The sequence below is a fragment of the Pseudobacillus sp. 179-B 2D1 NHS genome (assembly GCF_045370945.1).
Classification (GTDB): domain Bacteria; phylum Bacillota; class Bacilli; order Bacillales; family Domibacillaceae; genus Pseudobacillus.
In genome coordinates this window covers 57,672-114,521 of sequence record NZ_JBIQDP010000009.1, presented here as the reverse complement: position 1 = coordinate 114,521, position 56,850 = coordinate 57,672, and the positions used below count along the sequence as shown (strand labels likewise).

Annotated in this window: 58 protein-coding genes and 2 riboswitches (2 of these 60 running past the window's edge); of the genes, 20 read left to right on the top strand and 38 right to left on the bottom strand. The window is 42.3% G+C overall.

Going from position 1 to position 56,850, the window contains the following annotated elements; translation table 11 throughout:
* Positions 1-121: the 5' portion of a hypothetical protein gene (locus ACH0BF_RS11260; RefSeq protein ID WP_340856175.1), read on the bottom strand. It extends 230 nt beyond the left edge of the window; the window shows 121 of its 351 coding nt (coding positions 1-121); it begins with the start codon at positions 119-121; its stop codon lies beyond the left edge, outside the window.
* Positions 122-603: 482 nt separating this feature from the next.
* On the opposite strand from ACH0BF_RS11260, the gene ACH0BF_RS11255 reads away from it, so the two are divergent.
* Positions 604-1,962 (top strand): alanine/glycine:cation symporter family protein, encoded by a 1,359-nt coding sequence (locus ACH0BF_RS11255; protein WP_340856176.1) that lies wholly within the window; start codon positions 604-606, stop codon positions 1,960-1,962.
* 114 nt (positions 1,963-2,076) lie between these two features.
* Positions 2,077-2,298, top strand: a complete 222-nt coding sequence (locus ACH0BF_RS11250; RefSeq protein ID WP_120036353.1) for a DUF1128 domain-containing protein — start codon at positions 2,077-2,079, stop codon at positions 2,296-2,298.
* 31 nt (positions 2,299-2,329) lie between these two features.
* Here the strand turns inward: ACH0BF_RS11250 and ACH0BF_RS11245 are convergent, their stop codons facing one another.
* The 4 genes from ACH0BF_RS11245 to motA form a co-directional block, all read right to left on the bottom strand.
* The gene (locus ACH0BF_RS11245; RefSeq protein WP_340856179.1) at positions 2,330-2,851 is read right to left on the bottom strand and encodes a type 1 glutamine amidotransferase domain-containing protein; all 522 of its coding nucleotides are present in this window, start codon (positions 2,849-2,851) and stop codon (positions 2,330-2,332) included.
* Positions 2,852-2,932: 81 nt separating this feature from the next.
* Positions 2,933-4,315, bottom strand: coding sequence for an alanine/glycine:cation symporter family protein (locus ACH0BF_RS11240; RefSeq protein WP_406909396.1), 1,383 nt, complete (start codon positions 4,313-4,315; stop codon positions 2,933-2,935).
* A gap of 105 nt (positions 4,316-4,420) precedes the next feature.
* Positions 4,421-5,194 carry a flagellar motor protein MotB gene (motB, locus tag ACH0BF_RS11235; protein WP_340856183.1) on the bottom strand — a complete coding sequence of 258 codons (774 nt, stop codon included), beginning with the start codon at positions 5,192-5,194 and terminating at the stop codon, positions 4,421-4,423.
* The gene (motA, locus tag ACH0BF_RS11230; RefSeq protein ID WP_120036350.1) at positions 5,187-5,978 is read right to left on the bottom strand and encodes a flagellar motor stator protein MotA; all 792 of its coding nucleotides are present in this window, start codon (positions 5,976-5,978) and stop codon (positions 5,187-5,189) included. The genes motB and motA overlap by 8 nt, the downstream gene beginning before the upstream one ends.
* Before the next feature lie 235 nt (positions 5,979-6,213).
* On the opposite strand from motA, the gene ACH0BF_RS11225 reads away from it, so the two are divergent.
* Positions 6,214-8,229 carry a bifunctional diguanylate cyclase/phosphodiesterase gene (locus tag ACH0BF_RS11225; RefSeq protein WP_406909395.1) on the top strand — a complete coding sequence of 672 codons (2,016 nt, stop codon included), beginning with the start codon at positions 6,214-6,216 and terminating at the stop codon, positions 8,227-8,229.
* 61 nt (positions 8,230-8,290) lie between these two features.
* Here ACH0BF_RS11225 and hmpA read toward each other — a convergent pair whose 3' ends face one another.
* Entirely contained in the window at positions 8,291-9,499 is a 1,209-nt protein-coding gene (gene hmpA / locus ACH0BF_RS11220) for an NO-inducible flavohemoprotein (RefSeq protein WP_406909394.1), read from the bottom strand.
* Between the two features lie 175 nt (positions 9,500-9,674).
* Here hmpA and ACH0BF_RS11215 point away from each other — a divergent pair, with 175 nt between their 5' ends.
* Positions 9,675-10,121: an RrF2 family transcriptional regulator gene (locus tag ACH0BF_RS11215; RefSeq protein WP_120036347.1), complete on the top strand. Its 447-nt coding sequence runs from the start codon at positions 9,675-9,677 to the stop codon at positions 10,119-10,121.
* Between the two features lie 2 nt (positions 10,122-10,123).
* Here ACH0BF_RS11215 and ACH0BF_RS11210 read toward each other — a convergent pair whose 3' ends face one another.
* The gene (locus tag ACH0BF_RS11210) at positions 10,124-10,531 is read right to left on the bottom strand and encodes a hypothetical protein (RefSeq protein WP_120036346.1); all 408 of its coding nucleotides are present in this window, start codon (positions 10,529-10,531) and stop codon (positions 10,124-10,126) included.
* A gap of 178 nt (positions 10,532-10,709) precedes the next feature.
* Here ACH0BF_RS11210 and ACH0BF_RS11205 point away from each other — a divergent pair, with 178 nt between their 5' ends.
* Positions 10,710-11,948, top strand: a complete 1,239-nt coding sequence (locus ACH0BF_RS11205) for an aminopeptidase (protein ID WP_340856190.1) — start codon at positions 10,710-10,712, stop codon at positions 11,946-11,948.
* Between the two features lie 85 nt (positions 11,949-12,033).
* Here the strand turns inward: ACH0BF_RS11205 and gltC are convergent, their stop codons facing one another.
* Both gltC and argF read right to left on the bottom strand, forming a co-directional pair.
* A complete protein-coding gene (gene gltC / locus ACH0BF_RS11200) occupies positions 12,034-12,939 on the bottom strand; it encodes a glutamate biosynthesis transcriptional regulator GltC (protein WP_120036344.1) in 906 nt (301 codons plus the stop codon).
* Between the two features lie 111 nt (positions 12,940-13,050).
* On the bottom strand, positions 13,051-14,007 hold the full coding sequence (gene argF / locus ACH0BF_RS11195; protein WP_340856193.1) for an ornithine carbamoyltransferase: 957 nt from the start codon (positions 14,005-14,007) through the stop codon (positions 13,051-13,053).
* Positions 14,008-14,199: 192 nt separating this feature from the next.
* Here argF and ACH0BF_RS11190 point away from each other — a divergent pair, with 192 nt between their 5' ends.
* Positions 14,200-14,709, top strand: coding sequence for an acyl-CoA thioesterase (locus ACH0BF_RS11190; RefSeq protein WP_120038124.1), 510 nt, complete (start codon positions 14,200-14,202; stop codon positions 14,707-14,709).
* A 263-nt stretch (positions 14,710-14,972) separates the two neighbouring features.
* Entirely contained in the window at positions 14,973-15,980 is a 1,008-nt protein-coding gene (mreBH, locus tag ACH0BF_RS11185) for a rod-share determining protein MreBH (RefSeq protein WP_120036342.1), read from the top strand.
* Between the two features lie 56 nt (positions 15,981-16,036).
* Here mreBH and ACH0BF_RS11180 read toward each other — a convergent pair whose 3' ends face one another.
* Together ACH0BF_RS11180 and ACH0BF_RS11175 are read right to left on the bottom strand one after the other, a co-directional pair.
* Positions 16,037-17,119 (bottom strand): nitric oxide synthase oxygenase, encoded by a 1,083-nt coding sequence (locus ACH0BF_RS11180; protein ID WP_340856195.1) that lies wholly within the window; start codon positions 17,117-17,119, stop codon positions 16,037-16,039.
* Positions 17,120-17,197: 78 nt separating this feature from the next.
* A complete protein-coding gene (locus ACH0BF_RS11175) occupies positions 17,198-18,100 on the bottom strand; it encodes an EamA family transporter (protein ID WP_340856197.1) in 903 nt (300 codons plus the stop codon).
* Between the two features lie 146 nt (positions 18,101-18,246).
* Positions 18,247-18,358: riboswitch (SAM riboswitch) on the top strand.
* Between the two features lie 87 nt (positions 18,359-18,445).
* Here ACH0BF_RS11175 and ACH0BF_RS11170 point away from each other — a divergent pair.
* On the top strand, positions 18,446-20,311 hold the full coding sequence (locus ACH0BF_RS11170) for a bifunctional homocysteine S-methyltransferase/methylenetetrahydrofolate reductase (protein WP_120036339.1): 1,866 nt from the start codon (positions 18,446-18,448) through the stop codon (positions 20,309-20,311).
* Complete coding sequence (metH, locus tag ACH0BF_RS11165) at positions 20,289-23,738, top strand: methionine synthase (RefSeq protein ID WP_340856200.1); 3,450 nt, start codon at positions 20,289-20,291, stop codon at positions 23,736-23,738. Before ACH0BF_RS11170 ends, metH begins: the two co-directional genes overlap by 23 nt.
* A 97-nt stretch (positions 23,739-23,835) precedes the next feature.
* On the opposite strand, the gene ACH0BF_RS11160 is transcribed toward metH, so the two are convergent.
* Together ACH0BF_RS11160 and ACH0BF_RS11155 are read right to left on the bottom strand one after the other, a co-directional pair.
* Positions 23,836-24,042 (bottom strand): hypothetical protein, encoded by a 207-nt coding sequence (locus ACH0BF_RS11160; RefSeq protein ID WP_406909392.1) that lies wholly within the window; start codon positions 24,040-24,042, stop codon positions 23,836-23,838.
* Positions 24,043-24,226: 184 nt separating this feature from the next.
* On the bottom strand, positions 24,227-25,000 hold the full coding sequence (locus ACH0BF_RS11155) for an SGNH/GDSL hydrolase family protein (RefSeq protein ID WP_259455702.1): 774 nt from the start codon (positions 24,998-25,000) through the stop codon (positions 24,227-24,229).
* A gap of 210 nt (positions 25,001-25,210) precedes the next feature.
* On the opposite strand from ACH0BF_RS11155, the gene ACH0BF_RS11150 reads away from it, so the two are divergent.
* A complete protein-coding gene (locus ACH0BF_RS11150) occupies positions 25,211-25,387 on the top strand; it encodes a hypothetical protein (RefSeq protein WP_182917093.1) in 177 nt (58 codons plus the stop codon).
* Positions 25,388-25,684: 297 nt separating this feature from the next.
* Here the strand turns inward: ACH0BF_RS11150 and ACH0BF_RS11145 are convergent, their stop codons facing one another.
* Together ACH0BF_RS11145 and ACH0BF_RS11140 are read right to left on the bottom strand one after the other, a co-directional pair.
* Positions 25,685-27,616: a LysM peptidoglycan-binding domain-containing protein gene (locus ACH0BF_RS11145; protein ID WP_340856201.1), complete on the bottom strand. Its 1,932-nt coding sequence runs from the start codon at positions 27,614-27,616 to the stop codon at positions 25,685-25,687.
* 918 nt (positions 27,617-28,534) lie between these two features.
* Complete coding sequence (locus ACH0BF_RS11140; protein WP_340856203.1) at positions 28,535-29,239, bottom strand: SH3 domain-containing protein; 705 nt, start codon at positions 29,237-29,239, stop codon at positions 28,535-28,537.
* 492 nt (positions 29,240-29,731) lie between these two features.
* Between ACH0BF_RS11140 and ACH0BF_RS11135 the strand changes: the two genes are divergently transcribed.
* Positions 29,732-29,932 (top strand): cold-shock protein, encoded by a 201-nt coding sequence (locus tag ACH0BF_RS11135; RefSeq protein ID WP_120036333.1) that lies wholly within the window; start codon positions 29,732-29,734, stop codon positions 29,930-29,932.
* 167 nt (positions 29,933-30,099) lie between these two features.
* On the opposite strand, the gene queF is transcribed toward ACH0BF_RS11135, so the two are convergent.
* On the bottom strand, positions 30,100-30,600 hold the full coding sequence (gene queF, locus ACH0BF_RS11130) for a preQ(1) synthase (protein WP_340856205.1): 501 nt from the start codon (positions 30,598-30,600) through the stop codon (positions 30,100-30,102).
* A 94-nt stretch (positions 30,601-30,694) separates the two neighbouring features.
* On the opposite strand from queF, the gene ACH0BF_RS11125 reads away from it, so the two are divergent.
* Entirely contained in the window at positions 30,695-31,015 is a 321-nt protein-coding gene (locus ACH0BF_RS11125; protein WP_406909391.1) for a thioredoxin family protein, read from the top strand.
* Between the two features lie 60 nt (positions 31,016-31,075).
* On the opposite strand, the gene ACH0BF_RS11120 is transcribed toward ACH0BF_RS11125, so the two are convergent.
* From ACH0BF_RS11120 to ACH0BF_RS11100, 5 genes are all read right to left on the bottom strand, one after another.
* Complete coding sequence (locus ACH0BF_RS11120; RefSeq protein ID WP_120036331.1) at positions 31,076-31,810, bottom strand: ABC transporter ATP-binding protein; 735 nt, start codon at positions 31,808-31,810, stop codon at positions 31,076-31,078.
* On the bottom strand, positions 31,810-32,589 hold the full coding sequence (locus tag ACH0BF_RS11115; protein ID WP_120036330.1) for an ABC transporter ATP-binding protein: 780 nt from the start codon (positions 32,587-32,589) through the stop codon (positions 31,810-31,812). The genes ACH0BF_RS11120 and ACH0BF_RS11115 overlap by 1 nt, the downstream gene beginning before the upstream one ends.
* A complete protein-coding gene (locus tag ACH0BF_RS11110; protein WP_340856209.1) occupies positions 32,589-33,641 on the bottom strand; it encodes a branched-chain amino acid ABC transporter permease in 1,053 nt (350 codons plus the stop codon). Before ACH0BF_RS11110 ends, ACH0BF_RS11115 begins: the two co-directional genes overlap by 1 nt.
* Positions 33,642-33,646: 5 nt before the next feature.
* Complete coding sequence (locus ACH0BF_RS11105; RefSeq protein WP_340856211.1) at positions 33,647-34,528, bottom strand: branched-chain amino acid ABC transporter permease; 882 nt, start codon at positions 34,526-34,528, stop codon at positions 33,647-33,649.
* An 86-nt stretch (positions 34,529-34,614) separates the two neighbouring features.
* On the bottom strand, positions 34,615-35,805 hold the full coding sequence (locus ACH0BF_RS11100; protein WP_340856213.1) for an ABC transporter substrate-binding protein: 1,191 nt from the start codon (positions 35,803-35,805) through the stop codon (positions 34,615-34,617).
* A gap of 620 nt (positions 35,806-36,425) precedes the next feature.
* On the opposite strand from ACH0BF_RS11100, the gene ACH0BF_RS11095 reads away from it, so the two are divergent.
* From ACH0BF_RS11095 to ACH0BF_RS11085, 3 genes are all read left to right on the top strand, one after another.
* A complete protein-coding gene (locus tag ACH0BF_RS11095; protein WP_120036327.1) occupies positions 36,426-37,001 on the top strand; it encodes a beta-class carbonic anhydrase in 576 nt (191 codons plus the stop codon).
* 236 nt (positions 37,002-37,237) lie between these two features.
* A complete protein-coding gene (locus ACH0BF_RS11090; protein WP_340856214.1) occupies positions 37,238-37,954 on the top strand; it encodes an MBL fold metallo-hydrolase in 717 nt (238 codons plus the stop codon).
* 14 nt (positions 37,955-37,968) lie between these two features.
* Positions 37,969-38,550 (top strand): TetR/AcrR family transcriptional regulator, encoded by a 582-nt coding sequence (locus ACH0BF_RS11085; protein ID WP_340856215.1) that lies wholly within the window; start codon positions 37,969-37,971, stop codon positions 38,548-38,550.
* A gap of 145 nt (positions 38,551-38,695) precedes the next feature.
* Here ACH0BF_RS11085 and ACH0BF_RS11080 read toward each other — a convergent pair whose 3' ends face one another.
* Genes ACH0BF_RS11080 through ACH0BF_RS11020 form a run of 13 tightly spaced genes read right to left on the bottom strand, consistent with a single transcriptional unit; the run spans position 38,696 to position 49,145 of the window.
* Positions 38,696-39,394: an AIR synthase related protein gene (locus ACH0BF_RS11080; RefSeq protein ID WP_340856216.1), complete on the bottom strand. Its 699-nt coding sequence runs from the start codon at positions 39,392-39,394 to the stop codon at positions 38,696-38,698.
* Positions 39,391-39,879, bottom strand: coding sequence for an ECF transporter S component (locus tag ACH0BF_RS11075; protein ID WP_340856217.1), 489 nt, complete (start codon positions 39,877-39,879; stop codon positions 39,391-39,393). Before ACH0BF_RS11075 ends, ACH0BF_RS11080 begins: the two co-directional genes overlap by 4 nt.
* The gene (locus ACH0BF_RS11070) at positions 39,876-40,469 is read right to left on the bottom strand and encodes a cob(I)yrinic acid a,c-diamide adenosyltransferase (RefSeq protein ID WP_340856219.1); all 594 of its coding nucleotides are present in this window, start codon (positions 40,467-40,469) and stop codon (positions 39,876-39,878) included. Before ACH0BF_RS11070 ends, ACH0BF_RS11075 begins: the two co-directional genes overlap by 4 nt.
* The gene (locus ACH0BF_RS11065) at positions 40,466-40,912 is read right to left on the bottom strand and encodes a bifunctional adenosylcobinamide kinase/adenosylcobinamide-phosphate guanylyltransferase (protein WP_340856220.1); all 447 of its coding nucleotides are present in this window, start codon (positions 40,910-40,912) and stop codon (positions 40,466-40,468) included. Before ACH0BF_RS11065 ends, ACH0BF_RS11070 begins: the two co-directional genes overlap by 4 nt.
* Positions 40,864-41,490 (bottom strand): histidine phosphatase family protein, encoded by a 627-nt coding sequence (locus ACH0BF_RS11060; RefSeq protein WP_340856222.1) that lies wholly within the window; start codon positions 41,488-41,490, stop codon positions 40,864-40,866. The genes ACH0BF_RS11065 and ACH0BF_RS11060 overlap by 49 nt, the downstream gene beginning before the upstream one ends.
* On the bottom strand, positions 41,448-42,245 hold the full coding sequence (cobS, locus tag ACH0BF_RS11055) for an adenosylcobinamide-GDP ribazoletransferase (protein WP_340856223.1): 798 nt from the start codon (positions 42,243-42,245) through the stop codon (positions 41,448-41,450). The genes ACH0BF_RS11060 and cobS overlap by 43 nt, the downstream gene beginning before the upstream one ends.
* The gene (locus ACH0BF_RS11050; protein WP_340856225.1) at positions 42,242-43,189 is read right to left on the bottom strand and encodes a cobyric acid synthase; all 948 of its coding nucleotides are present in this window, start codon (positions 43,187-43,189) and stop codon (positions 42,242-42,244) included. The genes cobS and ACH0BF_RS11050 overlap by 4 nt, the downstream gene beginning before the upstream one ends.
* A complete protein-coding gene (locus ACH0BF_RS11045) occupies positions 43,108-43,692 on the bottom strand; it encodes a bifunctional adenosylcobinamide kinase/adenosylcobinamide-phosphate guanylyltransferase (RefSeq protein WP_340856226.1) in 585 nt (194 codons plus the stop codon). Before ACH0BF_RS11045 ends, ACH0BF_RS11050 begins: the two co-directional genes overlap by 82 nt.
* The gene (cobD, locus tag ACH0BF_RS11040; protein WP_340856228.1) at positions 43,674-44,744 is read right to left on the bottom strand and encodes a threonine-phosphate decarboxylase CobD; all 1,071 of its coding nucleotides are present in this window, start codon (positions 44,742-44,744) and stop codon (positions 43,674-43,676) included. Before cobD ends, ACH0BF_RS11045 begins: the two co-directional genes overlap by 19 nt.
* Positions 44,719-45,681, bottom strand: coding sequence for an adenosylcobinamide-phosphate synthase CbiB (cbiB, locus tag ACH0BF_RS11035; RefSeq protein WP_120036315.1), 963 nt, complete (start codon positions 45,679-45,681; stop codon positions 44,719-44,721). Before cbiB ends, cobD begins: the two co-directional genes overlap by 26 nt.
* Positions 45,678-47,150, bottom strand: a complete 1,473-nt coding sequence (locus ACH0BF_RS11030) for an adenosylcobinamide amidohydrolase (RefSeq protein ID WP_406909389.1) — start codon at positions 47,148-47,150, stop codon at positions 45,678-45,680. The genes cbiB and ACH0BF_RS11030 overlap by 4 nt, the downstream gene beginning before the upstream one ends.
* Positions 47,147-48,208, bottom strand: a complete 1,062-nt coding sequence (locus ACH0BF_RS11025; protein WP_340856233.1) for a FecCD family ABC transporter permease — start codon at positions 48,206-48,208, stop codon at positions 47,147-47,149. Before ACH0BF_RS11025 ends, ACH0BF_RS11030 begins: the two co-directional genes overlap by 4 nt.
* Positions 48,171-49,145: an ABC transporter substrate-binding protein gene (locus ACH0BF_RS11020; protein ID WP_340856234.1), complete on the bottom strand. Its 975-nt coding sequence runs from the start codon at positions 49,143-49,145 to the stop codon at positions 48,171-48,173. Before ACH0BF_RS11020 ends, ACH0BF_RS11025 begins: the two co-directional genes overlap by 38 nt.
* Positions 49,146-49,280: 135 nt before the next feature.
* Positions 49,281-49,422, bottom strand: a riboswitch (cobalamin riboswitch).
* 186 nt (positions 49,423-49,608) lie between these two features.
* Here ACH0BF_RS11020 and ACH0BF_RS11015 point away from each other — a divergent pair.
* Complete coding sequence (locus ACH0BF_RS11015) at positions 49,609-49,782, top strand: hypothetical protein (protein ID WP_182917090.1); 174 nt, start codon at positions 49,609-49,611, stop codon at positions 49,780-49,782.
* A gap of 112 nt (positions 49,783-49,894) precedes the next feature.
* Here the strand turns inward: ACH0BF_RS11015 and bioA are convergent, their stop codons facing one another.
* Entirely contained in the window at positions 49,895-51,214 is a 1,320-nt protein-coding gene (bioA, locus tag ACH0BF_RS11010; protein WP_340856471.1) for an adenosylmethionine--8-amino-7-oxononanoate transaminase, read from the bottom strand.
* Between the two features lie 16 nt (positions 51,215-51,230).
* Positions 51,231-51,962, bottom strand: a complete 732-nt coding sequence (gene bioD, locus ACH0BF_RS11005; protein ID WP_406909388.1) for a dethiobiotin synthase — start codon at positions 51,960-51,962, stop codon at positions 51,231-51,233.
* 100 nt (positions 51,963-52,062) lie between these two features.
* Here bioD and ACH0BF_RS11000 point away from each other — a divergent pair, with 100 nt between their 5' ends.
* On the top strand, positions 52,063-52,629 hold the full coding sequence (locus ACH0BF_RS11000) for a biotin transporter BioY (RefSeq protein ID WP_340856238.1): 567 nt from the start codon (positions 52,063-52,065) through the stop codon (positions 52,627-52,629).
* Positions 52,630-52,712: 83 nt separating this feature from the next.
* The gene (locus tag ACH0BF_RS10995; RefSeq protein ID WP_406909387.1) at positions 52,713-53,987 is read left to right on the top strand and encodes an MDR family MFS transporter; all 1,275 of its coding nucleotides are present in this window, start codon (positions 52,713-52,715) and stop codon (positions 53,985-53,987) included.
* A gap of 45 nt (positions 53,988-54,032) precedes the next feature.
* Here ACH0BF_RS10995 and rraA read toward each other — a convergent pair whose 3' ends face one another.
* Positions 54,033-54,530 carry a ribonuclease E activity regulator RraA gene (gene rraA / locus ACH0BF_RS10990; RefSeq protein ID WP_259455701.1) on the bottom strand — a complete coding sequence of 166 codons (498 nt, stop codon included), beginning with the start codon at positions 54,528-54,530 and terminating at the stop codon, positions 54,033-54,035.
* Positions 54,531-54,678: 148 nt separating this feature from the next.
* On the opposite strand from rraA, the gene ACH0BF_RS10985 reads away from it, so the two are divergent.
* The gene (locus ACH0BF_RS10985) at positions 54,679-55,203 is read left to right on the top strand and encodes a general stress protein (protein WP_120036306.1); all 525 of its coding nucleotides are present in this window, start codon (positions 54,679-54,681) and stop codon (positions 55,201-55,203) included.
* A gap of 76 nt (positions 55,204-55,279) precedes the next feature.
* Positions 55,280-56,257: a YsnF/AvaK domain-containing protein gene (locus ACH0BF_RS10980; protein WP_406909386.1), complete on the top strand. Its 978-nt coding sequence runs from the start codon at positions 55,280-55,282 to the stop codon at positions 56,255-56,257.
* A gap of 69 nt (positions 56,258-56,326) precedes the next feature.
* Here ACH0BF_RS10980 and pabC read toward each other — a convergent pair whose 3' ends face one another.
* On the bottom strand, positions 56,327-56,850 hold the 3' portion of the coding sequence (gene pabC, locus ACH0BF_RS10975) for an aminodeoxychorismate lyase (RefSeq protein WP_406909385.1). The gene runs 334 nt beyond the window's last position; 524 of the gene's 858 nt are visible here — the last part of the coding sequence; the start codon falls outside the window, past its right edge; it ends in the stop codon at positions 56,327-56,329.

Here is a 56,850-nt window from a genome sequence, read left to right as displayed (position 1 = left end):
TCTCAAATAAATAGATGGCCCACTCCTTCATCTCCTCTCTTGTCTGACGGTCCATTAAAGCAATAGCGCCTCCAATTGCTGCGCCAATGCCTACCTTTGTAAAAAATTTACCTTTTCCCATTTTCATCATCCTTTCTTTCACAACTAAACTAATTGTATCAGCAGAATCATGGCTGACAAATTATCCGAACTGGTCATCTGCTTGCTCGCAAGTACACTTTCATCGCTTATCCCTTAAGAATAAAGAATGTTCCCTTTCCATTCTTACTTGGGCTGTAGCATTTTCATTATTCTCATGCTCTATCAATTCCCTTTTTGTAAAATAACAAAACATCATTCGTAAGAAACAGGGCTCTTGAAAGCAGGCTGACTCATTGTTCGTCTATATAAGAGTACCATGACCCTATTCTTTAGTGGATGACTCTTTTCCTTCTTTTTAAATCGCTCTTTAGCGCTAACATACTATCAGTAAATGATTTTTCACAATTCAACCAACTTTTGTTTGTTTCATTTAACAAAAGTTTATATTTTTTAAATATTTTTTAAATACTGACTACTCTTTTCTAGGCATTTTTATATAATGAGGGAGAAGGAGGGGATAATATGGCTCAGGAAAAATTACTTGGTATCATGAACACTATTAGTGGTTACATTTGGGGACCGCCTCTGCTAATTCTTTTAGTTGGAACTGGAATTTATTTAACCGTACGTATTGGCTTTTTACAGCTCAGATTACTGCCTTATTCTCTTAAACTTGCATTTAGCAAAAGCCAGGATAAGCAATCTGAAGGTGATATCTCTCACTTCCAAGCTTTAATGACAGCGCTCGCAGCAACGGTTGGAACTGGAAATATCGTTGGGGTAGCGACCGCTGTATTAATGGGAGGCCCTGGAGCTGTCTTCTGGATGTGGTTGAGTGCATTCTTTGGCATGGCTACGAAATATGCAGAGGCTGTACTCGCCGTAAAGTACCGCGTCCAAGACCCAGACGGAGAAATGTCCGGCGGTCCAATGTATTATCTCGAACGGGGATTAAATCAAAAATGGCTGGGCATCCTGTTCGCTTTATTCGGTGCCGTTGCTGCTTTTGGTATCGGGAATCTAGTACAAGCCAATGCAGTGGCCGGCGTGGTAAAAAATACGTTTAATGTATCTCCATTCATTACAGGAATTGTTTTACTTATCTTTACTGCCCTTGTTTTATTAGGCGGCATTAAAAGCATCGGTAAAGTGACTGCTTTTTTTGTGCCAATTATGGCAGCGTTCTATTTGATCGCAGGCCTTGTTATCCTGCTGACAAACTTAGGTGGCATTCCAGCAGCCCTAGGTCTAATTTTCTCAGATGCTTTCACCGGTGAAGCTGTAGCAGGAGGTGCGATTGGTGCAGTTATCCGTTACGGTGTGGCTCGTGGGGTATTCTCTAATGAAGCAGGTCTCGGCTCTGCCCCGATTGCAGCAGCGGCAGCAAAAACAGACATGCCTGCTCGCCAGGCTCTCGTCTCTATGACTCAAGTGTTTATTGATACTATTTTAATTTGTTCCATCACAGGAATAACCATTGTGATGGCTGGACAATATGATCAGGGATTGGAAGGAAGCGAACTGACAACTGTATCCTTTGAATCCTTCCTTGGTCCGGCAGGCTCTTACGTAGTCGCTCTTGGCCTGCTGTTCTTTGCTTCTTCTACCATCATCGGCTGGTCGTACTATGGAGAGAAATGTTTCTCCTACCTATTTAGCAAAAAGGTTGTTAAATACTATCGGCTGGTCTTTGTATTAGCGGTCTTCATCGGGGCAGTAACAAGTCTCGAACTAGTTTGGACATTTGCCGATATTATGAATGGATTAATGGCCTTCCCTAACCTAGTTGGTATCATCGGCCTATCTGGAGTAGTCATTCACGAAACAAAAAATGTATTAAAAGCCATCAAGGAAGAAAAAGAAAAGAAAGCGGCTGCTTAACAAAGCATAAAAAAAACAGACTTTTTTAAAAGTCTGTTTTTTTAAATAGTTGATTGACAAACTAAATGAAAAGTGAAATGATGTTATCAAATTACTGGAGAGGGTGAAAAGAACGTGGATCTATCTGTCAAATCCCCTGAAAATATTGAATACATGCTAGAGCAAATCACAACAAAATTACGCATGGTAAATGTCGGCGCTATTAAACCGGATCACTTCAGCGAATCTTCTTATGAGGATTTAAAGGAAATTTATGAGTTAGTGAACCGCAAAAGTAACTTCAGCCCAAGCGAAATGCAAGCTATTGCTGAAGAACTTGGTAGTTTACGAAAATAAAAAGCCGGTAGTTTACCGGCCTTCTCTCCATTTATTCTTTTGCAAGAAGCTTCAACGACTCTCTATTGAAAGCGGGAATGTCATCAGGTGTGCGGCTTGTGACAAGCTGATCTTGACAAACAACCACTTCCTCATCCTTGTAAGTAACACCTGCATATTCCATATCTACTTTAATCGACTTATATCCTGTAGCACTTCTGCCTTCCAACGATTTGGCCGTGATAAGCAGCTGCGGACCGTGACAAATAGCAAACACCGGTTTTTTCTCATCCATGAAGGCTTTCGCAAAATTTACAAAGCGATCATCTGCTCGCAACTGGTCTGGTGAAAAGCCCCCCGGAATTAGCAGCGCGTCAAAGTCACTTGGGCTTACATCATCAATTCCCTTATCAATGGCGATGGTTGCTTCTCCTTGTTTTCCTTTTACTGCTTTTCCTGCTTCTTTTTCAATAGTAACAACCTCATGGCCGGCTTCTTTATATGCATTCACCGGTTCTGTGTATTCGGAATCTTCCACCATGTCTGTTACTAATACAGCAATTTTTTTACTCAATGAGAAAACCCCTTTCATTTTTTATACGCTTTTGTATGTTCCCTCTTTCTGCAGAGATAAACATAAAAGCAGCCATCTGGTTTAGCTGATCTTCTTTTTCTTCACATCTTTTAAGTAATACTTCTCCGATTCAAAGAATTCATTTTTTAATTCTTTGACTTTTCCGCTCAGAAGGAGCACGGCAATAATATTAGGCAGCAGAATGGCAGCGAGCGCCAAGTCAAGGAATGACCATATTGTTTTTGCCGCACCGACAGCCCCTAAAATGATTGCCGCCAAATAAATAACTTTAATCGCTTGTGCTGCTTTTAAGTTAAATAAAAATTCCGCTTGCTTAGATCCATAAAAGACGACTACGATAACGGTAGATAAAACGAAAAAGATCAATGAAGCTGTCACAAGGAATCCTCCAAAGGCTCCAAAGCTTTCCTTAAAAGCAATCGTCGTTAAAGCCGATGGGTCATCGAGAGCTCCTTCCTGTTTCCATACACCTGTTGACAGCACGACAAAGGCTGTCGCTGAACAGACAACAAGCGTATCGATGACAATGCCGATGATAGCCCAAAACCCTTGGCGCACCGGGTGATCCGTTTGGGCTGCTGCGTGAGCAATCGGTGTTGTTCCTAGCCCTGCCTCATTCGAATACAGTCCTCTGGCAAATCCCCAGCGAATGGTTTCAGCTACCGCTGCTCCTGCAAAACCGCCAACAGCTGACATCGGCTGAAACGCATGAGAAAAAATCAACGAAATAACTGTTGGCACTTGGTCAATATTTAAAGTCAGCACGACAAGAGCTCCTCCCACATAAAAAAGCGCCATAAAAGGAACAAAGATTTCTGTTACACGGCCAATTCTCTTAATGCCTCCAAATACAACAAGTCCAGTAATCACGGCCATCACAATACCTGTATAAAGGCCGTCAATCTTAAATGTTTGTGAGATAGTGGAAGCTACTGAGTTCCCTTGCACCATAATGCTCGGAATCAGCTCAATCATTAAGGCGAAGGAAAACCACATACCCAGCCATTTCATATTCAGCCCTTTCGTCATATAATACATCGGGCCACCAACAAATTCTCCTTCTTCATTTTTTTCTCGATAATGGACAGATAATACACTTTCAGAGAAATTAATAGCCATGCCAATAACAGCAATCACCCACATCCAGAAAACAGCCCCCGGGCCACCAAACATAATCGCCGCTGGAACGCCGACGATGTTTGCAGCTCCAATGGTCGAGGACAAAGCAGATGTCAAAGCTTGCAAAGGTGTGACCGTACCTTCGCCTTTTGGCTTTTTTAAAATGCTGCCTAACGTTTGCTGAAAAATATAAAGCGGATATCTAAATTGAAAGAAACCTAGTTTTATTGTCATGAAAATACCTGAAATTGTTAACAAAGCTATTAAAGGTACTCCCCATAGCCATCCCGAAAACTTTTCTACCCCTGCAATAAAATTATCCAAAATGCGCCTCCTTCACCTATTTACTCTATGTATGTATATTTCACCGTTTTCCTATACCCTTCCTAATTTTCCATAAACACAAAAAAACTGAACCAATAGATTGGCTCAGTTTTTTGAAGCGGGAACTTGCTGGTTATTTTCTGTTTCTCCTTGCGGCAATACTAATATTTCTACACGGCGGTTCTTTGTTCTGCCCGCTTCTGTTTCATTTGAAGCAATCGGCTGGTATTCACCGTATCCTTTTGCACTAAATAGGCGTGGATCAAGCTTGTTATTTTCTAATATGACTTTCATAAAGTTGACTGCTCTCATCGCACTCAACTCCCAGTTTGATTCAAACTCTGCTGTTTTGATCGGAATATTGTCGGTATGTCCGCTAATAATAACCATGCGGGGCAAATCCATTTCTAACAGTCTAGAAATCTCTCTCGCTGCTTTTTTATCCTCTTCCCTAATTTCGGCTACACCCGAATTAAACAACACATTGTCCCGTATACGCAGCAAAAGACCTTCTCCACTTAACACTGTTTCTACTTTATTCTGCAGCTTATTATCTACGATATATTGATTAATTTTCTGCTGCATGTGAGCCAGTTCTTTCTTATCCTGTTCTTTTAATCCTGACAACTGTTTATCATTAGACTTACTTTGAGAAGTTGTTTCAGGCGGGGATAACTCCGGATAATCCATCACGCCTGTTCCTCCTTGAAAAGCCGTGTTAAATGCTTGGGAAACAAGCTGAAACTTTTTCGCGTCTACAGAACTCATTGCAAATAAAACGATAAATAAAGCGAGCAGCAGCGTCAACAAGTCAGCATAAGGCAAGAGCCACGATTCATCCATGTGTTCATGCTCTTGATGTTTCTTTCGCTTACCCATTTTGCTCGCCGCTTTCTTCAATTAGTTTCCGCTTTTCCTCTGCAGGCAAGTAAGAAGATAGCTTTTGCTCAAGCACTCGCGGAGCTTCGCCTTCCAAAATAGAGAGAACTCCTTCTATCATCATTTCTTTTACTTTTATTTCTTGTTTAGACTTCCGCTTTAACTTATTGGCGAACGGATGCCAAAGCACGTAACCGGTAAATATCCCTAATAGGGTTGCTACGAAAGCAGCTGAAATAGCATGTCCAAGCGTTTCTGTATCATTCATATTACCAAGAGCTGCAATTAAACCGATAACTGCTCCAAGTACCCCAAGTGTTGGTGCATACGTTCCTGCCTGAACAAACATGCTCGCCCCAGCATTATGCCGTTCTTCCATTGCAGAAAGCTCCTCATTCATCACATCACGAATATAATCCGCATTTTGTCCATCGACAGCTAAGCTCAATCCATTCTTCAAAAATGGTTCATCCACTTCATTCACCTTTGACTCAAGAGCAAGCAATCCTTCTTTTCTTGCAAGTTCTGCCCATCCAGTGAATTGCCGGATGACTTCTTGCGGAGACATGATTTCTCTATTCTTAAAAATAATGCCGAAAAGCTTAGGCAGCTTTTTTAATTCACTCGATGGAAAAGCGATCACAATAGTTGCGACAGTTCCAAGTAAAATGATTAAAAGTGCGGCCGGATTAATTAATACTGTTGGACTGACCCCTTTAAACACCATCCCTACCCCAACAGCGATAACACCAAGAATAATTCCTATAATTGTACTTTTATCCATTCTCATTCACCCTGTATTTTTATTTTTGTATATCTAATATCGGTTTAAAAAAAATTTTTTATATTCATTTTCATAAGTATTTTGCAGGTAAAAAGACTTAATAAAAGAAAAAGAAAGTCGATACTATACATATATCGTATATTTTTGTCGAATATTTACAGGAAATGTTCTATTTTTTTGGCTATTACTAGATTTTTATTTATTATTCTAAAAACAAAGAAAGACGGTCTATAAAATGAAAACTTTATCAGAGTTTTATCAAGGCGACATCGTTCTTCTTTCCATCATCATTGGCATTTTTGGATCTTTTGTTACGTTAAATTTAAATGAACGGATTACTTCCTCTGGTGGTCAAAAGAGAAGTTCGTGGATATCTCTTGCTGCTATATCTATGGGCTTAACCGTCTGGTCCGTACACTTTATTGGCATGCTGGCTTTTTCCTTGCCAGTTGATGTTGATTATGACATCGGATTGGTTCTTCTATCAATGATCCCAGCGGCGGGAGCTTCGGGCATCGCTTTTTACACCCTCCATAACAGAGTAATAAAAACCAGAACTATTGTAATCGCTGGCCTTCTTATCGGTTTGTCCATTGCAGCTATGCATTATTTGGGAATGAGCGCGATGAAAATGCATGCGAGCATTTCTTATCAATTGCCTCTCGTCCTCTTGTCCATCGTCATAGCAGCCATGGTTTCCTATGCGTCACTATATATTTTTTATTCGCTTAACAAAAAGAAAAAACTTTCTTATAAATTGATCGCAAGCACAATAATGGGACTCGGGATTGCCAGTATGCATTACACTGGTATGAAAGCAGCCAACTTTTCAATGGCAAGCCACCTTACTAATAATGGCCATCATGTTGAACAGCCCATGCCGCTCATTCTTCTCGTTCTCTTTATGCTAGGCCTGCTCTTTATCTTTTTCCTAGCTATCGCTGTTTTTGATCAACAAACCGCCATGCGACTCGCTTATTATGATGACCTGACTGATTTGCCCAATCGTCGGAAACTTCAAGTGACCGCTGATTCTTATTTAAAGGAACAACAAAAATCAATCATGTTAATCATGCTGGATATTGATAACTTTATGTGGGTAAACGAAACGTTCGGGTTTACAAATGGCAACTTGCTAATGAAGGCTTTTTCCAATCGGCTTGAATTGCTCATCCCCGCTGAAGGATTATTAAGCCGAATGGAAGGAAACAAATTTACCGTACTTTTCATTGAAGAGTACACCGAACAGCAGGCGCTGGAAAAAGCAAAAAACTTGCTCAACAAGCTATCTGATCCGTTTGTGATTAATAGGCATCCAGTTACCGTGACAGCCTCTGCCGGCATCTCTTTTGCTCCGGCCCATGGCATCACATTCGAACAGTTAAATGCCGCAGCGGAAAAAGCCTTATACTTTGCTAAACGGAATGGCAAAAATCAAATCGTCGTTTACACTCCGACAACGCATGATAACGAAAAAGAAAGGCAAATAGCTATGAGTTTTAGAGAAGCGCTGCAGAACAACGAATTTTACTTATGCTATCAGCCTAAATATAATGTGAAACAGAAAAAGATTATGAGCGCCGAAGTGCTTGTTCGCTGGACTAGCCCATTATTCGGCTTTGTTCCGCCTTCCATCTTCATTCCTATTGCCGAAAAAAATGGTTTTATTACTGAACTGACGGAGTGGATTTTAAATGAAGCATGCAGACAAATGAAAGAATGGAGAAACAATAACCACCCGCTTGAAAAGATAGCTGTAAATATTTCCGCTCCTATGTTTCTGTCTGATGCCTTACATCGAACAGTCACAAGCATATTGAAAAAATATAACTTAGATAGCAAACACTTGGAATTAGAAATTACTGAAACATCGATTATGGAAAATCTTGATACAGCAGTGAGTGTGATTGAGCGTCTGAAAGCTGATCGTATTTCTATTGCTCTTGACGATTTTGGTACGGGGGTTTCCTCACTGACTTACTTAAAGAAGTTGCCCATTCACTCATTAAAAATTGATAAGTCCTTTATTGATGATATTAATACTTCTCCGGAAGGAAAAGCACTCGTTCAAATGATCATTAATTTGGGAAAATTGTTTCGGCTGCATATTGTGGCAGAAGGAGTAGAAACAAAAGAACAGTTACAAACGCTTATTTCGTTAAATTGTGATGAGATACAAGGCTACAATATTAGCAAGCCATTAAAAGCACAGGAATTAGATGAATTCTTCAAAAAATTCCGCGCTGTATAAATAGAGAAAAACTGTGTAAAGAAAAAAGCCGGACTTAGGAAGTCCGGCTTTTTTCTTTAGATTATTGTGCTTGCTGGAGCTGAACCGCTGGCCCGAAGAATTCAAATTTAATTTGCTCTTCTGGAATGCCATTTTTGCTTAAATGTCCAATAACGGCTCCCATAAATGGCACTGGACCACAAACATAGCAGATGCTGTTTGAAGGAACAACTTCTTTTAAGAAGTCTGCACTAATATGTCCTTCCACATCGCAAATGGTCTGCTCCTTCTTTTTCTCTCCGTATGCCACATATGCCCGAGCGTTTTCTAGTTCACTTACCAATTGTTTAGTATGCTCTTTAAAAGCATGTACTTCTTCGTTACGTGCAGCATGGATAAAGACGATTTCACGTTTGCTGTTGTTTGCTGCAAGTGTTTCAAGCATGCTCATTGTTGGAGTAATTCCAACTCCTCCACTGATTAATACAACTGGTGCCTTATTGTCTACATCAAGATAAAAGTCTCCGGCAGGTGCACTTACTTCTATGATGTCGTCTTTATTTACGTGATCATGCAAGTAGTTAGACGCTTTTCCTTCCGGCTGATGATCTGCCTCGCGTTTTACAGAGATACGATAGTACTCACCATTAGGGGCGGCTGATAAGCTGTACTGTCGATTAACAATATGTTCTTCACCAGGGATGTGAAGCTTGACAGTAATATATTGTCCTGGGTGAAAAGTTGGTAGCTGCACGCCATCCTTTGGCTTTAAGTAAAAAGACGTAATAAGAGAGCTTTCTTCTACTTTGTCTGCAACTTTAAATTCTTTAAAGTCTAACCAGCCTCCTGGCTGTTCACTTGCCTCATTGTACAGTTGGGCTTCTGTATCGATAAACACTTTTGCGATAGCCCCATATGCTTCTGCCCACGCATTGATAATGTCATCTGTCGCTGCGTCACCCAGAACTTCTTTAATTGCTTTTAATAAATATTCACCAACGATCGGATAATGCTCCGGTTTAATTGCCAAACTACGGTGTTTATGAGCAATTTGCTTAACGGCGGGAATCAACACTTCCAATTGGTCAATATATTTTGCTGCCGCATACACAGTATTGGCCAGTGCTGTTTGCTGACGGCCTTTTTCCTGATTGGCATGGTTGAATATATCCAAAAGTTCCGGATGGTCCTGAAACATTGTTCGATAAAAATGGGTAGTAATTTCCTTCCCTTTTACTTCAAGTACAGGAGCTGTAGATTTCACGATATCAATAGTTTTTTGGGATAGCATATTAAGCCCTCCAATAAGATAGTTTTAAAAGATGTATTTTAAATACATCTTATTTATAATCCTTTTTTGCGATCAAATCAACGCTTTTTGATTTGTGTAATAAAATGTTCACATTCTTTGATTCCTCACGTACCCGGATATATAATGAACATAAGACAAAGGTAGTGGTGAACACATGAAACTGACTCTCTATACTGATTATTCATTGCGCGTATTGATCTTTTTAGCTTCTAAGCGGGAAGATGAGCTATCGAATATTAAAGAGATAGCAGAAGCTTATCAAATCTCGAAAAACCACTTAATGAAAGTGACCCATGAGCTGGGCAAGCTCGGGCTGATTGAAACTATCCGTGGACGCAATGGCGGCATCCGACTTGCTCTTCCGCCAGAAGAGATTAATATCGGTAAAGTGGTCCGCCAAACAGAAGATGATTTTCATTTGGTGGAATGCTTTAATCCCGAAGCGAATCGCTGTACGATCACCTCAGTATGCGGTTTGAAACACGTCCTCTTTCAGGCCTTGCAAGCATATCTCTCTGTACTTGACCGCTACACGCTGAAAGACCTGGCAGCCAATCCGGAAGCCCTGCGCAGCTTACTGTTAAAAAACCCCGAAGACTAGACTTACATCTTCGGGGCTTTATCAGTATCTTTTCCATATTTAAATGACACAAACACAAATAATAAAAAACTAAACAATAAAATGGAGCCGCCCACGATATAACATACTGTCGTAAAAGCTTCGGGCAACCCAAAAGGCTTTATATGGTACAACCACATACCTGCTGTCAGCCCAATGGCACCGATTATTGCACTCCATACATGCACGCCTGCAAGCTTGGAACTTCTCGGCACCGCGTACATCCGATAGAAAGCAGCAAAAGCGAACAAGCTTAGCCAGCCAACAACGAGTATATGAGCATGGATCGGCCGGAAAGCATAAGAACCTGCACCTGCCATATGAGAGCCCATCATCGCCCCAATGAAACCAAAAATAGCCGCCGTTCGCACGAGCAAAACGTGATAAGACACCTATTCTCCCCCTCTTTCCTGACACTCCTGTCGCCTATATTATAACGAACACCTTTTTAAAAAGAAAATTTCCCTATAAGAACATAAAAACAATTTTTTCAGCCTAAAATTTTGTCTCTCCTTTCATTCTTGTTACAATAGAATATATTCACTATTCTGATTAAAAAGGAGAATACATATGTCAAACTTCGAGCAAACGCTAGAAAAGTATGCCGAGTTAGCAGTAAAAGTAGGGGTCAACATTCAAAAAGACCAAACGCTTGTTATTAACACATCTATCGACTCCGCCCAACTTGTTCGATTAATTGTAAGAAAAGCGTATGAAGCAGGCGCAAAAAATGTACAGGTAAATTGGGATGATGATACAGTCTCCCGCTTGAGGTATGATTTGGCTCCAGAGGAAGCGTTCACAGAGTTTCCCAAATGGCGCGTTCAAATGCTTGAACAATTGGCAGAAGAGGGCGCGGCATTTATGTCTATCGTTTCCTCCAGCCCCGACCTATTAAAAGGAGTCCATCCTGAGCGCATTGCCAACTTCCAAAAAGCAGCCGGACAGGCAATGAAAAAATACCGTCAATATATTCAATCTGACAAAGTTAGCTGGACTGTTATCGCTGCTCCTTCACAAGCATGGGCAGAAAAAGTCTTCCCTCACCTTCCAAAGGAAGAGCAAGTCCCCGCTCTCTGGGAAGCAATTTTCAAAGCCGTCCGTGCCGATACAGACAACCCTGTCCAGGCCTGGAAAACACACGACGAAACGTTGCATAAGAAAGTAGATTATCTAAACGAGAAGCGCTTTAAAAAGCTCCATTACACTGCACCAGGAACGGATTTAACGATTGAACTTCCTGATGGACACCTCTGGGTCGGAGCCGGCAGCATCAATGAAAAAGGCCATGAGTTTATGGCCAATATGCCAACAGAAGAAGTGTTTACTGTTCCTCATAAAACAGGTGTGGATGGCTATGTGTCAAGTACAAAACCATTAAGCTATGGCGGTAACATTATTAACAACTTTAAAGTTACTTTTGAAAATGGGCGCATTACTGACGTACAAGCAGAGGAAGGCGAAGAAGTGTTAAAAAAATTGGTAGAAACAGATGAAGGCTCTCATTACCTTGGCGAAATCGCCCTCGTTCCTCATCAATCACCTATTTCGGAATCGAATGTTCTCTTTTACAATACACTTTTTGATGAAAATGCCTCTAACCATTTAGCTATTGGCAGTGCTTACGCCTTTTGTATTGAAGGCGGTAAATCGATGTCACAGGAAGAATTGGAACAGCACGGGCTAAATACGAGTATTACTCATGTTGACTTTATGATTGGCTCAGAAAACATGAATATTGACGGAATTAAAGAAAATGGAGAAAGCGAGCCGATCTTCCGAAACGGAAATTGGGCAGAAGGCATTTAATATAAAAGGCTGTTCCCTGGCATCGACGAGGAACAGCCTTTTTTGCCTATTGTTCATTCATTAATGTCTAACACTGTATGAAGCTTTAGAGGCTAAATTGGTTTAAGCGATGATAATAATCAATAAGAAAATCATAAAATAGCTTTTCGGAAGGCGGCAAAGTGCGGACCTTCGTTGCTATGACTCCGACCGTTCTCATTACTTGCGGTACGCCGACAGGCAAGCTAACTGTTCCAGAGGGAGTTTGTTCAACGAGCAATGTTTCCGGAAGCAGGCTGACTCCCAATCCTGCTTCTACCAACCCTTTAATCGTATATACATCTTCGCTTTCAAAACCGACCTTGGGCTCGAAATTCACCTGCCGGCATGCTTCAATAACGAGCTTTCTCATGTCGTAGCCGGTGCGGAATAAAACGAATTGATCATCCATCAGTTCCCGCAAGTTAATCCTTTCTTTTTTTGCTAACCTATGATGACTAGGAAGCAGGACTCTCATGCTCTCAGAGAAAAAAACTTGGGTAGAAATCTCGGGTGTGCTTTCCGGTACTGGAGAAACAAAGGCAAAATCAATTTCTCCTCTCTCCACCAGATCCCGTAGCTCTTTATTCGACCCTTGATGAAAATCAAAACCAATATCAGAGTACTGACTTCGAAAAGCAGAAATTACGCGCGGCAATGTCGTTGTAGCTAAAGAGGTAGGAAATCCAAGCCGAATTTTTCCGACTTCTGGGTTAAGATAATTATCTATAGCCGCGATGGCCCGATCAATTTCATTCATAGCGGTTTCCATATGCTGCAAAAAAATTTTTCCTGCATAAGTCAGCTTGACGTTCCGCCCTTCACGCAAAAACAGCTCCACTCCAAGTTCATCTTCCAACTTAGCAATTTGCCGGCTGACTGCGGATTGAGCCACATGCAAGCGGTGAGCTGCTTCTGTAACATGCTCCTCTTTTGCCACTTCCATAAAATATTTGATTTGCCGAAGCTCCATTCTGCCCCCACCTTTTCAGCCGTTTCTGTTGTTCTGTTTTATTTATTTTACCATGATATCTTTTTATAAGTAGAAAAAACGGACCGATAACAGTCCGTTCAATGGAAGCTTCTATTTATTTTTCATCACGCTGTAAAGAACGGCTTTTTGAGCATGCATCCGATTTTCGGCCTGCTGGAACACGACGGATGCTTCCCCGTCCATTACCTCGCCTGAAACTTCTTCGCCACGGTGGGCTGGCAAGCAATGCATAAATTTGCATTCCGGATTGGCAAGGGCCATAAGCTGTTCGTTCACTTGATAAGGAGCAAATGCTTTTAAACGGGCTTCTGCTTCATCCTCTTGCCCCATGCTCGTCCATACATCCGTGTAGATAAAATCGGCTCCTTTTACTGCTTCCTGTGGGTTTTCAACAAATTCTAGCTTCGCTCCTGTCTGCTCGCTAATCCCTTTAGCCATTTCTATTATTTGCGGTGCTGCTTCGTAGCCCGCTGGTGTGGCTAATGTAAAATCCATGCCCACCATGACAGAACCGATCATCAATGAATGGGCAACATTATTCCCATCTCCAACATACACCATTTTCAGCCCTTTAAATTTCCCCTTTATTTCATATACAGTCAAAAGATCGGCAAGCGCTTGACATGGGTGATACAAATCAGTTAAACCGTTAATGACTGGAATATTTGCCGCTTCGGCAAGTGCTTCAATTCTTGAATGGCTATGTGTACGGATCATGATGCCATCTAAATAACCCGATAACACCTTTCCAGTATCTTCGATTGTTTCTCCGCGTCCGATTTGCATATCATTCGAGCTTAAAAACATCGCATGGCCACCAAGCTGAATCATCGCCGCTTCAAAGGAAACACGAGTCCGTGTGGAATGCTTTTCAAATATCATTCCGAGCAGCTGGCCTTTTAAAGCTTCCAAATAGTTTTCCTTATTCTTTTTCATGTCATCTGCTAAATAAATAAGTGTCTCGATTAATTCTGGCGTATAATCTGCAAGCTTTAATAAATCTTTCCCCTTTAACACCTGGCTATTCTTTATATCCGTCACTATCATTCTCTTCACCTCATAGATATTATTTTTATTTACAGATCCATTCTTTATTTATAATCTTATTTAATATTTATACATTAAAACTAATTAAAATACAACCATAATTTCTGAATTATCCTATTTTTTAAGAAAACAACAGATTTTCGCTCACATAGGGTATACTACGTGTATGAAATCATTAGCGAGGTGCTGTATATGAGAGAAAAAAGACCTATGAAAGACACGTTATCTATTAAAACCAGTTACGTCCTTCCTCCTGACACAAATCATCACGGCACTTTGTTTGGCGGCAAACTAATGGCTTATATAGACGATATTGCTTCCATCTCAGCGACAAAATTGGCTAGAAAGGCAGTAGTCACCGCTTCGACAGACTCTGTTGATTTTCTTAAGCCAATTGGCGTGGGAGATGCAGTAACCCTCGAAGCCATGGTAACTTATACAGGCACAACTAGCATGGAAGTGTTCGTGAAAGTTTTATCAGAAAATCTAATGACAGGGGAAAAAGAAGTAGCTGCTATTTCTTTTTTAACCTTTGTAGCTCTCGATGAATCAGGACGGCCGTCCTCCATTCCTGAGGTGGTACCTGAGACGGATGAAGAAAAATGGCTGAATGAAACAGCAGCCAATCGAGCAAGCCATCGAAAGGCCCGCAAAAAATATAGCAAAGAGCTTGTGGAGTTTTTTTCGTCTGCAGGAAAATAGACGGACTATATGGAAGAAAATTGAGAAAGCCGCTCTCATTCAGCGGCTTTTTAGTTTACAAAAATTAAGATTTGTTAACAGTGAAATTTGTTTTTTTCCTTTTTATACAGCTAATAGTTATCTTTATAGCAGAAAAACATTGTAACAATCGAAGTCACATTGTAACATTCTTTTTTCCTTATTTTGTCCCCTATACATGGAGAATTGTTCATCCTTATATTTATGGAAGAAACTTAAGAGGATTGCCATTTGGAGGAATGATCATGTTTGGACAAATTGAAATCGGAATAGATTTAGGGACAGCCAATTTGCTCGTTTACAGTAAAGATAAAGGGATTATTGTTAATGAACCGTCCGTGGTAGCTATCGACGCTGAGACGAGAAAAGTGCTTGCTATTGGCACAGAAGCTAAAAATATGATTGGGAAAACTCCGGGAAGGATTATTGCAACTCGCCCAATGAAGGATGGTGTAATTGCGGATTTTGATATTACCTCTGAAATGCTTAAAGGATTAATGAAAAAAGCTAGCAAAGTATTAGGGTTCAATATTCGTAAGCCAAGCGTCGTCGTCTGTACTCCTTCTGGTGCAACTTCTGTCGAAAAGAGAGCCATTCAGGATGCAGTAAAAAGCAGTGGGGCCAAGTCTGTTCATTTAATTGAAGAGCCTGTCGCTGCTGCTATTGGAGCAGATCTGCCCGTAGAAGAACCAATTGCCAATCTGATCGTCGATATTGGCGGCGGTACAACCGAGGTAGCTATCATTTCTTATGGAGGCGTTGTTTCCTGTAATTCCATCCGTATCGGCGGCGATAAACTCGACGAAGACATCATACAATACGTACGCAAGCAGTATAACCTCCTTATCGGTGAACGGACAGCAGAAAAAATAAAAATGGAAATTGGCTACGCTTTAGTTGATCATAAAGAACTTGTAATGGACGTACGCGGTCGTGATCTCGTTACCGGCTTGCCAAAAACAATTGAAGTAAGCTCTTATGAAATTCAAAAAGCTATTAAAGAATCTTTGCTAGCCATTTTAGAAACGATCCGCGTTACTTTAGAAAACTCTCCACCTGAGTTAAGCGGTGATATTGTAGACAGGGGCGTAGTCATTAGCGGCGGCGGCTCCTTGTTGAATGGCATGCAAGATTGGCTTAGTGAAGAAATTATCGTTCCTGTTCACTTAGCTCCAAACCCACTAGAGTCTGTTGCCATTGGTACCGGACGCTCGCTCCATGTAATGAAGAGCCTGCAGAAAGTAACGGGCTAAAATTACATATCTATGCACAAAAAAGCAGCCGTTCAAGCGGCTGCTTTTCATTTAATTTAGTAAGGCCGGTCCTGATAAGAATAATTAGGTGCTTGGATTGAGTTATCGTATTCTTTGTGAAAAATATGAACAGCAGCTGGAGACATCGGCGGAATTAACCAGGTCCAATCACCTGTCACTGGCCTACCTTCCCGATCTTCGTTTTGTTCAAAAGTTTTAAATTGCTGCGCGGCTGTATGATGATCTACAACACTTACCCCCGCCTGCTGGAACGAATGAAGAACAGCTGTATTCAACTCAAGTAGCGCCCGGTCTTTCCATAAAGAAGCGGCTCGATGAATATCCAATTCCAGCCGTTCCGCAATAACTGGAAGCTGATTGTAACGAAACTCATCAGCTAAGTTGCGTGCGCCAATTTCCGTTCCCATATACCAGCCGTTAAAAGGAGCTGTTTTGTATTCAATGCCTCCTATTTCCAGCTTCATATCCGAAATAATTGGAACAGCATACCACTTTAATTGCAGCTCAGCAAACCAATCATATATCGGATGAATAAGGCTTACTTCCTTTATGAGCTTCTTATCGATTTCTTGCAGCTTAGGCGGTTGCTTGCCTATTTGTACAATCCAGGGCAGGATATCAAAATTAGTTCCTTCCCCTCGCCAGCCAAACTTATGGCACATAGAGGTCAGTTCAATAGAAGCAGGATCTCCCTTTATTCCCGTCTCTGTTTTATACCCCGCATATCTAATTAACTGATGGTTCCAAATGCGAATGTCTTCCCGATGGGGTGAAGACGGACGAAAAACTGTAATAGTCGGACGAATTTTCCCTTGATTTGTCGCATATTCTACATGACGGCTGAGGGCTTCGAATATCTCTTTTTCTGTTTTAGCTTCTCGTTTATCGAACACGTGCAGCGTTTGCCAGAATAGCCGTCCGATGCAGCGATTACTATTGCGCCAGGCCATTTTCGCTCCATAGCTCAGTTCTTCATAAGTTTGAGTATAACTTTCTGTTCCCTCAATTTCTGTTTTGATCTCGTACAGCCGCGCTTTTATCTCTTCATCCGATTTGCCTAATTCCCGATAACAAACTGTGATAAATTCTTTTGCTTGCTTCCATAACTGTTTATTCATCTATTTCCCGTCCTGTAAGTAGCATTTACTCACAGTATATCATTGTTCTATTTTCGGCTTTGTGACAATTTGCGGAAATCAACTGCTGGAAAGCTGTTTCGGTCGGACTCTTCCATTCCTACGCAATTGCGGCACAGCAATCCCGATCAATATGAGCACAATGCCAGCCCCCTGTTCACCGGTTAAATGTTCACCCACAATGAACATAGCGCCAATCATCGCTGCAGGCAACTCTGCAGCACCTAAAATAGTGGCCATTCCTGAGTCAACATACGGGGTACCGAGCGCAAAGAGAACAACCGGTACAAGAACGCCCAACAGTCCGACAAGCAAACCATATTTCCACAAGCCCCCAGTCATCGTCCCATCTATTACAAAAGCTGGCGATACAAATAAACAAGCCGTTACCAGCCCACCAATAGAAATAACAAAGCTTTTTTGAATAGCCGGTACTTCTTTTCCTGTTTTTCCGCTAAAGAAAATGAACAATGCGAACGTTAAAGCGGCAAGGAAACCAGAAATAAAGCCCTTTGAATGGTCTGCCCAGTTGATTCCCTCTGAAGAAATTCCGGCGGCAAGCAGCGTTCCTGCCCATAAAAGGACAGCCGAGATGATCTTTGTGACAGATGGAAATGCCTTTAAATAAACGGATTCAATGAGAATCCCCATCCAAGTAAATTGAAAAAGCAGAACAATGGCGATTGAAGCCGATAGCTCTTGAATACTTGTTGCATAAAATACGCCTGTCAAACTTAATAAAACGCCGAGCCCAAGCAATGGTACTATTTGCTTAACCTGTAATTTTATGCGTTTGGTTATCATGAAAGGGATGATCATCAGCAAAAGTCCAAAGATATATTGTGAACCGGTCATCTGGCCAGCCGGGTATCCCGCATTCGTTGCCAGCTTGACGATTGAAGCTTGAAAACCATAACTGCATGCCCCTGCCAAAATAAATAATGAATAACGAAGCTGATTCAACCTGACTCCTCCTTTATCTCATAAAAGTATATCCCGCCTCCTTCTGTTCGACAATCCTCTGGGAATATTCAAAATTTTCTATTGACTAAATCCTCTTAAAGAGATATGATATGTTCAATTATCTTACTAATTGTATATAGGTATATTTCTTATCAAGAGAAGCTGAGGGGACTGGCCCTATGAAGCTTCAGCAACCAGCCGCTAGCGGGCCTAGGTGCTAAATCCAGCAAACTGTCTAATCAGTTTGAGAGATAAGAAGGATCAGACATTGACAATGTAAAGCCTTCTTAATTTAAGAAGGCTTTTTCTTATGATTAGAATAAAGTTACGGAAAGGAAGAACCACATGAAATTATTAGACCGGCTGCAAAACGAAGTGCTGACAGCTGATGGAGCCATGGGCACTCTCCTCTATTCCTACGGCATCGATTTTTGTTACGAGGAACTTAATATAGAAAAGCCAGAAATCATTGAAAAAATCCATCGCGAATATATAAAAGCAGGCGCGGATGTAATCCAAACGAATACATATAGCGCCAATGCTCTAAAGCTTGCAAGATATGGAATGGAGGACCGTGTACGGGAATTAAATAAAGCAGCCGTGCGGATAGCAAAAAAGGCGGCTTCCTCTGAAGAACGCTTCGTACTCGGGACCATCGGCGGCATCCGTGGAATCCGTAAAAGCAGCGCCTCCCTTGCCGACATTGAAGCGGCCTTTCAGCAGCAGGCAGAAGCCATCTTACTGGAAGAACCTGATGGCTTCCTTTTAGAAACGTATTATGACTTTGAAGAATTAACGACCGTTTTACAACTGCTTCGTCAACTTACAGATCTGCCAATTATTTCTCAAGTATCCATGCATGAACCTGGCATTCTACAAAACGGACTCTCGTTAAATCAGGCGTTCAATCAGCTCGAATCCCTCGGGGCAAACATTGTCGGCGTTAACTGCCGCCTCGGCCCTTATCATACAATCCAAGCATTTGAAGAGGTGACACTGCCTGAAAAAGCCTTTTTATCAGCCTATCCGAATGCAAGCCTTCTCGATGTAGAAGACGGCCGTATCGTCTATGAATCAGAGGCTGATTATTTTGGCCAGGCAGCCGTTCACCTTCGCAATGAAGGGGTCCGTCTTATTGGAGGCTGCTGCGGCACCACACCCAAACATATTGAGGCGGCCAAAAAAGCATTAGCTGGCCTTGCACCAATTACAGAGAAAAAGGTAATCGCCAGAAAGCCCATTATTATTAAAGAACCGACTCCTCCAGTGTTACCGCCGCTCCATGAGCAGGTAAAAAAAGAACGGACGATTATTGTGGAGCTTGATACTCCTAAACACTTGGATACTGCTGCTTATATTAAAGGAGCCACAGCCTTGCAGCAAACTGGCATGGCGGCTATTACAATGGCTGATAACTCGCTTGCTTCTCCACGTATCAGCAACTTAGCAATGGGCTCCCTGCTCAAAATGCAGCATCACATTCGCCCGCTTGTTCATATTACGTGCCGGGATCGGAATTTAATCGGCTTGCAGTCTCATCTTATGGGCTTGCATGCTCTAGGTCTTCACGATGTGCTGGCTATTACCGGTGATCCGACGAAAGTTGGCGATTTCCCGGGTGCTACTTCTGTTTACGACGTTTCAAGCATGGAGCTTATCCAATTAATTAAGCAACTGAATGAAGGAATTTCTTTTTCTGGAAAACCATTAAAACAAAAAGCTAATTTCTCCGTTGCAGCTGCATTTAACCCAAATGTACGTGTGCTCGACCGGGCGGTGAAACGTTTAGAGAAAAAAATTGAGTGCGGAGCCGATTACTTTATTACACAGCCTATTTTTACAAAAGAAAAAATTATTGAAGTATATGAAGCAACAAAGCATTTATCGACTCCGATTTTCCTCGGTATCATGCCGTTGACAAGCTCAAGAAATGCTGAATTCCTTCATCATGAAGTGCCTGGCATTAAACTATCAGACGAAACGCTTGCTAGAATGAAGGCCTATGAGCATGATAAAGAAACAGCAGCGCTTGAGGGCGTCAAGATTGCCAAGGAATTAATCGATACAGCGGCCAAGCTGTTTAATGGTATCTATATTATTACTCCATTTATGCGTTATGAAATGTCCATTGAATTGATCCGTTACATCGAAGAGTTAGATAGAAAAATGAATGAAAGAGGGATCACTCATGTCGAAACAATATCCAATTGAAAAAGAACTGGAAAAACGTATTCTTTTTTTAGATGGCGCAATGGGTACAATGCTACAACAAGCTAATTTAACAGAGGAAGACTTCGGCGGTGAAGAATATGATGGCTGCAATGAGTATTTAAACATTACCGCGCCTCATGTAATCGAAAAAGTTCACCGGGATTATTTAGCAGCAGGCACCGATATCATTGAAACAAATTCATTTGGCGGCACGGCTCTCGTGTTAAATGAATATAACCTCGGTGATAAGGCTTATGAGATTAACAAGCGGGCAGCCGAAATTGCCCGTAAGTGCGCGGATGAATTTTCTACGCCTGATCATCCACGTTATGTGGCAGGTGCTATCGGTCCGACAACGAAAACATTGTCTGTCACAGGCGGAATAGATTTTGACACATTGAGCAGAGACTTTGAATTGCAGGCGACAGCACTCATTGATGGCGGCTGCGATGTTATATTAATGGAAACGAGCCAGGACATGCTGAACGTAAAAGCCGGTGTGCTTGGTATTCAACGTGCTTTTGAAGCTACTGGAAAAAAGCTTCCCATCATGATTTCTGGAACGATCGAACCGATGGGCACCACACTCGCAGGGCAAAACATCGAAGCCTTCTACATTTCTATCGAGCACGTTCATCCGCTATCCGTCGGCTTAAACTGTGCAACTGGTCCAGAATTTATGACGGATCATATCCGTTCGCTTTCTGCCTTATCTCAAAGCTTTGTGAGCTGTTATCCTAACGCTGGGCTTCCGGATGAAAATGGCTGCTATCATGAATCACCTGCGTCCCTTGCGGCCAAGATTAAAGGCTTTGCCGAAAAGGGATGGCTAAATATTGTCGGCGGTTGTTGTGGAACTACACCGGATCATATTCGCGCAATGAGGGCTGCTATTGAAAATATCCCTCCACGCAGACGTCCGGAACAGCCTCATGAACATGTTGTTTCCGGAATTGAGCCCCTTCATTATGATGATTCCATGAGGCCATTATTTATCGGGGAACGGACAAATGTCATTGGTTCCCGTAAATTCAAACGATTGATCATTGAGGGCAAATATGAAGAAGCGGCAGAGATCGCTCGCGCCCAAGTAAAGGGCGGCGCTCATGTCATTGATATTTGTCTTGCCAATCCTGATCGTGATGAACTTGAAGATATGGAAGCCTTTATGCAAGAAGTTGTGAAAAAGGTGAAAGTGCCGCTCGTCATTGACTCAACGGATGAAGCAGTTATTGAAAAAGCCTTGAAATACTCACAGGGAAAAGCAATCATCAACTCCATCAACTTAGAAGACGGTGAAGAGCGCTTCGATGCTGTCCTTCCACTTGTAAAACAATATGGAGCAGCCGTTGTAGTGGGTACGATTGATGAAACGGGTATGGCCGTGACCCGCGAACGTAAACTGGAAGTAGCCGAGCGTTCCTATGACCTGCTCGTCAATAAATGGGGTCTTCCGCCTGAAGACATTATTTTTGATCCGCTCGTCTTCCCCGTGGGAACAGGAGATGAACAATACATCGGTTCAGCCGAAGAAACAGTGGAAGGCATCCGGCTAATTAAAGAAAAAATGCCCAGATCTTTAACCGTTCTTGGTGTCAGCAACGTATCATTCGGCCTCCCGCCTGTTGGCCGTGAAGTGTTGAATGCCGTTTATCTATATCACTGCACGCAAGCTGGACTCGATTACGCCATCGTAAATACTGAGAAGCTGGAGAGATTTGCTTCCATTCCAAAAGAAGAAATAACGATGGCAGAGAAGCTTCTTTTTGAAACGAATGATGAAACGCTAGCAGTCTTTACTGACTTTTACCGTGATAAAAAGAAAGAGAAGAAAGAGGAAGATATTCCGAAGACAGTAGAAGGCCGGCTTAGCTATTATGTCGTGGAGGGCACAAAGGAAGGCTTAATCCCTGACTTGGAACAAGCCTTGACGATGTTCGATACACCGCTTGATATTATTAATGGTCCATTAATGGAAGGAATGGCGGAAGTTGGCCGGTTATTTAACGATAACCAGCTTATCGTAGCGGAAGTGCTGCAGAGCGCTGAGGTCATGAAAGCCGCTGTTGCCTTTTTAGAGCCTTATATGGAGAAAAAAGAAAACGACAACGGGAAAGGAAAAGTTGTACTTGCTACAGTAAAAGGTGATGTTCACGATATTGGTAAAAACCTTGTCGACATTATTTTAAGCAACAATGGTTTTAAGGTCGTCGATTTAGGCATTAAAGTGACACCTGCTGAATTGATTGAAGCGATAAAACGAGAAAATCCTGATATGGTTGGACTTTCCGGCCTACTCGTTAAATCGGCCCAGCAAATGGTTATTACAGCCCAGGATATGAAAGCTGCGAACATTGATTTGCCAATTTTAGTTGGCGGAGCGGCACTTTCCCGCCGCTTCACAGAAACAAAAATTTCACCGGAATATGAAGGACCAGTTCTATACGCCAAGGATGCGATGGATGGGCTGGCTATTGCCGGACGTCTGCAAAACACTGAAGAAAAAACAGAGCTCTTAAATGAACTGAAGGAAAAGCAAGAAAAACGCAAGGAAGTAGAAGCTTACCGGGAAACGATGAAGCCATCTTCATCTGTGGCTGTATTGGAAAAGCCAAAGAAAACAGTTCGCCAGGATGTTCCTGTTTACGTGCCGCGTGACTTGCAGAAACGCCTTCAGCGTGACTACCCTGTTGCTCACTTAGAGCCTTATGTTAATATCCAAACATTAATTGGCCATCACCTTGGGTTAAAAGGCAAAGTAGAAAAACTGCTCGCTGAGCAAGACGAAAGAGCAATTGCTTTGAAAGAAACGGTGGACAGCTTTCTGCAATCCGGCCGTTTAAAAACAGCCAGCGTCTATCAATTCTTCCCTGCCCAGTCTGATGGAAATGACGTTATTATTTATGATCCTGCTGACAGCAAAACAGAGATTGAACGCTTCACATTCCCTCGCCAGCAAAAAGAACCGTTCCTTTGTCTGGCTGATTATTTAAAATCCGTGGATAGCGGCGAAATGGATTATGTTGGATTCTTCGTTGTGAGTGCCGGATTTGGTGTTCGGGAACAATCAGTTGAGTTAAAGGAAAAAGGCGAGTTTCTCCAAAGCCATGCTCTTCAAGCGACAGCTTTAGAACTGGCAGAAGGATTTGCTGAGCGGATTCACCAAGAAATGCGTGACCAATGGGGCTTCCCGGATGCTGTTGATTTTACGATGAAAGAACGCTTTGCCGCCAAGTACCAAGGACAGCGTTTCTCCTTTGGCTATCCAGCTTGTCCAAACTTGGACGACCAGACAAAGCTCTTTAAGCTTCTACAGCCTGAAGAAATCGGCGTCCGCTTAACCGAGGGATGCATGATGGAACCAGAAGCTTCTGTTTCTGCTATCGTCTTTGCTCATCCTGATGCTCGATACTTTAATGTTAACTAAATAAGCAAAGAGCACCTTCGCTATGAGGTGCTCTTTATTTATTATTAAATAAACGTTAAACATTATTTTTGTAGATAGTACATAACAGAGTAAGCAATCATGCGGTGTCCTGTTGGACTCTGGTGACATCCCCCCTCAGTTCATCAGCTAGCCCACTTTCACCAAACACGACATCTGTTTCTCCACGGTCTCTAGCAATGGCATAATCAGTTGGTAATTTCATTTGTATAGAGAAATTCAACTGCTTGGGCATAAATTGTTCTATGTATCTCAAACTAATACAGAAAACCATAAATGCGGACAAAAAGACTGTCCTATTAACTTCTCTCAGTTAAACAGCTAATAAAAAATTAGCTTCTGCACGTTTAGTTCTCCTTCAAACTCGCCTTTTATAGACATGAAAGGACTTTCACAAAAAGAATAAAGTCCCCTCCCAGCCATTGTCTGTTTCATTTTTCCAATGTTGTTTTCCCTGCAGCAGTTGCTTGTCATTTTGCAAGCTTAGCATTAAGCGCATTGTTGACAAAACGATAAATTACCTCTGCTCCCTGTGGAGTAAGATGAGTGCCAGATGAATCAATCCATCCTGAATCGATTAAATTCCGGTCGGTTATTCCCTTCATTGATCTCGTCATTATGTCGTAGTTATCAATTAAAGTAACCTTCTTTTCTTTGGCTACCTTTCTGACGATCGCGTTATATGAATTATGCCATTGTCTGGCCCCTTTATATTTAGCATAAAGCCTCTGGTCATATCGGGAGTAATAATACCCATTCTGTCCATTCCCTTGGATAACAGGTATAGTTGTCATTAAAATCACTTCGATTTTGCGTGCTTTTAACGCATCAGTAAAATATTTTAAGTTGCTTTCAAATCGGGCCTTCGATACACGCGGCTGCCCTTTGGCATTTAAAACCGCATCATTGGTTCCAAACATAATAATGACTGCTTTTGGCTTTTTATTTAATACATCTATAGAAAAACGTTTCCGGCCATTTTCCGTTGTATTGCCGCCAATACCTGAGTTAATGACTGTGCGGGTTTGTTGTAGCTTCGTTACCCATTTACTTTTTTCATCATACTTATTGATTTTCCAATTTGTTCCTTGCGTATTGCTATCTCCGAACGCTACAATTACCTGCTTCGCTGAAGAAGGACGTTGTTGTTTTGCCGCTACAGCAGAAATGGGAATCAAGTTAGCCGTGATGAAAAAAAGCAAGACCAACCACCTAACCCATAGTTGTGTTTGTTTCCTTTTCAAGTTTCTTCCTCCATTTCCTTCATATAGTACACCATCGCTCCATTATACTATGCTTTTCGCACCGGTCAACTCTCCTTACAGTCTCTCCTTGATAAAGCCTTCTCTTGCATCTTCACAGAATGAGATTCTTCTTTTGCCGCTATTCTATTCAGCTATTGGTTGTATAAGCAGGCGCTCCTGAGCCACATTAATAATAAAGGAGATGATTAAATGAAGAAAAAAGATCCAGAAAAGACGCCGCTCATCCCTGCCAAACCAGAAATGAATCTTCATACTGATGCAAGTGAATATCTTCCCGGTGAATCTGTGGATGAGCACGGGAATCTTGAAGTAGCCAACGAAATGATTGGCCTTAAAGAGATCGGCCAACAGCATAACAATCTTTAATACCTATACTCATTCTCACAATCATCTGCTTAGAAGCTCTTCAATCAAAAAGCCAGCCGTTCATTTTTTATGAACAGCTGGCTGAAAAGTCGTGATATCCCTTTTCTTACTTAACATTCCCATTACTCACCAACAAGTCGCCCTTGATTAAACGATTAACTGTAGAGAATTACTTATGATTATGCTGAACTGCTCTCAAACAAAGGAGCTTGTCAGTAATACATAGCATTAAACATTTAGATCAGTAGCGATTACATGATGAGGAGAAAACGGCAGAAGCTATCCTACCGCTTCCCCCTAAATTTTCTCTACATTAATTAAAGCAGGACGCTGCCCGTCACTTCCTGTTGTATAAGTTAGCAAGACTTGCTGATTTTCTTCGTGTGAATAAGATTCAGATGATCCATACGAAACTTCTAGTACTTGATATGAACCATCTATTAGTACTTCGATGGAACGATTATCAATAGCTCCAACGATCATTCCCTGACTTGTCTTTACATGATCCGCAGGAACTTGAAGACTTGTTCCAATGATGGCTACAGGGTATTGAAGCTTATTTAACTGCATAAGCGCACTCACTTTTGTATTGAATCTCTCGGCAAGAGAATACAAAGTATCTCCTGGCTTTATGTGATAAGTGACAGTCGGCGGTTTAACAGCCGCTACCTTCCCATCAGCCATCGTATTTTTCTGTTCGACGGTTGAGACAACGATCGTTCGTTGATTGCTTTTCGTCAAATTTTCTGCCGAAATATTAGTTTTTTTTGTTAAAATGGATAAAGAATCGTCATTCTTGACGATATTAACAGTAGAGGAAGCCTGTTTTGGCTTTTGGGTTATCTTTTGGCCGGGTATTTTGCCTGGCTCTTTTTTATTTGTCTGTTCTTTATTTTTATAAATAATTAATTTTTGACCGATCTTTAAGGCATCTGTTTTCAATTGATTGTCTTGCCTAATCTTTTCAACTGTCGTGCCATACTTATTAGCTATCTTCCACAGGCTGTCTCCCGATTGAACGATATGTGTCACCGTTGAACCTGATGGGGCTGGTGGCTTTGGCTGTTCTGTCGGCTTTTGTCCCGCTCCTGGTTTGGCCGCTGACCCTTTTGGCGTAATGATTAGTTTTTGACCAATCTTTAAGGCATCTGTTTTCAATCGATTGTCCTGCCTAATCTTTTCAACTGTCGTGCCATACTTATTAGCTATCTTCCACAGGCTGTCTCCTGATTGAACGATATGTGTCACCGTTGAGCCTGATGGGGCTGGTGGCTTTGGCTGTTCCGTCGGCTTTTGTCCCGCTCCTGGTTTAGCCGCTGACCCTTTTGGCGTAATGATTAGTTTTTGGCCAATCTGTAATGCATCCGTTTTCAATTGATTGTCCTGCCTGATCTTTTCAACTGTCGTGCCGTATTTGTTGGCTATCTTCCACAGGCTGTCTCCCGATTGAACGGTATGTGTCACCGTTGAACCTGATGGGGCTGGTGGCTTTGGCTGTTCCGTCGGCTTTTGTCCCGCTCCTGGTTTAGCCGTTGATCCTTTTGGCGTAATGATTAGTTTTTGGCCAATCTGTAATGCATCCGTTTTCAACTGATTGTCCTGTCTGATCTTTTCAACTGTCGTGCCGTATTTGTTGGCTATCTTCCACAGGCTGTCTCCTGATTGAACAACATGATTGAACGAGCCGCTTATCTTTGTTTGTTGAGGGGTTACTTTCGTGACTGTTTGATCCAGCTTCTCCATGGCAGCTACTGCTACTGGTGCCTCTGTCGATTTTCCAGATGGTGTTGACCCTGTTTTAATTTCTTCTGGTTTGATGGATGGTTCAGTCTTTTCATTGCTTTCTTTATGGACCCCATTGTTTTCTAAATAATCCTTCTTTTGTTCCATTAATGTTAAATGAAGCGGCCGACCATTTTCATCAAGAGTTGGGACGATCATCTGCTGCCCAACATATAAATCATTAGAGGCAAAACCATTTTTACTTTTCAATTGTTCGACTGATACTTGAAACTTTTTGGCAAGCGAATAAATTGTGTCCCCCTCTTTCACCGTATAAGGGGCAGCACAATCGCATGCCTTTGCTTCTTCCGGCTGAACAAATACTGATGCAGCAGTTAATGAAACAGCCAGAGTTGCACCAATCCATTTAGAGTTTCTTTCATAAGCCCTCGCCTTCTTTAGCTTAGCAATCCTCTCTTGGCGAGTTTCCATCTTCTCGTGTTCCATACTCATCTCCCCATATATCTTTTTTCAAACAAGAGAATATTGAATTTTATCTACGTTACAATATTCTCCACAATAGGAAATATTACACGCAAACAGAAAAAACAACAAATTTGTTAAAATAATGACATTCTTATAATATATATATCTAAAATACTAAAAAAATTCCCAGCAATGGGTCTATTTTTCTAATCCCGTGATCCATTGCTTTCATGATAAAACCAATACAGGCTAGGATAAGGAGGAATGAAAGTAGGCATAAAGATTCGTGGTGCCTCTTTTCCTAAAACAATCAAAAGTGGAGTTTAGGAAAAATTCATTAATTTTTCCTGCTTCATCTTTCTTTTATATATATAAAATAGCTCAATTATTGATAGAATCAGCCTATTCGCATGCTTTCATTAATTAATGGAAATAAACGGAATGAACAAGAGTGGAATAGAAGATTATCACCGCTTTTTATCATTCCTGCCAAAAACAAAGATGAGTCGTTTGACCTAAACGAATAAAAGAGGCTTACGTTGCAATTTAACAATGTTTCTTCTAACACGACTCTCATATATATAAAAATGACCTTTCCCCGATTGACTATTGGGGAAAGGTCTACTCTTTTTATTTTTTGTTTTAACCAATTAAGAATCATAATTGTGAAAAGGAAGCTCTCTTGCTTTACTAACTTCCACGCAAGAGGTGGTAAGAAAAGTCGATTTTACCTCTCGTTTTAAATGGAAGCCTCTCCGTTTTAGTTGTTTTCTTTTCCCTTCCATTTTTCCTTATTATTCTCTTCTACCGTCAGTGAATAAACCAATCTTTGGTTTATCCTGCTATAAGTGCCCAGAAGATATAATGATAAATCAAAGTATATAAAAAGAACTGCTGTAATAAGCAGTTCTTTACAATATATAGCTATAGAAGATTTAATTATCCGTGATACCAGCCTGTTTTTACATTAACCGTAACGATATAGTCGTAGTATACTCCATCCATCTTAGCGCTTACTGAATAGTATCCTTGATTGCCAAAAATACCGGATTTTTTATATCTGATCGTATCGATGGAATCTGCGTATCCTTGTCGCACTAGATCAGCTTCAAACGCCGCCTTCACCCCTGGCGCCCAATTATAGGGATCAGCAAATTTCAACTCGTGTGCTTTGACATAGGCGTATTTGTTTTTATATTTGATTTTAGACCAGCCATATTGATCAGCTGAAATCCAGTCGCCCTGATCCTTACCGATAGGTACACCGCCATATACTTGCACTGGTTGACCTGCCTTAATGCTCCCTACGGTTTTATACGAGGTGCCTGGAGAAGCTTTTACGACAAGGGATTTAGCTGCGGTGGCCTTATCATAATTTACAAACCCGCTTGAAGCTACGTACCCCGCTTTTCCATTATATTTAATCTTCGACCATCCACCTGATTCAGTGTTGTAAACAAATACCACTGTTCCATTCTTTAATGAACCGATAACTTTTGCTTTTGGACTTGGCTTTTCACGCACATCTAACTTTGCTACACCGACCGTATAGTGCTTGTTTACAGCCGCTGCTTCTGCTTGTTGTGAAGGTAGTAAAGTGGCGAATAAAATCAAAGCAGCAATGAACCCGACAATCTTTTTCATAAATGACCTCCTATATTCTCTATCAATGCGATGATTATACCACAACTTTTTTCCTATCAATTAGTTCTTTTTAGATTTTTTAAAAAAATTAACAAACAAAAGAGATGCCTTATTAGGTCATCTCTTTTAAATAGACTGCCATGGTCACATCACTAGCAAACTTCTTGGAGCCTTAAACCACTAAAGATACTGCCGCTTAATGCCAGCTTGCCTCTCTTTCGATATAGCAGGCATACATCCTAGGCCTTGAGCGTAACAATGGTAGATTGATGGAATGAATAAACATCATTTCCGGGGGGATTTTAACTTTTTTACATTTATAAAGATTATATTTTATTTTCACTTGTTCATTCAAACTTTTCATGTTACATTTAACAGGAATTATTTTTGTTCGGTAAGGATTGATAAGTGATATATATATACTTTCGTCTGGAAGATTTGGAGCAAGGATAGTAACACAATGTATGCGCTGCATACGAGGAGGAATTACAAATGGAACAAGGTAAAGTGAAATGGTTTAATGCAGAAAAAGGTTTTGGATTTATCGAACGCGAAGATGGAGACGATGTATTCGTTCATTTCTCAGCTATCCAAGGCGACGGTTATAAATCTTTAGACGAAGGTCAAGCTGTAACATTTGATATTGAACAAGGCCAACGCGGATTGCAAGCAACTAACGTTCAAAAAGCATAATACAAATCAACGAATAAAAACAGACTCTAAAATTAGAGTCTGTTTTTATTTTAAACACCATAAAAATTCCCTATTCACGAATGAATAGGGAAAATCGAAACAAGTAATAGTAAATGGTAGACCAAGTATAGCATAGTATTCTTATGATCACTAATGATTTTTATTTTTTAACGGTTATCCACCGTTTCGGGATACATATCGTGGTTCATTAAACGATAATTCGCCATTTCTTCAAACTTTGTTTCCGGACGTCCCCAGTTGCAGTATGGATCAATAGAAATGCCGCCACGCGGCGTAAATTTGCCCCATACTTCAATGTAGCGAGGATTCATTAATTCAATCAAGTCATTCATGATAATATTCACGCAGTCCTCATGAAAATCACCATGGTTACGGAAGCTGAATAAATAGAGCTTGAGTGACTTGCTTTCTACCATTTTGATGTCAGGAATATAGCTGATATAAATGGTCGCGAAATCCGGCTGACCAGTCACCGGGCAAAGGCTTGTAAATTCCGGACAATTAAATTTTACAAAGTAGTCCCGATTTGGATGTTTATTGTCAAATGACTCTAAAATCGACGGATCATATTCAAATGTATACTTCGTTCCTTGGTTTCCTAAAAGTGAAATATCCTGCTTTAATTCTTCTTCGTTTCTTCCTGCCATTAGAAGATCCCTCCCTGTTCAAACTATCTTCCATTATAAGCGTGCTTGCTGTGATAATCAAAAAAGATTTACAATAAGGGAAAGGAGTGATTTTTTGCATACGATTTCATCGCTTGCCGAATTGCAGACAGCCCTTCACGAGCATGAGGCTGTTCTTGCCTTTATTTCTGACCCAAACTGTTCAGTATGTCATGCCATCCATCCACGTGTAGAGGAGTTGCTGAAACAATTTCCCGATGTATATGCTGTGGAGGCAAATATGGCGGAAGCACCCGACATTTCTGGTCAATATACGGTCTTTTCTGTTCCAGCTGTTCTTTTTTTCATTCAAGGAAAAGAACGATTTCGAAAAGCCCGTTTCATCTTGATGGACGAGTTGGAAGAAGAAATAAAACTTTCACTGAAACTAATATAGGACAGCAAAAAGGGATACTGTTTGTGTTTCACAGTATCCCTTCTCTATTCCCCTTATTCATTAGACAGAAACAGATTGGCTTTTGCCGCCTAGATAAGCATCTCGCACTCTTGGGTCCTTCATCAATGCTTTAGCTTCTCCTTCGATAGCGATCTCTCCCCGTTCCATCACGCATGCTCGATCAGCCACTTTCAAAGCAGCTTTTACATTTTGCTCCACTAAAATAATGGTTGTGCCAAATTCTGTGCGCAGCTGATCAAGGATATTCATAATGTCCTTAACAATCAGCGGTGCCAGCCCCAATGATGGTTCATCCAGCATCATTAATTTCGGGTTAGACATCAAACCGCGTGCAATAGCGAGCATTTGCTGCTCCCCGCCGCTGAGCAGGCCTCCGGGACGATCTTCCATTGTTTTTAACTTTGGAAACAATTCATAACAGCGGTCTATATCTTTTTGGAGTGTTTTTTTGCTTTGCCGATAGCGATGGTAAGCACCGAGCATCATGTTGTCTTTCACGGACAAAGCATCAAAAATCTGCCGACGCTCCGGTACAAGACAAATTCCCTTTTTAACAATGGCTTCTACCTTTTGCTTGCCGACCTCCTCTCCCTCATAGAGAATGCTTCCTTTGCGTTGTTGATAAATGCCGGCAATTGTACCGAGCAGTGTGCTTTTCCCAGCCCCATTTGAACCGACAATAGCGAAAATCTCCCCTTTGTTTAATTCAAAGGAAATTCCTTTTAACACATGGAGAAAGCCATGATACGTATGAATATCCGTTGCTTTAAGCATCAAATCGCCTCCTCCTCTTCCGTTCCAAGATAAGCGGCAATTACCTTCTCATTTTCATAAATTTCAGCCGGCGTACCTTCGGCAATCTTTTTACCATAATCAATAACGACAATGCGATCAGAAATTCCCATTACTGTTTCCATGTCATGCTCTACAAAAAGAAATGACATTCCTTCATCCCGCTTTTTCTTAATAATATCAACAAGCTGTCTTGACTCTTGCGGATTTAACCCGGCCATTGGCTCATCAAGAAGAATGAGCTTTGGCGAAGAAGCAGACGCTCTGGCAATTTCCAACAGACGCTGATTTCCATAAGGAAGCACTTCTGCCGGTTCAAAAGCGAGATCAGCAATTCCGACTTTCTCTAAACAACTCATTGCTATATCAAACGCCTGCTGTTCTTCCTTCCTCACACCCATCAACCGGAAACCGGCCTGTAGAAATCCTGTTTTTAATCGGCAATGCACACCGGTCATTACGTTTTCAATGACACTCATATTTTCGAACACCTGCAAGTTTTGGAATGTACGGGTAATGCCTGCATCAGCAATTTGGTAAGGCTGTTTTCCTGTTATTTCCTTCCCGCTGAAAAACACTTGCCCCGATGTAGGCGGCAACACACCGGTAATCATATTGAAAAGAGTTGTCTTTCCAGCACCGTTCGGTCCAATTACCGCCACGATTTCTCCTTCATTTAAATGGAAGTCAACGCCGCTAACAGCGACAACACCTCCAAAGGCTTTCGTTAATCCCTTCACTTCCAGCAGCGGTTTGCTCATTATTTACTCCCTCCCACTGTTGCATCAGCATTCGGCGGTCCAGTGATGGCGGTCTTTTTAGATTTCCGTCCCGCTAGACGTCCCCATAACTTTCCAAGTGTCGGTGCAAGTCCTTGAGGCATATAAATTAAAATGGCAACAAGAAGTACACCAAAGAAGACAATTTGGAATTCTCCTCCCACATTCGGGAAAAACACCGGAATAATGTCTTTTAAAAGTTCGTTTAACAGAACATAAACAATGGCCCCAATCATTCCTCCCCAAACACTTGCCGATCCTCCGATAACAACCATAATCAGGAAGTTAATCGACTCCATCGCTGTAAATAGATCTGGATTAATAAAAGTCACGTAATGAGCATACAAGCTGCCAGCAACGGAAGCGTAGATGGCACTTAACACAAATACCTTTAATTTGTACTGTTGAATATTCACTCCGATTGAATTGGCTGCCACATCACTGCCATGGATAGAACGGAGTGCCCGCCCAACACGTGAGTCAATAATATTTTTAGAAAAGATAATACCGACAATCAGTAGCGCCCAAATCAAAAAGTAAAATTTCACATCCGTATCAAAAGAAAATCCGAACAAATTAAATGATGGGATACCAAAGAATCCATTTAAGCCGCCGGTAAGCTCTTTTAATTCCTTGAAAAAGGTAAAAATAATGATACCGAAGCCAAGTGTGGCAAGCGCTAGATAATTCTCTTTAAGCTTCAATGTTGGGATGCCGATTAAAACCGCAATGATAATTGCTAAAGCCACACCAACCAGAATGCCAACAATTCCTGGCATTCCATAAGTCCCCGTCATGACAGCGGAAGCATAAGCGCCTATTCCGTAAAAAGCGGCGTGTCCCAGTGATATTTGTCCCGCATACCCCATAAGCATGGTCAATCCTGTTGTAACAATCGCATAAAGGCCTACTAAGATCATGACACTTAACAAAAAGGAGTTAGCAAAAAAAGGAACAATGATGAGAGCAGCTATGAACAGCAAGAGACCGCCATAGTGCCTGTTATATAGCTCTTTTACTTTTGGATGATTCATCTACTCTACACCCGCTTTCCACTCGCTTTAGCAAACAGCCCATTCGGCATGAAGAACAATACGATAAGAAGTAAGGCAAAGCTGATTGCATCTTTATATCCTGACGTCCACAAACCTTCTGTAAATGATTCCAATATCCCAATCATAAAAGCGCCGATAATGGCAGCTGGCGCATTGGTCAACCCGCCAATTACCGCAGCAACAAAAGCTTTCATGCCAATCATTAATCCCATTTCGTATGTGGCTCCCGAGATCGGGGCGATAATAATACCGGCAATGGCTCCAAGCCCTGCACTCACTGCTATCGAAATAAAAGACATCCATTCGGGCTTAATTCCCATCAATCTAGCAGCAGAACGATTGACTACACATGCTGTAACAGCTTTTCCAATGAATGTTCTATTAAAAAAGTAGTGCATGGCAATTAAGCTGACGACTGAAATCCCCACTGCCCAAATGCTTTGTGGCAGCAATACGGCATTTAACACGTTAATCGGATTATTTTCTGTGAACGGCGACAATGATCTTGGCTGTGTTCCCCAAATTAGAATGGCAAGCCCGCGGATCGCAATCGCTACCCCAAGCGTGATAATAATCAATGTTGGGAGCGATGCATTACGCGCCGGATAGATGGCTGTCCGTTCAAAAATCCCGCCGATTAGCACGACGATTCCTATGCTTAAAATGATTCCTAATCCCATTGGCATATCCATGGAAACAAATGTAATCGCAAACATCGCCCCAAGCATAGCAAAATCTCCTTGGGCAAAGTTCAAAACGCCTGTAATGTTATACGTGATGACAAATCCGATGGCAACTAATGCATAGATACTGCCGATTGTTAAACCTGAAAAAATCAGCTGGATAAATTGACTGGTTAGCTCCATGTTTACTCCCACCTTTATCAGGAAAGCAGGGAATCCTCTTTCCTTCCCTGCTTCTCTCTTTAATCAATGATTCAGCTTGCTGCCGGTTACTCCCCTAGCTTCCATTCGCCATTTTCGTCGATTTTCACCATGACGAGACTATCAGACTTTAAGCCATTATGATCTTCTGGTGACATTTTAAATGTGCCTGAAATACCTACAAATCCATCTGTTTTCTCAATAGCTTCCCTTATCTTCTCTTTATCAGCTCCGCCTTTTTCAAGGGCTTCCGCTAAAATATGAATAGCGTCATACGCATGGCCACCAAAGGTGCTTGCTGTATTTTTATACTTGCTTTCATAGGCTTCTTTAAAAGCCGTAAGCTTTTCTTTTTGTGGATCATTATCGTCTAACTCATTTAATACCAATAGTTTTCCGGCTGGGAAAATAACTCCATTTGCTGCGTTTCCTGCTAATTCAATAAATTGCTTTGTCCCGATTCCATGGCTTTCAATGATGGGAACATCCATGCCAATTTCACGAATATTCTTCGTTACAACCGCTGATTCCTGCGCTGTTCCCCAAACAATAACTGCTTCAGGCTTTGCTTTTTTAACACGTGTTAAAGTAGATTTAGCGTCATTGACTGTCGCTTCAAATTCCTCTTCGATGACCGCTTTCACGCCATGATCGCCTGCAAGCTTTGTGAATTCCTCATGACCGCTAGTACCGTAGGAATTAGCTACATTAAGCCAGGCCACTTTTTTAATCCCCTCTTTTTCTAAATATTCAAGCAATTTAGGAATGACAACATCATCTCCCTGTGCCGTTTTAAACGTCCACTTACGCGGTGATTTGTCATCCGGGTTATTTACTTGCTTGCTGGCTGCCAGCGAAAGATATGGAATGCCTGCTTTTTCAACCAACGGTATCATGGCTAGACTGTTGCCGCTAATTGTTCCCCCGATAATTGCCGTTACCTTTTCTTGCTCAATTAATTTCTTTGTGGCAAGGACTGCTTCATTTTGATCTGACTTTGAATCGATGGAAATCAGTTTAATTTTCTTTCCGTCAATCCCGCCCTTTTCATTCAGTTCATCAACGATCATTTTTATCGTTTCCTCTTCGCCTTTCCCAAGTGGTGAAGCGCTTCCAGAAGCATCAATTACACTGCCAATCTTGATTTCTCCGCCTGAGTCTTTTCCATCCCCTGATGCAGAATCAGCGTCTCCCCCACTGCATGCAGCAAGGAACACCATCATGATTGATGTTAACAGCGCTAACATTCTTTTCTTCATTTCCTTCTCTCCCTTCAAACTTACAGCATCCTTCTAGGTCTAAAGTAGTTGAATTGCATTCGTAAAGTGTGGGAAGGAAAGCCGTTCTTTCTTTATAAAGTAAAGCTGATTTAATCATCGTAATATCATAAGTTAAATCAGCTTTCTTTTTTTGTTATACTTTTGGAGAAATTTAATAGGTAAGGAAATATAGCCTGGTTTATTTGAAAACCTTTCCATATCATCCTTTAAACGTAATAATATATTAAAAAAAGCGCGATGACAAGACAATTTTCATGAAAATATTAAATTTTCTGACATGTTATTTTATAACATTTAAAAGTTGTTCGTTACTCCAAACGTTATATACTATCATCCCTCTTTTTCTCTTTGCTTCACTTATTTTAAGATATTCTTTCCTCTTTCATTCATTCCGTCTCTCTAACTATTTCGACCCACTCAAATGACTCCTTTTTATTCATTTCCGCAGGAGAAATCGACTTCTCGCCTATCCACGGGCGATATTTATGAATAAAAAGCAGTAATTTACTACAAAAATCCTAATTAATTGAGTATATAATAAGATATAATTTATTGTAGCTAAGATGGAAAATAAGCTGAATGAAGAAGGGGTTGGTTAGATGACGTTATTACATGAAGTACTGTCCTATAACAAAAAGTTCGTGAATGATAAAATGTATGAAGAATTTACAACAGATAAATTCCCTGATAAGCGTGTGGTCATTTTAACTTGCATGGATACGCGTCTGGTAGAATTAGTTACTAGAGCGATGAATTTTAGAAATGGCGATGTAAAAATCGTCCGCAATGCTGGAGCTATCGTTAATCATCCATTCGGAAGTATTATGAGAAGCTTGCTTGTAGCCGTCTATCAGCTGCAAGCAGATGAAGTATTAGTCGTTGGTCATCACGATTGCGGGATGAGTACGCTATCAAGTGATGTGATTCTAACTGCGATGAAAGAACGGGGCGTGAAAGAGGAAAAAATTGATACGCTCCGTCATGCTGGTATTGATGTAGATCATTGGCTTGAAGGATTCAGCAGTGTTGAAGAAAGTGTGAAGCACAGTGTCGATATGGTAAAGCAACACCCTCTCATGGTAAATGAAATTCCTGTGCACGGGCTTGTCATTGATCCTGAAACAGGAAAGTTAGATCTGGTTGTGAATGGATATGAAAAAGAAGCAGCTCTTTAAGGGTTGCTTCTTTTTCATATTATTGGCGGACATTTGTTTTCTTCCTTGTTCGTCTGACTGCTGTATTCCCCCTTCTTATCAAGCTTCGCACGTTGACAGACAACTACTTAAGAATTTAGGCTCTTGTACTCTGAGAAAGGTAGAAAACAAACCCTATATTTAAATTATCATTGCCGAAACTAATATAATTAGTTAATATATTAATTATATTAGTAATAGTTGGGAGTTTGATAAAAATGAAGATAACAAAGGCTGGTACATTGTTTCAATTGACTTTTATGCCCCACATTTTTCCTGTTAATTGTTATTTAGTTGAGGAAGAAACTGAACTTACACTCATCGACGCAGCTCTTCCCTATAGTGGAAAAGGGATTATGCATGCTGCTAAAATGATTGGCAAGCCAATCACAAAAATGATGATTACACATGCCCACGATGATCATGTGGGGGCACTGGATACTTTAAAGGAAGCAATGCCTAATGTTCCTGTCTTCATTTCTTCAAGGGATTCTTTATTGTTTGATGGTGATATCCGTCTTATGGAAAATGAAGCAGACAGTCCGATTCGCGGAGGAGTCCCCAAAAGGCTAAAAACCCGTCCAGATTCCCTTCTTCAAGAAGGAGAACGGGTTGGCTCATTGGAGATCGTATCTTCCCCTGGGCATACCCCTGGTTCCATTTCCCTTTTTGATATTCGAAATCGCAGCCTAATTGCTGGTGATGCCCTTCAAACAAGGGGAGGGATGGCAGTAGCCGGAATGATTAGACCATCCTTTCCATTTCCGGCATTCGGCACTTGGGATAAGGCGACAGCGCTTGAAAGTGCTAAAAAGCTAAAAAACCTTCGTCCCGGTCTGCTCGCTGTAGGGCATGGCAAAATGCTGGAACAGCCGGAAGGTTTAATAAATAAAGCCATTATTAAGGCAGAACAAAAATTACATCAATTCTCTTAAGAGGTGAACATACCATGTCTCCCCGTATGAAATTAGATTTGTCTGTTGTTTTGCAAAAAGCAGTTGAGCTCATTGACGATAACGGGCTCGAACAACTGTCCATCGGCGTGCTAGCAAAAGAATTACAAGTGCGTCCTCCCTCCCTCTACAACCACATTAACGGATTAGATGAGTTAAAACAGAAGCTGGCGATCCATGGCATAAAGTCACTGTACGAGTGCATGCTGCAAGCGGCGGTGGGCCGTTCAGGAGACGAGGCAATCAGAGCGCTTAGCCAAACTTATATAGAATTTGTAAGAACACATCCCGGGCTTTATGAAGCTGCTACCCGATTTCCTGATCCTGAAGATCGTGAACTGCATCAAGCACAGCAGGCTATCGTTAAACTTGTCGTTAAAGTTCTTCAGGCATACAACTTGAAGGAAGATACTGCTATTCACATGGTTAGAGGACTACGAAGCATTTTGCATGGCTTTACTTCGATTGAACAAATGGGCGGATTCGCGATGTCATTAGATATCGATCAAAGTTTCTCTATTTTAATTGATACTTTTATTGAAGGGATTCATTTAATGGCTGTGAAAGAGAACGAATAAGTCTCTGTGAAAAAATAAAAATATAGCTAGTTAAACAAGCTGATTTCTTTTGCGATTATATAAAAAGAGAACATGCTAAAGCACTTAGTGAAGACACCGAACCACTAAAAAGCTTTTTCATGTTCTCTTTTTATTCTTTATAAGATTAAAGCTCTATTTTCAAAGGTGTATATAACGAGTTACAAAGTTCTTTTAACTTCTCCATTGCATCTGTTTCTATAGCTATTAAAAAGCAAGTAGCCGGTCCTGCAGACTTGCTGACATCAAGAGAGCAATGAATATTTTCTGCTTGTAGCTCTTCATTGCCACTCAGTTTTCTCATTTCATAAGCAATTCCTTTTGAACCAACAGGCCAAATACTGCGCAATCCTTCTACTTGAAGAATTTGCCGAAATAATTGCAGGGGAGCAACAGATTCCGGTTCAGCCAGCACTTCCGGACCAACGAGTGGTTTTCCAATAACTCCGTAACAGACCTCTTTCTCGTCAAAGGGACTCATTTTTCTTAAATGACGGCCAATCATTACAATGCTGACAGCGGACTCACCCATAACAAAATTTGTTTCTGTACTCCCTGTTATGTCAACGGTGCATCCCGCTTCACGGGCTGCCCGTTCCACTCCAGCCGTCAGCTCCCTCCAGGCTGATTCCCCTGCAAAGTTTTGAAGCACTGCTGCAAACGGCTCTCCACCCGCTGCCAAGCACTCCATGAGTGCCACACGCGCGGAAAAATAACCGACTGTTTCATAGTCTGCCTTTACGGCGTCACCTGGCTTCTCACCAACTGAACCACTGTTATCCGCAGCAATGACTAATTCATTGGCATAGATCACATCCCGCTTCACGCCTGTACACCGCCAAAGTGCTTCTCAAATAACATTTTCAGGCGGGGCAAAGCCACCCAGGCAAGCACCCCATTTAAAGCTGAGGCAATGAGAAGGGAAGGAAGCATCGCAATATAGAATCCCCAGCTCATGAAAAAGATAAAAGGGAATGGAAGAACAAGTCCATTGACCAAAACAAACATGATAATAGCTACTACTCTTTTATTCGCCTGGTGAATTTTAGCGAACAGCCAAACGGCACCTGCCATTTCAGCAGCGATGAGCAAGTGGAAAGGCCCCATTGGCATCCCTCCAGTCAATGCTGAGATCAAATGGCCAAAAGCAGCAGCGAGTGCACCCGGCCCCGCACCGAGAAGACCGGCCGCAAGGAGCGCTGGAAAAGAATCCAGCGCTATACTTGTCACAACTGCTGGTACTTTGATCATCCCGCCTACAACCGAAAGGGCGGTGAATAAAGCGAGCCAGGAAATCTTTTTACTGCTCACTTCTTATCTTCCTTTCTTTTTCCATCGCGAAAGACCTTTGCACTGCGAATATACTCTACATCCTTAACACCAAGCCGGAAGTTAATCACGCGGGCGATCGCAAAGAAATAGTCAGAGAGACGGTTTAAGTACTGGAGAGTAACCGGATGAATGCCTTCCTCCTCACGCATGAGGGCAACCACAAGCCGTTCTGCGCGGCGCGTTACCGTGCGGGCGATATGGATGGAAGCAGAAGCTTTTGACCCGCCTGGCAAAATGAATCGCTCCAGCTCTGGTGCTTCTTTAATATAATCATCAATTTTCTTTTCCAGCTCACTGACGGATTCCGGTTGCAGCTTCCATTCCCGTTTTCCAGCGACCGTCGCTAAGTCTCCCCCGCAATCAAACAGCTCGTGCTGGATCGTTTCCAAATCAGCGAGAATATCCGTGAATTTCTCCTTGCTTGCTTCAAGTTCCGCCATTGCCTGGCCGACAAAGCAGTTGGCTTCATCCACTGTACCGTAGGCTTCTACACGCAGATGGTCTTTTCCAACGCGGCCTCCAATAATACTTGTTTCTCCTTTGTCTCCCGTTCGTGTATACAGTCTCATATTTCTTCCCCCTCATTTTTAATGATTTGCGGCAAACCATACCATACTTGAATGACTCGGCGAGCCTGTTTCGCGGCGTCCTGAAAGCACCAGCCTGCGGCATCCCGCCACATTCGGTCAAATGCATTTGCCGGTACAATGCCTTTTGTTATATCTGTGCCGATAAGAACCACTTGCCGGCTCTCCTCTTCCTTTTCCCATTCCAACCAGCCGGCCAGCTCTTTATTCCATTCTATGCGGGCCGCTTCTGGATCTTCTTCTTTCTCGATGAGCCGGCGGACGTGCCGTTCAATGCCTTCCAATATCACAACTGACTCCGTCCACTCTTCTGTCTTATCCGTTTCATAAAATGAGTGCCAGTTATGCGCTTTTTTCTCCAGCCCGTAACTTGTCTTTACCCATTGCTTTTTGCCGTTGAAGGCACCACCTGTAACGAGATGCATCTTTCGCCCCTCCTTAATGCAGAAAGCGAGCCGGCCAATTCATAGCCGTGTCCATTTTCTATTTTCCATTCCCAAAATTCTTTTCTGTCAGGTGCTAGTTCTGTCAGCAAATAACGAATGACGCCTCCGTGGGTAACGATAGCTGTGCGTTTTAAGTTATATTGATCCAGGACCTCTAACCATTTCTTCCATGCTTCCCTAATCCGGTCTCCAAACTGCCTATAGTTTTCTCCCTCCGGCAGCGGACTGGAGAACGGGTTTTGTAGCCAAGCTTTGTATTCCTCTAAATGTTCCAGCTCCTGATGAGTTTTTCCTTCCCAGCAGCCGAAATTCAGCTCGCGAAATTCGGGCCAGACATCAACCCGGTTATCTGGAAAAAAAATCGCAGCCGTATCTATGCAACGCTGTAGATCGCTGGCTATCACCTTTTCGTAGGAAGGGAGATCGAGCTTAAGCTGCTCCAGCCCTCTTTTTCCAGCTTCACTCAAGGCTGAATCCGTCCAGCCACTAAAGGCCCTTTTTTCATTATCTGCCGTTACGCCATGCCGATAGAGACCAATAACCACAAAATCGTCCATAAAAGTATTTCCGCTCCTTCCAAGCTGGCACCAAGCAAATCTCCCGTGATGCCGCCAAAGTGTTTAAGTGCGCCCCGGCGGGCCAACAAGAAAAACAAATAAGCCATAGCGATGAGCAGCAGCAACACAGAAACGCTTCCGGTTATAAAGATGAAAACCAATCCGACGGCGGCGGCCCAGAAGCTATAGGTGAGCGCAAGACGCGGATCTTTTCCCTGTTGAAAAAAATAAGCAATGCCCTCCTCCTTTGCCGGCTTTACCCCATTTAGCAGAAGGCCGGTTATCATTTGGCTGTAAAAAGGAATGAGGACAACCAAAGGAAGAAGCGCATGGTTTCCAAATAAAAAAATTTCATAGAAGAAAAGGAAACGAGCAGCCAGTAGCACAATGAGCGAAAGTACCCCAAACGCACCGACACGTGGATCTTTTAATATTTCAAGCCGCTTATCAATATCCCGGTAAGAAAAAAAAGCATCGCTCGTGTCAATCCAGCCATCCAGATGGAGCCCGCCTGTCCAGATGATCGGCAGCAGCCAAAAAAGAAAAGCATTGCCGAGAGGAGAGAATGGCGACCACTCGAGTAAAAGCCAAAAAACACTGCCAAATACAAGGCCTTTCACTAAACCGAGGAGCGGAAACATTCGCAAGGCTGCTTGTAAATGACGGGCGTCCACCGGCAACTCCCGATGGACGGGTACTGCAGAAAAAAATTGCATGTTCAATAAAAAGCCATTGATATAAGCTCTCCCTTTCATCCGATGCTTTCCTTCTCTGCTTCGCTAACAATTGAAATAAACTTTTCCCAATCAAGATGCTTTTGTAAATGGGCAGCCAGTTGATTATATGTTTCTTCCTTGCTGTTCATCATTTCTTGTTCTTCCAGCTGTAGTTTTTTCGTCGGAGGGGACAAAGCATCCTCTTCTTCCAGCTGGTGATCAGCTAAATAAGGAAGAACAGCCAGAACAGGAATGCCAGTACGCGCTTCCAGCCATTGTTTTCCCTCATCAAATAGCAATGGATCTCCATGAAATTTATTAATGATTATTCCTTTCACGCGGCCGCGCTCCTGCGGCTCAAGCAGATCAAGCGTGCCGACAACACTGGCAAACAAACCGCCTCGCTGCACGTCAGCAACTAATATGACCGGCACATCAGCTAGTTCAGCCACTTTCATATTGACAACTTCCCGCTTCTTTAAATTCATTTCTACCGGGCTGCCCGCCCCTTCGATAACGAGGAAATCCGATAGTTCACGAAGCTTCGCCAACGAATGCTGGATCGTTTCTACCGCCTTGCTATAATACTGTTCACGATACTTCATACCTGAAATCACTTCTAACCGCTCGCCGAGCCAAACAACTTCTGAGCGGCCTGGTTTAGCCGGCTTTAATAAAATTGGATTGATCTCTGGCAGCGGCTCCAACCGGCAAGCTTCAGCCTGCAGCACTTGCGCTTTGCCCAGCTCCTTGCCGTCCTCTGTTATATAAGCATAATTTGTGACGTTTTGAGATTTGAAGGGGGCTGGTTGAAATCCTTTTTGAAGAAGCAACCGGCATAGTGCAGTTACGATCAGACTTTTTCCAACATCAGAAGCAGTTCCTTGAATCATAATTCCTCTCATACTTTCAATCTCTCCTTCTTTACAAGCGGACATCCATGCTCGACGAGCACAGCAAGTGCCGCTTCGTTTATCAGCCATTGATGTAGCTCACCCAATGCTTTAGCATAGTAAAATACAAGCGAGCTGCCGAGCAGCTCATAGGCCAGTTCGTTTGAGACGATAATAACTGCGCCTGCTGATTCTCTAATCTGATCGATTCCCGTTCGAATATTGTGCGTAACACTCATATGAAAGTTCGGGTCTGCCCACTCTTCTTCCTTTGTATTACCTGCAAACCATTCATTCGTTAGCAATGTTGTCAAGCAGTCAATCAATACGGTGTCTTGTTGTGTAAAGCGCTCGGATAAAGTTTCAATTCGAACAGGCTGCTCCCACGTCGTCCATTCCTTCCCTGACGCTTTTCGCTCCCGTTGATGGGAGCAGACGCGGGCGGCCATTTCTTCATCGGTTATCTTCCCGCACGCTACATAATGAAGGGCTCCTTTTAATCTCTCAGCCTCCAACACAGCGTGTCTCTCTGCTTCTTTGCTCTTCCCACTGCGTACACCGCCAACAATAAGGGTTAATTCTGCTTTTTCCATTGTAGCAGCGCCTCTTTCAGCTTGTTATTTTCTTTTTCCGTCTTTATCGCTGCTCTTAGCCACTTGCCTTCAATCCCGGGATAATTGTATGTATGGCGCAGAACAATTCCCTGTTTTAGCAGAAACAAAAAAAGCGGTTCCTGGTCTTCAAGCAAAGGGTCTCTGAGCAAATAAAAATTAACGACAGACCGGGTAAACCGGAATCCCTCTTCCTCCAGAAACTCAAGCATTCTTTTTCGTTCTTCGGTGATTTTCTCCCGCGACCATTCAACGAACGAAGAATCGGCTAATACAGCTTCTGCTGCCCTCAAGGCAAGGGCATTTACATTCCAATGGGGGCGGAATCGGGCAATTTGCAAAGCTAAGGCTTCGTCAGCAAGCAGATAACCGATCCTCAAGCCGGCAATCGCATACATTTTCGTCAGTGATCTTAGAATGAGCAAGTTTGGGTAATCCTTAATGAAACGAGCCACTGTGACGGAGCCGGCAAAGTCATAAAACGCTTCATCAATGACAACACAACAGCCACTCGAAGCAAGGCTGTCTAACAATTCAATGATCTCCCTTTCGGAAAAAGCGATGCCGCTCGGATTGTTCGGTGTGCAAACAAAAACAGCCGCTGCTCCTTGAGCCTTAGTCGTTAATTCATTGATTGGCAGAGTATGATCTTTATTGGTGAAAACATAATCTATTTCGCAACCATACACCCGGCAGGCTGCTTCATATTCAGAGAATGCCGGCTGAACGATGACAACTCTCCGTCCGCGCCACAGCTGGCCGAGAAACTGAATCACTTCAGCTGCACCGTTTCCTAACACGACCTGTTGTTCATTCACTCCGTTAAGACTGGCAATCTGTTTGGTTACCATTTTACCGTAAGGATCCGGATAATCAGAAACGGCGGATAACCAGCTGGACCAATTATCCTTAATGCTTGGCGGCGGGCCGTATGGATTTACGTTAACGCTAAAGTCTATCAAAACGTCCGGCTTCTTCATTTGTAAGCTTTCATATAGATGGGCTGGATTAGAGCCATGTGCGGGCCATTTCATAAATGACACCTCCTATCCACATCATCAGTAAAAATAAAAGAGAGGACCGTTCCATAATCCGATTAGTGAGCAGGATATGCTCTGCTGTTTTTTGCTTTAAAGGTTCTCCCATTTCAGCGCGATGGGAAACACGGCCTTTATATCTATTTATTCCGCCAAGCTCGATGCCGAGCAAACCGGCAACAGCGGCCTCACACCAGCCGCTATTTGGGCTTGGATGCTTTTTCGCATCACGGCGGACAATCTGCCATACTTGTTTTTTAGAATAGTTGCTTTCGGGAAAAGATAAGACCATTAACAAGCTCGTTAAGCGGGCTGGCAGCCAGTTAACGAGATCATCCAGACGAGCAGATGCCCAGCCGAATTGTCCATATCGATCATTTTTATAACCGACCATTGAATCACATGTGTTAATTGCCCGGTAGATCATCGCCCCCGCAGCTCCTCCGATAAGTGCCCAAAAAAGCGGAGCCGTTACCCCATCGCTTGTATTCTCGGCAACGGTCTCGATGGCTCCCCTTGTAATTTCCCCTTCATCGAGATGCTCTGTATCCCGACCAACAATATAGGAAAGCTTCATTCGCGCCTCCTCCATATCCCCTTTTTGCAGCGGTTCATACACACTTATCCCCGCCTCTTTTAAGCTGCGGCAAGCAATGGCCGAAGCAATCACTGCGGCCTCCGCTGCTACTCCAGCAGCCGGGTGAAGAGAATAAAAGCAGAAAATGAACAAATAGCTGAGGCTTCCCGTAACAATGAGCACGATAACAAGCATAATGACTCCTTTTCTCCGCCTGGCAGTTCCTTGATTGAGACGCTTTTCCAAAAAGTAAATAAGGGAGCCTATCCAGCGGACTGGATGCGGAAGATGAGGCGGATCTCCGACTAGGCGGTCAATGAAAAAAGCAAGCGTAGCAGCCAGAAGATGATAAATCATGTACTCCTCTCTCCTGTTCTGTTATTCTCCAAGGCTTCTATCGTACATTCATACACCGCTTTCCCGATCGCCTGTCCAAGCGGAGAAATCGTACCGGCAAATGCCTGATGCGCCCCGCGCTGGGTGGCGGCAATCAGGACGCTGTCAGTAGAGGTGCCTGTTGCCTGGGAATTCGTTAGCGGATCTTTTACTTCCTTATCGAATAGAGCCTTTACTTTTGCTTCTGTTGCCGTCATCACTGACTGAACAAACGCTTCCTCTGATAAATGGCCATTCGCAAATACCCATGTATTAATCGTACCCGGCAAAAAAGCCCGATTATGTTCTACAGCACGCGAAACATCAACGGCATTGCCGACCCCGGCTGTAACAACTGCAAGAACCGAAATATCTTCTACTTGCACAAACCGGCAGGCTGCCGTATGAAGATGAACAGCTGTCATCATTCCCACAGTTTCGTTAATATCAAAGTGATAGCGCTTTAGAAACTCTTTCATGTCTTCCTTATAAGAGTCATGCCAATAGTTTTTATCTACGTGGCGGTTCACAAAACTGCGATGCCATCCCCAGCCAGCACCGATTACTCCTGCCGATAGTGTTTTTAACGGAATCGGAGCTTCAAGTGTAATATATTCATCAGTTCTCTTGATGCATGCTTGGTCCACTCGCACTTCCACTTCTTCCTCAGCTGTTTTTTCAGGAAGAATACTCATCTGCGGCTTCGGCACTTCTGGATGGGGACGCTGATGAATAGCCGTTTTATATACTTGTTGAACCGGCTCCTCTTTCAACACTTCGCTCGGAATACCAAGACCGTGCCTCTTTCCCTCTTCCATAAGCAGCAATCTGTCACAATAAAGAGAGGCGAGATTTAAATCGTGAAAAATGGAGATAACAGTTAATCCTGTTTCATTCGCCATTTTCTTTAATAAATCAAGCAGTTCTTTTTGAAAAGATAAATCCAAATGGTTTGTTGGTTCATCCAACAGCAAAATTTCCGGTTCCTGGGCAAGGGCCTGAGCGAGAAAGACGCGTTGACGCTCGCCGCCAGACAATTCCTCGATGGAAGCTTCCGCAAATTGCTTTGTGCCCGTTTGCTCCATCGCCTTGATAACAGCCCGCTCATCTTCTTCTCTCCATACTGGAAAGATGCCGCTTTGATGTGCATAGCGCCCGAGAGAAACTGTTTCTTTTACAGTGTACGAAAAGGCTTGCGGGGTCATTTGTGGAAGAACAGCAAGCCGTTTAGCCAGTTCTTTTGGTGTATAATCTGTCATTTTTTTGCCTTCTATTTCTATGGAACCACTGCTTATAGGGACAATGCCGCTTATCATTTTTAACAGCGTTGTCTTGCCGCTTCCATTGGGACCTAAGATGCCAAAAAGCTCTCCTTTTTGGACAGAAAAAGACAATTTACGGACGATAAGCTTGCCGTCATAGCCGCCGCTAAGCTGTTCTATCTCGATCATGCTGTTCCCCTTCCTTTCCTGTGCTTGCGAAGCAGAATGATAGCGAATACCGGTGCACCAATAATAGAAGTAATAACACCAATCGGTAATTCAGTCGGAGAAATAATTGTGCGGGCTACCAAATCAGCCAGAATTAAAAAGCCAGCGCCTGCAAGCATGGACAGCGGCAGTAAATGGCGGTGATCCGGCCCCCAAATTAAGCGGATAAAATGAGGGATGACCAATCCGACGAAACCAATAGTTCCTGAAACAGCTACAGCTGCTCCTGTTAATACCGAGCCGGCAACTAGCACGATCATTTTTTTTCGACGGACATTCACACCTAAATGCTGGGCTTTCTCTTCGCCGAACGACATCGCATTTAATTCAGCCGAGTGGATAATTAACAGTAAAGTGCCCACCAAAAAAAAGGGCAAAATAAGTTGAATATAATCCCAGCCTCTCATTGATACACTCCCAAGCAGCCATCCGATAATTTGCCGCAATTCCTCACCGGTCAAAGCAATCATTAGTGAGATCAACGCACCTAAAAAAGAGCTAAAAATAATCCCTGTTAGAATGATAGTTTCTACTTTAAGTGACCGTTCAATCGCCTGGGCGAACAAAACAACGATGAAAATGGTTATAATCGAAGTCACAATACTAACAACGGGCAGGGTAAATCCGGAAAGCCAAGGGAGCTGCATATTAAAAAACAGCACCATAACAGCGCCTGCGGAAGCACCCGAAGATACACCGAGTGTATAAGGGTCTGCCAGAGGATTACGCAGCAGCCCTTGAAAAGCAGCACCCGCTACCGCTAGAGAGGCTCCTATAAGACCGGCCAACAATACTCTCGGAAATCTGATCTTCCACACGATGTTATCAAAAGAGGAATCGACTCCCTCAAGCGGCGTTCCAAAAAAATGATGGGATAATAAGAAAGCGATATCCCGAAACGGAACTTGGATCGTTCCGATCGAGATACCTGCAAATACAGCCGTAATAAAAAAAGCCAAAACTAACAAGTAAGCCGAGCTTTTATTTCTTAAAAACATCTGGATAGATCGCTTCGGCAAGTTCTTCTACTCCTTCAACAAGACGCGGGCCTGTTCGGTTGACGAGGTCAGCATTCACATCATGGACATCCTTGTTTTTAACGGCAGTCATGTTTTCCCATCCTTTGCGGCTGAGTACCTCTTCAATCGGTTTTTTTGTGTAGTAGCCATGCGTAGTAATGATTACGTCAGGATTCTTCTTGATAATCGCTTCCTCTGTCATTTGCACCCAGCCCTTCTGATCGGCAGCGGCATTTTTCGCATGAATCAGATCAAGCATTTCCTGCATAAATGTATTTTTTCCTGGTGTGAAAATGTCTGGAGCCGGTGATACTTCAATAAATACACTTTTTTCTTCTTCTTTTTTAATAGTTTTCGCTTTTTCCTCGATTTTTGATAGACCGTCTTTCATTTCTTCTACTACGTCTTCTGCTTTTTCAGTTGTTCCTGTCGCCTTGCCGATCATTTCAATTGAGTCGTATACTTGATCAAAATTTTGGGCATCATTAACGACAAGTACATCGATTCCCGCTTCTTCCAGTTGCTTCAATCCCTCTTTTGAGTTGTGGGCACTGGAACCATGTGCCAATACGAGATCCGTATCAAGCCCAATGATTTTTTCAATGTTATACTCCATGCCGCCAACTTTTTCTTTGGCGTTCACCTCTTTCGGGTAATTGTCGTTGTCTGATACCCCGACAATTTCATCACCTAAATCGAGTTTATAAGCAATTTCGGTATTGCTCGGAATAAGAGAAACAATTCGTTTCGGTTTTTCTTCAATAACGACATCTTTTCCTTCCGCATCCTTTATCGTTACCGGAAAGGCTGCTTGTTGACTCTCTTTTGGCTGATCTGCTTTTTCTTCTTTTCCAGTTTCTGCTTTATCCGTTCCGCAGCCGGCAAGCAGGCCAGCAGCCAGTACGAAGGATAATGTGTACTGAGATAATTTGTTCATGACTTTCTCTCCCTTTGCTTCTTAAAAATATCCACAAAAAAACACCTCTACGCGATGGAGAGATGCAGTGAAAAAGGGCCAAACAGGTACATTGAACCAGGAAGCCGCTTTTACACCACCCTATCCGCGTAGGTTATTGGTGCTCTAAACCAGGCAGGTTTTCTGGCTTGTGAAATAAATAAATTTCACTTACAGTGGCGGGACCGCGCTGGATTTCCACCAGCTTGCCCTTTTAAAAAGCTTTTTGTTCAGCTTTACCTGATTAAATATATGTAGTTTTCCGCTTAGCCTCATTATACACAAAAAAAACTTTACTTTCATAAATTTTTAAAACGGTTCGCAGCTTTTCTAAAAATTCGTTTCTATTCTCTGCAGAAAATAAATTTTCTTATCATATAAGACCTTTATGTTTTAGACAGGACAAAAGTGGAATAGGATAAATAAAAAGAAAGGAGCGGCTAAAATGAATCTTGCAACTTTAATCGGGTTAGTTGTCCTACTGCTTTGCATTGCGCTTATTTTAGTTTACTTTCTTCGCCAGGCATTTGACTCCTCTGATACAAGCCGGATAGACGCTCTTCCTGAAGACGACGCGTACTTAAACGATCGCGACTCAACACATGACCGTAACTTATAGCCAAATAAAATGACAACATGACATACGAGCAAACATCTGTTTAAAAACAAGATCGTTTGCCAGCAGAACTATATAAAAACATCCATCCCGATGAACGGGAGGATGTTTTTTATTATTTAGTATGAACCTTCACATTCAGCGTTTCCACAATGGCTTGCTTTATAATTTGAAGCATTTTAGTCAGCTCCTCGTAGCTGGAAGCTAGCGGCGGCATAAAAACGATCGTGTCACCAAGCGGTCTCGTCAGCATCCCCAATTCACGCATTCGCAATGTTGCCCGATAAGCCATTCTCTCTTCAAACGGAAAAGGTTCTTTGGTCTTTTTATCTTTCACTAGTTCAATTCCGCACATTAAACCAAGCTGTCGAATCTCACCGACGTGTGGCAGTTCATTTATTTCAGCCATCAACCTCTCAACATATTCTGCTTTTTTAGCAGCTTGCTCAACAAGCCCTTCTTTTTCGAAAATATCAAGATTGGCCAAAGCTGCTGCACAGCCGAGCTGATTGCCCGTATAAGAATGTCCATGGAAAAAAGTTTTCATTTCGGTATATTCCCCGTAAAATGCCTGGTATACTTCTTCTGTTGTTAATGTAGCTGCAATCGGTAAATATCCACCGGTAATTCCTTTTGCCATTGTCATGATATCTGGCAAAACACCTTCATGTTCCACAGCGAACATTTTTCCCGTGCGCCCAAATCCAGTCGCCACCTCATCCACAATAAAAAGCACATTAAACTTTCGACAAAGCTGTTCAAGCTCCTTTAAGTACCCGACTGGCATGATGTGCATACCACCCGCCCCCTGTACCATCGACTCAACAATTAGTCCGGAGATCTGTTCATGATTCTTTTCAAATAAGTCATGTATTTCTGAGAGTGAATCTTCTTTAGCCGTTTGTTCATTGCCGGAAGGATGCCATTTTGCTGACGGGAAGGGGAGGGCGAATGAATGGAACATTAATGCGCTGTACACGCGGTGATAAATGTCGATTGAGCCCACGCTGATCGCACCGACTGTATCGCCGTGATAACCGTTTGTCAATGTGACAAACTTTGTTTTTTCAGTCCTGCCTTTATTTTGCCAATATTGGTACGCCATCTTTATGGCTATTTCCACTGACTCTGCTCCGCTGTCCGAATAAAATACGCGTGTTAAGTTTTCCGGAGAAATCTGGATAAGTTTCTCAGCCAACTGAATGGATGGCACATTTGCCGCCCCAAGTAAGGTTGAATGGGCAATTCGTCCAAGCTGCTCTTTCACCGCCTCATCAATTTCTGGACGTCGGTGACCGTGTACATTTAGCCATAAGGAAGAATAGCCATCGAAATATTCATTGCCGTGGATGTCTCTTAGCCGGATACCTTCGCCGCTCTCTATAATAAGGGGAGCTTCTTCGTAATCCTTCATTTGTGTAAAAGGAAGCCACATATGCTTTTGACTAATTTCATATAAACGTTTTGTATTCACTGTTAATCCCCTCCATCAGTCTATCAAACTTCCAATCCCTCACAATTTCAGAACGATAACGGCTCTCCCTAAGAGAATAATCAATATCTTTTATAAATGGAATATGTCCAATGATAGGCAGTCCCGACAGTTCATGAATGACCCGGAAGTTATCCCGCTCTATGCTTTTCTCTCCGGGCACTGTACTCGAAAATACGACTCCAGTTATTGGCAACCCTCTCTTTTGGATAGCTTCTATCGTCAGTATCGTATGATTAATCGTTCCAAGTCCTGCCCTGGCGGCAATCACTACCGGTAATCCCGTTTCCTCCATCACATCAACCATACACCTGCCTTTCCTATTCAGTGGCACGTATAATCCGCCTGCCCCTTCAACAAGCAAAAGTGTCGATTTGGACGCACGTCTTCTAATTTCCTCTATAATTACTTGTTCATCAATAATTGCTGCTTCTTCCTCAGCTGCCAAATGAGGAGAGCTTGCTTTTTTGAATAAATATGTATATAACCTTTCTCCTCTCGTTTCTGGAAGCAGATGATACATTTCAGCATCTGGTGCTTTCCACTCACCATCTTTCCATTCAGCTCCACTCTGTATCGGCTTATATGGCCTGGCTGGCACTTTCCTTTCGATTAATCCATGAGCAAGTAATAATGTCGCAATGGTCTTGCCTGCATCTGTATCCGTTCCTGCAATAAAGATTCCGGGCATATCATGTACTCCTCCCTTCGACTTAAGTAAACCTTATTTACAAAAATGTTAACATATGAAAAAATGATAAACAATTATATTTTTAAAGGAGGAAAAATTAATGAAGGCCTATGAGGTTGTAATTTGTGCTCTTTTTGCGGCGCTTATGGCCATCGGTGCGAACGCCTCATCTTTTTTAATAATTGGTGGCGTACCTGTTACCCTGCAATTAATGTTTGCCATTATAGCCGGAGGATTGCTCGGCAGCCGACTTGGCTCTTTATCGATGGCCGTCTATCTGTTTATCGGGCTTGCGGGTGCACCGGTATTCGCTCAGTTTAAAGGAGGTCCTGCAAGCATTTTCAGCCCGACGTTCGGATTTATTCTCTCTTTTATTGTAGTAGCTTACATCGCTGGAAAGCTGCTCATAGACCCACATAAAAAAACAAGTTACCTGTATACCGGTGTAGCTTCTATTCTTTTCAATTACTTAATTGGCACCAACTATATGTACGCTGCGTTCAGGTGGTGGACCGAAGCTCCAGAAGGCTTCAGTTATTCAATGGCCTGGTCATGGATGGCTGTCTATCTTCCATTGGACATCGGGGTGACGGTTCTCTCTCTTTCTGTCCTTCCTAAAATCCGTTCAGCATTAGGCCATCAAAGCGCTCCGGTCGTAAAGGAATAAAGTGCATTTTCCCTCGGTATTATTCATAAAGTTTCTTTTTTTGTGTATAGTTTATGTATTGTCACAATTTAGGAGAGAGAATAATGAAGATAAGGGAATGGGATCATAGCTTAAAAGTTCGTTTGATCGGGGAAAGCATCATGAATATTACCTTTTGGATGTTTTTCCCTTTCCTCGCTATTTACTTTGCGGATGAGTTTGGAAAAGGGAAAGCTGGGCTCCTCCTGATCCTTTCGCAATTATTTTCTGTGATTGCTAATCTGACTGGCGGCTATTGTGCAGACCGGTTCGGCAGAAAGCGAATGATGGTATTATCTTCTTTTGGCCAAGGACTTTCCTTTCTGCTTTTTGCTTTTGCCAATTCGCCGTGGTATGACTCGGCATTTATTGGCTTTTTTGCTTTTTCGATTGCGAGTATATTCGGTTCTCTTTATTGGCCGGCAAGCCAGGCTATGGTAGCCGATGTAGTGGAGGAAAAAGATCGAAGCGATGTATTCGCTGTTTTCTACACTTCTATTAATATCGCTGTTGTCATTGGTCCAATTCTTGGCGGAATTTTCTTTTTCACTTATAGATTTGAATTGATGATCTTTGCGGCATTGACTTGTTTCCTGCTTGCTTTTGTGCTGTTTAAATGGACAGATGAAACAAATCCACGCTCTTCACAATCCATAGAGACAGAAAATAGAAAGTGGTATGATGTGCTTGTTGATCAAGTAAAAGATTACCATGTGATCGTGAGAGACAAAATTTTTATGCTGTTTATTATTGCTGGGGTTTTAAGCGCACAGACCTTCATGCAGCTTGATCTGCTCATCCCTGTCTATACAAAAGAAACGATCGATGTCCAAACGATCTTTTCTTTTGGCGATTGGACTTTATCTATTAACGGCGAAAGAGCGTTTGGGGTTCTTGTCTCAGAAAATGGACTGCTCGTTGCTCTTTTCACTGTCGGCATTTCTAAATGGGTGTCCCGTTTTTATGCAAAAAATGTATTTGCTGTTTCTTCTATTCTATATGCAGTTTCTATGTGGGTATTTGGATTAACTGATTGGTTTTGGGGATTGGTTATAGCCATGGTGATATTTACTCTTGGAGAGCTCTTAATCGTTGGCCTTCAGCAAAGTTTCATTTCAGTCCTGGCCCCTGAACATATGCGGGGACAATATTTTGCAGCGGCTAGCCTGCGCTATACAATCGGCCGAATGATCGCTCCTGCAGCGATCCCATTGACGATTTGGGCCGGCTATTTTTGGACATTCACTATTATTGCCCTTCTTTCTTTAGCAAGCGCGGCTCTCTACTATTATATGTTTATCCTTTACGGTCAACAAAAAGCAGAGTCATCCCCTCGCTAGATAGAAGAGAGCTGCCCACATCTTTTCCAGGGCAGCTCTCTTTTATCATTGGGTTTTTAAAGGTTTTTCGGCAACAACCACCCCATCTTCGTCGGCATACACATAATGACCAGGGACCCATTTTATCTCGCCGAACGTTACGATGAGATTCTCTTCTCCTTCTCCCCGTTTTATACTCTTCAACGGGTTGCTGCCCAAAGCTAATATGCCTATTGTTAATTTTTCCAGCTCAGCTGTATCACGCACACAGCCATTAACAATGACGCCAGCAAGCTTTCTCTCTTGGGCAATTTCCCCTAAACGGTCACCGAGCAGCGCGCATCTTTTTGAACCGCCCCCATCCACTACTAAAACATGCCCCTCTGGAATAGTTTGCAGTGCTCTTTTCACAAGCACATTGTCCTCAAAGACCTTCACAGTAGAAATAGGGCCAGAAAAACGCTTTTTTCCTCCATAAGATTTCAAATCGAGGTAGCAAACACTTAACTCTTTAGCAAAGTCATCACATAAATCAGCTGTTTTTATACCTGTTTCAACCATCATTTTCTCCCCTTCCTTTGTCTTGATAGGTATTCCCTTCGACGCACATCCTCTTCTTTCCTGTTTTCCCTCTTTTTTTTACATGTTTTTATCTATAGGCAGCGGGTATTTATTAAAGTGATGACCCGCATGATCACTAGGAGGATTGAAAATGTCCAACAAAAAAGTCATTGGTTTATGCAGCAGTGAAATTGATGCCATTCGCCGAATTGAAGAATTGAAAGTAGAGGGATATGAGACTGATCAGCTGTACGCTGTCACCAAAGATGCCGACTTTCATTTAATGCTTCAAAACCGATCAGGAGCGACAGTCACTTCTGCCGGGCCATCGATCACCGAGAAAGTGAAAGCCATATTTTCAAAAGAAAAACCTGTAAAAGAGTACCTGCTTGAGTTTGGTTTATCTGAAAAAGACGCGGAGACCTATTACAAAAACGTAGAAGATGATTTGATTTTACTTGTAACTGATGAAGAAGGTGCTGAAGAAACTCTCCATTCTGCTGCTGAAGCGGCTGCGGGATCAGATGAGGCACCTCTTCCTGACAAAGAAGAAGCGGAAAGACGCCAGTTTATTCAGGAGCGACATAAGACAGAGGATAAAACAGACGAATTCCCGGTAGTAGATACCTCTCCTCTTCCGCCTGACCAGCAATCACTTTACAGAAATTACCAGTAAATAAAAGTTTTAATTATATCACAAAGGGTATGTAAAAACCATGGGTCATTAGAACTTTTTATTAGGAGGCTATATTATGAATAACAATAAAAAATTTATCGGCGTTTTTGACAATCAGTCAGAAGTTATTACAAAAATTGATCAACTAAAAGCAGAAGGATACGCAGAAGCAGACATTTATGCGGTCGCTAAAAACGCGGATAATATTTCTATGGTGAGAGGACGTACAGGAGTAGAAGTAGAATCAGCCAATACAGGCGGTTCATGGATGGATAAATTTATGGCTTTTCTATCCGGAGAGGATGAAGTAAGAGGCGGATTAAGAAACATGGGATTAGAGGATACAGAAGTCGATCGTTATTACAATGACATTGACAATGGAAAGATCCTTCTTTACGTAGATAGAGAGTACGATCAACTATATCGTGATCATACTTTAACAGATAGTGCAGATGCTAATCTTGGAGCTAATACTCTCGGTATGAGTGATGTGGCAGCAGATGGCCAGGTAGAAGGCGTCCGCGCTGATAGAGCACCGGAGCTTGATGTAAACAGCCTACATGCAAGTGCAGATTTGAACGATGACTTAACCGATGAACAACGCCTTCGCCTTCGCGAGGAACGCCTTGAAGTAGACAAAGAGCGTATCCAAAAAGGCGAAGTCTACGTGGAAAAAGAGGTCGTAGAAGAGCCACGCACAATTAACGTTAATGTAGAGCGCGATGAGGTGTACGTGGAGCGCCGTCCAGTGAATGATGCTGTTTCCGCACAAGACTCTTCTCCAATTGTTGGTGAGGATGACACCATTCGCATTCCTATCACTGAAGAACGTGTGGAAGTAACTAAGAAACCCGTTGTTTCTGAGGAATTAATTATCGGCAAACGCAAAGTGCAGGACACAGAAACAGTGAGTGACACTGTTAAACGCGAAGAAGCACATATTGCTAAAGAAGGAGATATCGAGGTAGAAGGCCGCGATATGGATGATCCCCTTCTCAACAGATACCATGACGACAATTCAAAGGACCATTTAGATCAACACGATCGTTATTAATAAAAAAACAAATGGTGCCTGTCTTGGGCATAAATTAAAAGAAAACGCTGCTTAATGCAGCGTTTTCTTTTAATTCTGTTGTCTGCTCCACAAAATTTCACGATCAGATGCATAGCAGGAGAAAAGTTTATTTGTCCATGCTCCATGCTTACCGGGAAACCTTTGGCCGTCTATTTGACTAACTGCAGTAATCTCTTGAATGGAGTTCGTAAAAAACACTTCATCCGCCTCTTCCACTTCTATGGGAAGGAACAAACCTTCCTTTACTTCCATTCCGGCTTCTCTTGCCCGGTGCATAATATACTGTCGAGTTACTCCATTTAAAATTCCTGCAGCAACAGCTGGGGTATAAAGCGTGCGCTCCTTTACCCAAAAAATATTGGAAACAACTCCCTCAGCTACATTTCCGGTTTTATTAAGAAAAATCCCTTCTATAGATGGATCGTCTCCTACTTCTCTCTTGCCGGCAATACTGTTTAAATAGTGATGAGATTTCAGCCGCTCATTCAGCTCAGGTGAGTTCCGTCTTGTCGCTAGCCATGTGCCTTTCTTTTCAAGCAGCCCATCAGGTGGTTGAAGCGGTTTTTGAAAAA

What these genes read in the sequence shown, in the direction of transcription:
- ACH0BF_RS11140 (WP_340856203.1), bottom strand. Translation starts at nt 29,239, where the DNA reads ATGAAAAAGATTGTCGGGTTCATTGCTGCTTTGATTTTATTCGCCACT.
- ACH0BF_RS11090 (WP_340856214.1), top strand. Translation starts at nt 37,238, where the DNA reads ATGAAGATAACAAAGGCTGGTACATTGTTTCAATTGACTTTTATGCCC.
- bioD (WP_406909388.1), bottom strand. Translation starts at nt 51,962, where the DNA reads ATGCCCGGAATCTTTATTGCAGGAACGGATACAGATGCAGGCAAGACC.
- ACH0BF_RS10985 (WP_120036306.1), top strand. Translation starts at nt 54,679, where the DNA reads ATGTCCAACAAAAAAGTCATTGGTTTATGCAGCAGTGAAATTGATGCC.
- ACH0BF_RS11105 (WP_340856211.1), bottom strand. Translation starts at nt 34,528, where the DNA reads ATGGAGCTAACCAGTCAATTTATCCAGCTGATTTTTTCAGGTTTAACA.
- ACH0BF_RS11070 (WP_340856219.1), bottom strand. Translation starts at nt 40,469, where the DNA reads ATGAGACTGTATACACGAACGGGAGACAAAGGAGAAACAAGTATTATT.
- ACH0BF_RS11095 (WP_120036327.1), top strand. Translation starts at nt 36,426, where the DNA reads ATGACGTTATTACATGAAGTACTGTCCTATAACAAAAAGTTCGTGAAT.
- ACH0BF_RS11015 (WP_182917090.1), top strand. Translation starts at nt 49,609, where the DNA reads ATGAATCTTGCAACTTTAATCGGGTTAGTTGTCCTACTGCTTTGCATT.
- motA (WP_120036350.1), bottom strand. Translation starts at nt 5,978, where the DNA reads ATGGATAAAAGTACAATTATAGGAATTATTCTTGGTGTTATCGCTGTT.
- bioA (WP_340856471.1), bottom strand. Translation starts at nt 51,214, where the DNA reads ATGTGGCTTCCTTTTACACAAATGAAGGATTACGAAGAAGCTCCCCTT.
- metH (WP_340856200.1), top strand. Translation starts at nt 20,289, where the DNA reads ATGTCGAAACAATATCCAATTGAAAAAGAACTGGAAAAACGTATTCTT.
- ACH0BF_RS11255 (WP_340856176.1), top strand. Translation starts at nt 604, where the DNA reads ATGGCTCAGGAAAAATTACTTGGTATCATGAACACTATTAGTGGTTAC.
- ACH0BF_RS11045 (WP_340856226.1), bottom strand. Translation starts at nt 43,692, where the DNA reads ATGGAAAAAGCAGAATTAACCCTTATTGTTGGCGGTGTACGCAGTGGG.
- ACH0BF_RS10980 (WP_406909386.1), top strand. Translation starts at nt 55,280, where the DNA reads ATGAATAACAATAAAAAATTTATCGGCGTTTTTGACAATCAGTCAGAA.
- ACH0BF_RS11060 (WP_340856222.1), bottom strand. Translation starts at nt 41,490, where the DNA reads ATGGACGATTTTGTGGTTATTGGTCTCTATCGGCATGGCGTAACGGCA.
- hmpA (WP_406909394.1), bottom strand. Translation starts at nt 9,499, where the DNA reads ATGCTATCCCAAAAAACTATTGATATCGTGAAATCTACAGCTCCTGTA.
- ACH0BF_RS11085 (WP_340856215.1), top strand. Translation starts at nt 37,969, where the DNA reads ATGTCTCCCCGTATGAAATTAGATTTGTCTGTTGTTTTGCAAAAAGCA.
- ACH0BF_RS11000 (WP_340856238.1), top strand. Translation starts at nt 52,063, where the DNA reads ATGAAGGCCTATGAGGTTGTAATTTGTGCTCTTTTTGCGGCGCTTATG.
- ACH0BF_RS11120 (WP_120036331.1), bottom strand. Translation starts at nt 31,810, where the DNA reads ATGCTTAAAGCAACGGATATTCATACGTATCATGGCTTTCTCCATGTG.
- ACH0BF_RS11215 (WP_120036347.1), top strand. Translation starts at nt 9,675, where the DNA reads ATGAAACTGACTCTCTATACTGATTATTCATTGCGCGTATTGATCTTT.
- argF (WP_340856193.1), bottom strand. Translation starts at nt 14,007, where the DNA reads ATGATAGTGACGGATATAAAGAATAGCCAGGTGTTAAAGGGGAAAGAT.
- gltC (WP_120036344.1), bottom strand. Translation starts at nt 12,939, where the DNA reads ATGGAGCTTCGGCAAATCAAATATTTTATGGAAGTGGCAAAAGAGGAG.
- cbiB (WP_120036315.1), bottom strand. Translation starts at nt 45,681, where the DNA reads ATGATTTATCATCTTCTGGCTGCTACGCTTGCTTTTTTCATTGACCGC.
- motB (WP_340856183.1), bottom strand. Translation starts at nt 5,194, where the DNA reads ATGGGTAAGCGAAAGAAACATCAAGAGCATGAACACATGGATGAATCG.
- ACH0BF_RS11170 (WP_120036339.1), top strand. Translation starts at nt 18,446, where the DNA reads ATGAAATTATTAGACCGGCTGCAAAACGAAGTGCTGACAGCTGATGGA.
- ACH0BF_RS10995 (WP_406909387.1), top strand. Translation starts at nt 52,713, where the DNA reads ATGAAGATAAGGGAATGGGATCATAGCTTAAAAGTTCGTTTGATCGGG.
- cobD (WP_340856228.1), bottom strand. Translation starts at nt 44,744, where the DNA reads ATGAAATGGCCCGCACATGGCTCTAATCCAGCCCATCTATATGAAAGC.
- ACH0BF_RS11100 (WP_340856213.1), bottom strand. Translation starts at nt 35,805, where the DNA reads ATGAAGAAAAGAATGTTAGCGCTGTTAACATCAATCATGATGGTGTTC.
- ACH0BF_RS11115 (WP_120036330.1), bottom strand. Translation starts at nt 32,589, where the DNA reads ATGAGCAAACCGCTGCTGGAAGTGAAGGGATTAACGAAAGCCTTTGGA.
- ACH0BF_RS11150 (WP_182917093.1), top strand. Translation starts at nt 25,211, where the DNA reads ATGAAGAAAAAAGATCCAGAAAAGACGCCGCTCATCCCTGCCAAACCA.
- ACH0BF_RS11020 (WP_340856234.1), bottom strand. Translation starts at nt 49,145, where the DNA reads ATGAACAAATTATCTCAGTACACATTATCCTTCGTACTGGCTGCTGGC.
- ACH0BF_RS11225 (WP_406909395.1), top strand. Translation starts at nt 6,214, where the DNA reads ATGAAAACTTTATCAGAGTTTTATCAAGGCGACATCGTTCTTCTTTCC.
- ACH0BF_RS11135 (WP_120036333.1), top strand. Translation starts at nt 29,732, where the DNA reads ATGGAACAAGGTAAAGTGAAATGGTTTAATGCAGAAAAAGGTTTTGGA.
- cobS (WP_340856223.1), bottom strand. Translation starts at nt 42,245, where the DNA reads ATGAAAGGGAGAGCTTATATCAATGGCTTTTTATTGAACATGCAATTT.
- ACH0BF_RS11190 (WP_120038124.1), top strand. Translation starts at nt 14,200, where the DNA reads ATGAGAGAAAAAAGACCTATGAAAGACACGTTATCTATTAAAACCAGT.
- ACH0BF_RS11205 (WP_340856190.1), top strand. Translation starts at nt 10,710, where the DNA reads ATGTCAAACTTCGAGCAAACGCTAGAAAAGTATGCCGAGTTAGCAGTA.
- ACH0BF_RS11180 (WP_340856195.1), bottom strand. Translation starts at nt 17,119, where the DNA reads ATGAATAAACAGTTATGGAAGCAAGCAAAAGAATTTATCACAGTTTGT.
- ACH0BF_RS11110 (WP_340856209.1), bottom strand. Translation starts at nt 33,641, where the DNA reads ATGAATCATCCAAAAGTAAAAGAGCTATATAACAGGCACTATGGCGGT.
- mreBH (WP_120036342.1), top strand. Translation starts at nt 14,973, where the DNA reads ATGTTTGGACAAATTGAAATCGGAATAGATTTAGGGACAGCCAATTTG.
- rraA (WP_259455701.1), bottom strand. Translation starts at nt 54,530, where the DNA reads ATGATGGTTGAAACAGGTATAAAAACAGCTGATTTATGTGATGACTTT.
- ACH0BF_RS11030 (WP_406909389.1), bottom strand. Translation starts at nt 47,150, where the DNA reads ATGATCGAGATAGAACAGCTTAGCGGCGGCTATGACGGCAAGCTTATC.
- ACH0BF_RS11145 (WP_340856201.1), bottom strand. Translation starts at nt 27,616, where the DNA reads ATGGAACACGAGAAGATGGAAACTCGCCAAGAGAGGATTGCTAAGCTA.
- ACH0BF_RS11050 (WP_340856225.1), bottom strand. Translation starts at nt 43,189, where the DNA reads ATGGCTGATAAACGAAGCGGCACTTGCTGTGCTCGTCGAGCATGGATG.
- queF (WP_340856205.1), bottom strand. Translation starts at nt 30,600, where the DNA reads ATGGCAGGAAGAAACGAAGAAGAATTAAAGCAGGATATTTCACTTTTA.
- ACH0BF_RS11065 (WP_340856220.1), bottom strand. Translation starts at nt 40,912, where the DNA reads ATGCATCTCGTTACAGGTGGTGCCTTCAACGGCAAAAAGCAATGGGTA.